The sequence below is a fragment of the Bordetella genomosp. 7 genome (genome assembly GCF_002261415.1).
Lineage (GTDB): Bacteria > Pseudomonadota > Gammaproteobacteria > Burkholderiales > Burkholderiaceae_B > Bordetella_A.
The window spans coordinates 282,051-323,340 of the sequence record NZ_NEVI01000006.1; the positions used below are offsets into that span (position 1 = coordinate 282,051).

Genomic DNA, 41,290 nt, shown 5'->3' on the forward strand with positions numbered 1-41,290 from the left:
ACGAGGTCGGCCACCATAGCTATTCGCATCGCTGGTCCGACGGCGACGACGATGCCGAGATCGAAGAAATGGAAAAGGGGCTGGAGGCGCTCAAGCGCACGGTGGGCGTGGTGCCCAAAGGCTATCGCTCGCCGGCGGGCGAGGTCAGCCCCTTGCTGTTCGAGCTGCTCAAGAAGCACGGCTTTCTGTATGACACGTCGCTGATGGACGATATCAATCCGTATCGCCACACAATGCCGGACGGCAGCAAGGGCGTCGTCGAGCTTCCGTGGCACTGGAGCCTGGACGACGCGCCGTATGCGCTGTTCTCGATCAAGAACCCCCGCACCATCTGCTCGAACGCCCATATGGCCGATATCTTCAAGGCCGAGTTCCGCGAAATATACCGGTGGGGCGGGCTGTACGACCTGGTGATGCATCCGCAGGTCACGGGGCGGCCGGGCCGCATTGCGCTGCTGCGCGAAATGATCCAGTACATCAAGACCTTCCCGGGCGTGTGGTTCGCCACCGGGGCGGAAGTCGCCCAGGCCTGGATCGATCTCAACGAGAATAGCCAGTAAGAGTTGATAATGACTGACGCCATCGCCGACACCCCCAGGCAGGCTCCCGAACTGACCCTCGACCCCTACGCCGAAGACGTGCTGCACTCGCCCTATGCGATGCACGCGGCCATGCGGCAGGCCGGGCCGGTGGCCTTCCTGCCCAAGTACGACATGTACGTCATGGGTCGCCATCGCGACGTGCACCCCGCCCTCAAAGACTGGAAGACCTATTCGTCCACCGGCGGCTCGGGCGTGGCCGACATCCGCAAGCCCGGCAATTGGCGGCCCGCCAGTGCCATCGTCGAGGTCGATCCGCCACGGCACACCTACGTGCGCTCGGCCATGCAGAAAGCGATGTCGCCCCAGCTGATCCGTTCTTGGCGCGAGACCTTCGCCAAAGAAGCGGAGCGCCTGGTCGACGAGCTGCTGCAGCGCGAATACGTAGATGGGGTCTACGATCTGGCCGAGCAGTATATTTCCACGACCTTTCCGCCGGCCCTGGGCCTGGAAGTCACGCCGGAAACCCGCGACAACCTGTTCCTGCTCGGGGCGCTCAATTTCGACGCGCAAGGCCCCAAGAACGACCGCTACGAAGCGACGCAGAAGCGCGCCGACGCAATCATGCCGTGGCACGACGCCATGATGCGACGCGAGAACCTGCTGCCGGGCGGTTTCGGCGACCGCCTGTACCAGGCCGTCGACGCGGGCGAACTCGAACCCGAACTCGCGCCGTTGCTGGTGCGGTCATTCTTGCGCGGCGGGCTGGACACCACCAGCAGCGCCATTTCGGCCGCGCTGTGGTACCTGGCCATGAATCCGGCACAGTATGCGCTGTTGCGCGACGACCCCGGCCAGGCACGGCCCGCCCTGGAAGAGGCCATGCGGCTCGAAACCCCCATCCAGACGGTCGGGCGCCTGACGATGTGCGATGTCATCGTGGACGGCACACGCATTCCCGCCGACAGGAAGGTCATGATGTTCCTGGCGTCGGCAAACCGAGATCCCGATTTCTGGGACCGCCCGGATGACTACGACATGACGCGTTCCCGCCTGGGGCACGTCGCCCTTGGCAACGGTATTCACATGTGCATCGGCCAGATGATCGCGCGCCTGGAAGGCGAATGCATCCTGACGGCCATTGCCCAGCGCGTGCGCGAAATCAGTCTCGAAGGGGAGCCCGTGCGCCGCATCAACAACGTGTTGCGCAGCCTCAAGCATCTGCCCTTGCGTTTGAAGGCTGCCTGACCTCTCTACAGGAAAATTCTTCATGCCGAAAATAATTTTCATCGATGCCCAGGCCTCCAGCACCCAGGTCGAGGCGGCCAGCGGCGAGAGTGTGATGCTCGCTGCGCTGGGCGCTCATGTAAAAGGAATCCTGGGCGAATGCGGCGGCTCGTTGGCCTGTGCCACCTGCCACGTTTATGTAGACGAGGCCTGGCTGGATAAACTGCCTTCCGTATCCGACCTGGAAAACGAAATGCTCGACGCGACCGTCTGCGAGCGCCGCCCGAACAGTCGCTTGTGCTGCCAGATCGAAATGTCGAACGCGCTGGATGGCCTGACGGTCCGCTTGCCCGACGCGCAAATATGACGCTTCGACGCATCTGGCCGGCGCAGGCCCATTCAGCAGGAATGAACCATGAGCATCAAACACCGCTTCCCTCCTATCGATGACCGCCTGCTGCTGCAATCCGTATCCCGGACGCTGGACGTCCTGGAGGCCTTCGCCGAAAAGCCGGACGCTAAATCCCTGAGCGAGATCGCGGCGGCGGCGGGTATCAATAAGAGTGCCGCGCAGCGCATCAGCCAGACCTTGCTCAATCGGGGCTATCTCGAGCAGACCGAGCGCGGCGGCCTGATGCTGGGTCGTTTGTTGCTGGACAGGGCGTTCGATTACCTGCGATCCAACCCGCTGATCGAAAAGGCGGCGCCGATTCTCAGCGACTTGCGCACCACCACCGGCGAGCGCGTGGATCTGAGCCTGTTCGATGCCGAGCACGACAACCTGACCATCGTGTATGCCGCGCGCATGCAGAGCAAGCGAGAACGTTTCTACGCGACCTTGCCCGGAAGGCGCATGCCGACGTGCGTGGCAACGGGAGGGCGGGCCTGCATGGCCGCATTGCCCGACGAGGTCGTCGAACAGATCATCGCCGACTCCGAACTGACGCTGATTACGCCCAAGACCCGGATAGATCGTGAATACATCTGGGAAAAAGTGCACGCCGCGCGCCGCGATGGCTATTCCTCTCAAGAAGAAGAAACGCTGTTGGGCGAAGTCGTGCTGGCCGCCGCTATCCGCGACCACGACGGCGTGCCGGTGGGCGCCATTCATATCGCCGGGTCGCTCAGCGACTGGAACGCCGACGTGTTCTGCAAACGCTTCAGTCCACTGGCCATCGAGGCCGCTCGCGCCCTGAGCCAGTGGAATCCGCATCAATGAGCCAGCTACATTAAGGACAATCATGACGGAAAACGAGTACCAGGACCTGGATGGACTGGCCCTGGCGGACCTGCTCCAGAAAAAGGCGGTGTCGTCGCCGGAACTGATGGAGCATGCGGTCGCCTTGTCGCGTACGCGCGGCGCGGCGCTCAATGCCATTCGCTACGAGAAGTACGACGATGCGCTGCAATGGGCCCGGCAGTGGCGGCATCAAGGGCAGTTCCAGGGTATTCCTTTCTTGCTCAAGGACTCCAGCCTGGCGTCCGTGCGCTTGCCCATGAGCCTGGGGTCGAATCTGTTCACCGACACGTCGTTCACTTTCGACGCCACCCTGACGCAACGCTTCGAGGCCGCGGGGCTGATTCCCTTTGCGCGGACGTCGGTGCCCGAGTTCTGCATGGCGCCCACCACCGAGGCCGTGGCCAATGGCGCGGTAACGCTCAACCCCTGGGACGAAACACGTTCGGCCGGCGGCTCCAGCGGCGGGGCCGCCGCGGCGGTTGCCGCGCGCGTGGTGCCGCTCGCCCATGGCAGCGATGGCGGCGGGTCCATTCGCATCCCGGCATCGTGCTGCGGGTTGTACGGGTTCAAGGCAACACGAGGCCGCGTGCCGACCGGGCCGACCAAGGGCGAGATCTGGGGCGGAATGGGCACGGACGGTGTGCTGAGCCGCAGCGTGCGAGACACGGCCGCCGCCATGGACGCAATATGCGGCCGGGAAGCGGGCGCGCCCTATGACTCGGCGCCGCCGAACGCATCATTCATGTCGGCCGTCACCGAAGCCCGGCGCGCTCCGCTGCGCATCGCGGTCTGGACGTCGGCCTGGGACGGCATCCCGCTGGCGCCCGAGTGCCTGGATGCAGTCCGCTACGCGGCGAGCCTGTGCAAAGACATGGGCCACGAGATCATCGAGGCCGCGCCGCCGCCCCTGGACTACCAGCAGTTCTTCCAGTCGCACTTGCAGGTCCTGGAGGCGAACATCGTCGCCTCGGTGCATGCCCGGCTGGCGGGCCTGAAGCGCTCGCTGCGCGATGACGACCTCGAGCCGGCGATGCGCGACGGCTATGAACAGGGCTTGCGCCTGACCGCCGAAGACTATGTCAACGCGATCAACACGTTTCACCACGTGGGTCGCGTGTTGCAGAAGGACATCGCCCGCTTCGACCTGATCCTTACCCCCATGCTGGCGCAACCGCCCGCGCCCCTGGGGTACCTGGCCATGCAAGGGCCGTTCCGCGAGTTCCGCTACAAGGTGGCTCAGTACGCGGTTTTCTCGGCCATCATGAACGCGTCGGGCCAGCCGGCCGCGAGCGTGCCGGTGTACTGGACCGAAGCCGGGTTGCCTATCGGCGTGCAGATCATGGGGCAGTTCGGGCGGGACGACCTGGTGCTGCGGCTGTCGGCCGAGCTCGAGCGCGCCGCGCCGTGGGCCGGCCGCATCCCGGCACGCTTCAAACAGGCGGCATGACGGCTGCGACCGGCCCGTTCTTGCGCCAGGTGTCAGGCACCCTGCGGGAGCCTGACACCGCCGTGCCCAAGTCCCAGATACCAGAGACACCAGGCGCCCAGCTCCCGCAGGGCGCCTGACACCGCCATGCGCAAGTTCGAGACACCAGGTGTCTGGCTCCCGCAGGGCGCCTGACACCGCTATGCGCAAGTTCGAGACACCAGGTGTCTGGCTCCCGCAGGGTGCCTGACACCGCAATGGTTTCCGACGCACGTCGCGTTCAACGATGGAATCCGTGCGAGCGCATGACCTGGGCGACTTTCGGCCCTTTCAGATAGAACAGAAACGACCTTGCGGCCATATTGTCTGCGCCGGAACGCAGCAGTACCGCGTCCAGCCGCAGGGGGTCGTACAGCGAGGTCGGCACGATCCACGCCGACCCGTGCTCGATACGGCTGTTTTTATACACATACGAAAGCGATACGAACCCCAGTTCCGTGTTTTCGCCGGATACGAAACGACGCGTGTCCGACACGCCGTGCCTTTCCACCAGCTTGCCCGCGATCGACTCGCGCAGCCCCAGCCTTTCGAGCACTTGCAAGGCCGAGCGACCATAAGGCTGCACATCGGGGCTCAGGATAGACAGGCGCTTGAACTGGTTGGACTTCAAGACTTCGCCCTGCGGGTCGACATAACCTTTGTGCGGCGACCATAGCGCCAGCACGCGCGTCGCATAGGTATAGCGGGTGCCGGGCACGGCCTTGCGTGTCGCCTCCAGGCGCGCGGGCAGCACGTCGTTGCCGGCCACTAGCACATCGTAGCGGGCGCCTTGTTCGATCTCGACGTACAGCTTGCTGGTGGGCGCCACGGTAAGGCGGACTTCATTGCCCGTCTTGCGCTGGAATTCTTCGGCGACCATGCGGATGGGCGCCGCGACACCGGAGGCCACGGCCACCCGGACTTCGCCAGCGTGCGCAGTCATGCCAAAGATGCTGGCAAGCATGGTGGCAATCAAATATTTGAGGCATGCGCTCATAGGGCGCGATTTGACCATATTCCGGCATCCATGCACATCCCGCCCGGCCAGGCCAATCCTGCGGGAAACGGCCATAACGGTGCGCTATTGGGTCGAATCGGGCGGGCGACAAAAGCGTCAAATCTTTTTTCGCGCTACTGACCCCTCACTCTTGGAGCATCTCATGAACGAACAGACGTCCGCGCCCGTGCCCATGCGCTGGCCCAGCGATTTTCCGGCCAAGCACTGAGCCGTTGCACGCGCGGCGCGTGCGCGTAGGATTTACACGCGCCGGGCAACAAAGGGGCATGCTGCCGCGAAATTCGGCGAATTCCGGGGCAGGCATGCGGTTTGCGCGGGGGCGCGGGTCTTCAGGCCCACCCGCGAGATGCCGTCATGCCCGATCGTACCGATCCGCCCCGCCGCCTGTTTCTGAAACGCACCATTGCCCTGGTGCCCGCCAGCGCGCTGGCCACTAGCGCCGCGCCGGCCGCCGCCGAAAGCCGCCACCCTGAACCGGCGCCCAAGGCGTCCCCCGCCAGTTCGCCAGCCTCGCACTATCAACCCCGATACTTCAGCGCCAGCGAATGGAAGTTCATCCACGCCGCATGCGACAGGTTGATCCCCGAGGACGATATCGGCCCAGGCGCGCTCAGCCTGCGCGTTCCCGAGTTCATCGACCGCGAACTCGAGGGCGGATTCGGGCATGCGGCGCGATGGTATATGCAGGGACCGTTCCGGGAAGACGCCCCGCCGGAGCTGGGCTACCAGTCGCGCCAGACGCCTCGCGAAGTCTATCGGCGCGCCATCGCCGCCATTGATGCCGAGTGCGAGCGTCGCCATGGCCGGCCCTTCGCGCAACTGGATGGGGGCGCGCAAGACCAGGTGCTCGACGCCTGTTCCACCAACCGGTTCGGGCCCGGGCAAGAGCGGCTGGACCGCTTCTTCAGTTTTCTTTGGCAGAACGTAAAAGAAGGCTATTTCGCCGATCCCATCCATGGCGGCAACCACGGGATGGGCAGCTGGCAGATGATGGGCTTTACCGGCGCGCGCGCCAGTTACCTCGAATGGGCCGAGCGGCACAACCAGCCGTATCCGCTGGGGCCGGTCAGCATCACCGGGCAGCGGCTCTGATATGGCGCAGCAACGAAAACCTGTCGATGTGGTGCTGGTGGGATTCGGCTGGACTGGCGCCATCATGGCCAAAGAGCTCACTGATGCCGGGCTGCAAGTGCTGGCGCTGGAACGCGGCGAGCCGCGCGACACCAACCCGGACTTTTCCTTTCCGCGCATTGCCGATGAACTGACGTATGCCGTGCGGCATCGGCTTTTCCAGGACTTGTCTCGTGAAACGCTGACAATACGGCACCGCATGGACCAGCAGGCGCTGCCGTACCGGCAATTGGGTTCCTTCCTGCCGGGCGACGGCGTGGGCGGCGCGGGCGTGCACTGGAACGGCGTGCATTGGCGAGCCTATGCCGAAGAGCTGCGCCTGCGCTCGCATATCACGGAACGCTACGGCGCCGGATTCATTCCCCCGGACATGACCATCCAGGACTGGGGCGTGACGTACGAAGAACTCGAGCCCTTTTACGATCATTTTGAACGGGTGTGCGGCACGTCGGGGCAGGCGGGCAACGTGCAGGGCCGCCTGATCGAGGGCGGCAACCCGTTCGAAGCGCCGCGCAGCAGCGACTATCCGCTGCCCGCGCTGGATGCCTTGTATGACAGCGCGTTATTCGCGCAGGCGGCCGCAGACCTGGGGTATCACCCGTTTCCGCGCCCGGCCTCGAATGCGTCCGCCCCCTATACCAATCCGTATGGCGTGCAACTGGGCGAATGCAGCTTCTGCGGCTATTGCGAGCGTTTCGGCTGCTACAACTATTCGAAGGCATCGCCGCAGTCCACCATACTGCCGGTGCTGGTGCGGCGCGACAACTTCGAGCTGCGCACGCAGTGCTATGTCACGCGGGTCAACCTGGACAGCGATCGCCGGCAGGCCACCGGCGTTACCTATATCGACGGCACGGGTAATGAAGTCGATCAGCCCGCGCAACTGGTGATCCTGTGCGCTTACCAGCTTCACAACGTGCGGCTGATGCTGCTGTCGGGCATCGGCCAACCCTATGATCCCGTGACCGGTGCGGGCGTGGTGGGCAAGAACTATTCGTACCAGATCATGGGCAGTGTCGATCTGTTCTATGGCGACGGCAAGATATTCAATCCGTTCATCGGTGCGGGCGGCGCCGGGCACGTCATCGACGACTTCAACGCCGACAACTTCGATCACGGGCCGCTGGGATTCATAGGCGGCGCCTACATCGGCCCGGGCCGCACCGGCGGGCGTCCGATCCAGCAGCTGACGCTGCCGTCGGATGCGCCGGCCTGGGGGTCGGGCTGGAAGCGTGCCGTAAAGAATCACTACCTGCACACCATGTCCATCAGTACGCATGGCACTGTCATGTCGTACCGCGACTGTTACCTGGATCTGGATCCCACGTACCGCGACGCAATGGGCTTGCCGCTGTTGCGCATGACCTTCGACTGGAAAGACAACGACCTGCGCATGACGCGCTACGTGACAGAACAGGCTGCCCGCATCGCGCGCCACATGCGCCCGCAGAAAATGGAGGTGTCGTACATTCAGCCTGGCAGCCATTACGATACGCGGCCGTACCAGACCACGCATAACGTGGGCGGCGCCATCATGGGCAGCGACCCGCGCAGCAGCGCGTTGAACAAGTTCCTGCAGAGCTGGGACGTGCCCAACGTGTTCGTCATGGGGGCGGGCGCCTTTCCGCAGAACCTGGGGTACAACCCTACCGGCACGGTGGGGGCGCTGGCGTATTTCTCGGCGCACGCCATCCGTACGCAGTACCTGAGCAATCCCGGGCCCTTGGTGGCGGCATGAAGCGCAAAGGCATCCTTATCGCAGGGGCGCTCATTGCGGTGACGGGCGCCGGCGCCTTTGCCGCATGGCTGTTTCACCCCGAGCCCGGCCCGGCTGCCCCGCATATTGCGCCCGCGTTGCCGCCGTCTATGGGCGCAAGCGCGCCGGTCCAGTCACAGGCCATGCTGCTGCGCGGCCAGTATCTGGCGCGTGCGGCCGACTGCGCGGCCTGCCACACCGCCAGGGGAGGCACCCCCTATGCAGGCGGCCTGCGCATGAACACTCCATTTGGCGCAATCCATTCCACCAACATCACGCCCCATGTGGTGCATGGCATTGGCGCCTATACCTATGAAGAGTTCGACCGTGCCGTGCGGCACGGCATACGCCGTGACGGCAAGTATCTTTATCCCGCGATGCCGTATCCGGAATACGCCGGCATTTCCGATGAAGACATGCAGGCGCTGTATGCGTATTTCATGAACGGCGTGCAGCCCAGCGCCGAAGCCAATCTCGACAATGCGTTGCCGTGGCCTTTCAGTGTCCGGGCCGGCCTGCGCGCGTGGAACGCGTGGTTCAAGCCCCCGGCGCCGCCCGCGCCGGATCCCGGCCGCGATCCGGACTGGCGGCGCGGCGCGTACCTGGTGCGCACCCTGGGGCATTGCGGGTCGTGCCATACGCCGCGCGGCATGTTGGGCCAGCCCAAGGCCATGTCGGAGGAGGACGGCGCCGATTACCTGGGCGGCGCCGTCCTCGACGACTGGTACGCACCCGGCCTGGCACGGTCGCTGAAAACCGGCGCGCGCACCTGGACGGAGGATGACATCGTCACCTACCTGGAGACGGGCCGCACCGAACACAAGGCGGCGTTCGGTCCCATGAGCGAGGTCGTGCAGCACAGCACACAATACCTGACCGACGCCGATCGGCGCGCCATCGCGGTTTACCTGCTGTCGCTGCCCGTGCCCGAAGACGACGATAAAGACACGGAACGCCTTGCCCAGCCCACGCAGGCATCCAGTGAGCTGGCGAACGCGACGCCGCGCAGCCTGGGTGCGCGCCTGTACCTGGACAACTGCATCGGCTGCCATCGCGCCGATGGACAAGGCGATCCGCGCACCTTTCCCGCGCTTGCCGGCAATAGCGCAATCATCAGTGACGACGCCACGTCGCTGATCCACATCATTCTGGCCGGATCGGCCATGCCGGCCACCGAACGCGCGCCCACGCCGCTGTCCATGCCCGGCTTCGCCTGGCGGCTGAGCGATGCGGAAGTCGCCGAACTGGCCAGCTATGTGCGCAGCAACTGGGGCAATGGGGCCAAGCCGGTATCGGCAGACGAAGTGGCCCAGGTGCGACGCAGCACCGGGTTGCCCGGGGCCCGCTGAAACGTTCGGGCCGTTCCTAATCGCCGCCGTATCTCCAGATCCATCTACGCGTTTATCCCTATATTGTAAGTAGCGCGTGACACACTACTATGCAGTGCAGTTATGTAGCGCGTCACGCATTACAATGGATACAACTCTCTCGATACCCGGGTACTGCACCTTATGCCGGTCGCGCTGCGGCGCGGTGAACCATGTCGAGCGCGGCCGCTTGGTGGCGGTGACTCCCCTGACAACTCATCCCACGGGGGGCGCGCTATGCGCAAAGGGGCGCGCTGCGCCCGAGATGGTCGGCGGAACCGGCCGCTTGCTGCGACCGATGCGGCGCACCAACCCCCGCGGCGCCGCCGATCCCGGCTGGCGCGAAATCAGCTGGACGGATGCGCTGGACGAGATTGCCGCGCGGCTGGCCGCCGCCCGCGACCAGCACGGAGCCGAGAGCGTCGCCTTCGCCGTTACCACGCCCAGCGGAACCCCCATGGTCGACAGTTTCGAGTGGGTGGAGCGGTTCATCCGCTTGTTCGGCAGCCCGAACCTCATTTATGCGGTGGAAGTCTGTGGCTGGCACAAGGACTACGCCCACGCGCTGACGTTTGGCCGAGGCATCGGCGTGCCGGACCTCGAACATACCGAGACCGTGCTGCTGTGGGGCCACAACCCCGCTCGTACCTGGCTGGCCCAGGCGTCGCGCATCGGCGCGGCGCGGCAGCGCGGAGCCAAGGTCGTGGTGGTTGATCCCCAGCGCGAAGGTTCCGGCCAGCAGGCAGACCTGTGGTTGCGGGTGCGTCCGGGCTCGGACGCTGCCCTTGCCTTGGGCGCCATACGCCATTTGTTGCGCTCACAGTGCTTTGACCGCGATTTCGTCGCGCGCTGGACGAACGGGCCGTGCCTGGTCGACCAGCAGACCGGGGCCCTGCTTCGCGCGCGCGAACTGTGGCCTGATGCGTCGGCGTCGGCACGCGTGGTCATGAGCGATGGCCGTCCCGTCGCCCAGGAGCCGGGCGCCGACCCGAGTCAGGTTGAACTGTTCGGCGCTTGGCCTGTGCAGGGGCATGACGGCCGCCGCTACGAGTGCGTCACCGTGCTGCAGATGCTGGCCGCCGCGGTGGACCACTACACCCCGGACACGGTGGCGGCGCTGGCGTGGCTCGACGAGGCCGACATAGCGCGGTTCAACGCGGTGTTCGAGAACTCGCCCCGCCTGTCATACCACGCGTGGACGGGGGTGGGGCAGCACACCAACGCGACGCAGACCGAACGGGCAATTGCTACGTTGTACGCCCTGACGGGGGCGTGCGACCGCCAGGGAGGCAACCTGTGGACAGTGGCGCCTCCTTATCGGGCCGTCAATACCTACGGCGATCTGCTGCCGCCAGGCCAGCGGGCAAAGGCGCTGGGGCTGGACGAGTTGCCACTTGGGCCGCCGGGCATGGGCTGGATCACCTCGCGCGATTTCGCCCGCGCCGTCCTGCAGCACGATCCTTATCCGGTGCGCACGCTGATGAGCTTCGGCACGAACCTGCTTGTCTCGCAGGCCGACACCGAGCGAAATCAGCAGGCCTTGCAGGCGCTGGATTTTCACGTGCATGTCGACATGTACATGAATCCCACAGCCTCGAACGCCGATATCGTGCTTCCGGCAAGCATGCCGTGGGAGCGCGAAGCGCTGAAGCTGGGCTTCGAGATTACTCAACACGCGGTTGAACATGTGCAGTTGCGTCCGCGCGCGCTCAACGCAATGGGCGAGTCGCGCGCGGACTACGAAATCGTGCTCGAGTTGGCAAAGCGCCTGGGCCTGCAAGACGAATTCTTCGGAGGCGACATCGAGGCGTGCTGGAATCACCAGCTCGAACCCCTGGGCATCACGGTACAGACATTGCGGCAGCATCCTGAAGGGATGCGATTTCCACAGGCGTTTGCGTACCGGAAATACGAAGCGCCCGTCGCCGGGCAACCGGCCGGTTTCCCTACGCCGGATCGGCGGGTGCAGCTTTATTCCGAAGCCCTGCACCAGATCGGCCAGCCGGCCCTGCCCGAGTACGTCGAACCGGCCGATACGCCGGCGGGCCGTGCCGGCGAGTATCCGCTGGTCCTCACAACCGCAAAGAGCGGTTGGTTCGTGCACACCTCGCATCGTTACGTGGCATCGTTGCGGCGTAAATCCCCGGAGCCGCAGGCCACGATCAGCGCGGAACTCGCCCGGCTGCGGGGGATTGCGGCCGGCGATTGGCTGCGGATAAGCACGCCGTACGGCTCGGCCCGTCTGCGCGCCCGGATCAGCGACGACCTTCATGCAGGCGTTGTCATCGCCGAGTTTGGCTGGTGGCAGGCCTGCGAGGCCCTGGGACGGACAGGCATGCCCATTCTGGGCCCGCAGTCCAGCAGCATCAACGGTGCGCTGTCTGATTGCCACCGCGACCCGGTCAGCGGCTCGGTGCCGTTGCGCGCCATCGCCTGCCGGATCGAGCGCGAGCACCGACACCCTGTGGATGGCTGGGCGGGTGAGCGCGCCTTTCACATAACCCGGAAGCGGATCTTGTCGCAAGACGTGGCCGAATTCCGGCTGTCGCCTTGCGACGGGCAGCCGCTTGCCGATTTTCTGCCGGGGCAGCACGTCATTGTGTCGCTGCCCGGCACGGGCTTGCGGCGCGCCTATTCGCTCACGGGGCCTGATCGTGCGCCCCCGTATTTTTCTATCGCGGTGCGCAGGGTGTGCGGCGGGCCGGGGCCGGATGGCCAGGTGTCCACCGCGTTGCACCAGTTGGAAGAGGGCGCGCGTCTCCTGCTGAGCACACCCGCGGGGGTATTCACGCCGCCCCTGGATACCCGACGCCCCGTCATCCTGATGGCCAGCGGCATCGGCATCACGCCGTTTCGCGGATACCTGAAGGCGCTTGCGCATCGCGACGTTGCGCCGCCGTCCGTATGGCTGGTGCATGCGTGCCGCGACGGCGCCGCGCACCCTTACGGCGCGGATCTCGTCCGGCTCGCCGCTCGTGTCGGCACGGTGCGCCTGCACACCGTCTACTCACATCCCGCCGAGGGCGATGTGCTCGGGCGCGACTTCCACCACAGCGGACAACTGGCCTTCGACTGGCTGGCTCCAGCGCTGGTCGCGCAGCGGCCGCTGGTCTACCTGTGCGGATCCGACGGGTTCCTGGATCACTGCAGACAAGCGCTGGCGGCGCGCGGCATTCCGGGGTTCGACATCTTCACCGAAACCTTTCATAGCGAAACGCGCGTGCCGCCCACGCTGCAGCCGCAGCCTGTCCAGATCGCCGGCGACGGCCTGCACTACAGCTGGAAGCCGGCCGACGGTTCCTTGCTGGATGCCGCAGAGCGCGCCGGCGTGCCGCTGCCCAGCGGCTGCCGGGTGGGGCAGTGCGAAAGCTGCGCCATGCGCATTGTGTCCGGCCAGGTCGTTCACCTGAGCGGTTTCGATGGTCCCTCTGACATCTGCCTGACCTGCCAGGCAGTGCCGATTACTCCCCTGGTTTTGCGCAGGTAACCCTGTTTCTCCTTCTTATTGGAGCGCACCATGTCAAATGAGCAACTCATGGCCGGCACGGCCGTCGGAAGACAGCAGCCATCCGGCAGTTTCGTAGAACGTTTCTCGCAGGCAGTTGTCGCCTGGTCCGAAAAGTGGTTTCCCGACGCCTATGTCTTCGTCGTGGTGGCCTGCGCGGTTGTCGGCGTGGGCGCCATACTGCACGGCGGCGATCCCCTGGCCGTCAGCCAGGCATTTGGAGAAGGGTTCTGGAGCATTATTCCGTTCACGATGCAGATGGCGCTGGTGGCTATCACCGGCTATGTCCTGGCAATGTCGCCGCCGGTCGCATGGATGCTGCGCGCGCTTGCGCGCGTGCCGTCCACATCGCGCGGCGCGGTCGTCTTCATCGGCACGCTCAGCATACTGTTGTCGCTGGTCAACTGGGGGCTGAGCCTGATCTTCTCGGGATTGCTGGTGCGCGAGATGGCGCGCCGGACAGATCTCCGGCTGGATTACCGGGCTGCGGGCGCGGCGGGCTATCTGGGCCTGGGGTGTGGCTTCACGCTGGGGATGAGCTCCTCGGCGGCACAGCTGCAGGCCACGCCTGCAAGCATTCCGGCGTCGCTCATGCCGATTACCGGCGTAATCGAATTTTCGCAAACCATCCTGACGTGGCAGAACCTGGTGGTGGTAGTTCTGGTGACGGCCGTTTCCGCGCTGGTGTGCTACTTCACGACCCCCAGCGCCGAAAACACCAAGACAGCGCAGGACCTGGGCGTGGACCTGACCCAGGACAAGCTGGCCGCCGCGCAGCGCCAGCGCCCCGGCGACTACCTGGAATTCAGCCCCTTGTTGACCATTGCCGTGCTTCTGCTGGCCGCCGGCTGGCTGTACGGCAAGTTCAGCAGCGGCAATCCGCTTATCACCTTGTCGCAGCTGAATACCTACAACTTCGTATTCCTGCTGCTGGGCCTGCTGTTGCATTGGCGGCCCCGCAGCTTTCTGGAAAGCTTCGGCCGGGCGATGCCCAGCATCGGCGGTGTACTGCTGCAGTTCCCTTTTTATGGCGGCATCGGCTATGTGCTTACTAAAGTGGTGAACACACACGGCCACACGCTGTCGGATGCGATCGCGACGTGGTTTGTAAGCCTTGCCCACGACAGCACGATATTCACCATCCTGGTGAGCATCTACTCGGCGTTCCTGGGCTTCTTCATTCCCTCGGCCGGCGGCAAATGGGTGATCGAGGCGCCGTACATCATGGACGCGGCAAACCAGATCCAGGCGCACCTGGGTTGGACGGTGATGGTCTACAACATCGCCGAAACGCTGCCGAACTTCATCAATCCGTTCTGGATGCTGCCGCTGTTGGGCATTCTGCGGCTGAAATCCAAAGATCTGGTGGGGTACACCGCCATGCAGTTCCTGGTGCATTTCCCGATCGTGATCGCCGTCGCTGCCATCCTCATGCACACCTTCACCTACATCCCGCCCGTCATCCCGGGTCAGTGACTTTTCGCTTTGCAGAGCCATGAATACACAGCATATCGTCAACGAACCCATTCTCGATTACCGGCCGGAAAGCCCGGAACGCAGGCATCTGGAGCAGGCACTCGAAACGCTGCGCGGAGGCGACGCGGAAGTCCCGCTCGTGATCGGGGGGCAACGCATGTTGGGCGCCCGATCACGCGTGCTGACATGTCCGCACGAACACGCGCGCGCGTTGTGCACGGTGGGCCAGGCGGATGCGCAACTGGCTGCCACCGCCGTGCAGGCCGCGGTACGGGCGCAGCCCGCATGGTCGGCCATGCCATTTAACGAGCGTGCCGCAATCTTCCTGAGGGCCGCCGAACTGCTTGCGGGGCCCTGGCGGCAGAAGCTCAATGCGGCCACCATGGCCGGCCAGAGCAAGACCGTGCACCAGGCAGAGATCGATTCGGCCTGCGAACTGATCGATTTTCTGCGCTTCAACGTGGTCTTCGCCGAGCGCCTTCAGCAGATTCAGCCTCTATCGGTAAACAGCGCCAGCAACTCGCTGGAATATCGGCCGCTCGAAGGGTTTGTCTATGCGGTGTCGCCGTTCAACTTCACCGCCATCGGCGGCAACCTGCCATGTGCGCCAGCGCTCATGGGCAATACCGTGGTCTGGAAACCCGCGTTTTCGGCGTCGTTGAGCAACTACCTGATAATGGAATTGCTCGAGGCGGCGGGCCTGCCGCCCGGCGTCATCAACTTCGTGCCGGGCGATTCGTCCGCGGTCTCTGCCGCAGTGTTGCGGTCCGCCGATTTCGCCGGATTGCACTTCACCGGATCGACAGCTGTGTTCGATGCCTTGTGGCAACAGGTTGCCCGGAATCTGCCGGAGTATCGAACGTATCCCCGGCTGGTGGGCGAAACGGGCGGCAAGGACTTCGTACTGGCGCATGCCTCGGCCGATGCGCGGGAATTGGCCGTGGCGCTGTTGCGCGGCGCGTTCGAATACCAGGGCCAGAAGTGCAGCGCGGCCTCGCGCGCCTATATCCCGGCTACCCTGTGGCCGCGCGTCAAAGAGGCCCTGCTGGACGACCTGGCCACCGTGCGCATGGGTGATGTGGCCGATTTCGTGGTGTTCATGGGCGCCGTCATCGACCGCAAGGCGTACGAGCGCATCATGGGCCATATCGATCGCGCGCCCGCGCAGGGAAGCACCGTACTGGCCGGCGGCAAAGGCGACGACCGGGTGGGCTATTTCATCGAGCCGACGGTCATCCAGGTATCCGACCCCAAAGCCATCACCATGCAGGAAGAAATCTTCGGGCCGGTGTTGTCGGTGTACGTGTATCCCGACGAGCGCTGGCACGACGTCATCGAACTGGTGGATCAGACCAGCCCGTACGCGCTGACCGGCGCCGTCTTCGCCAACGATCGCCATGCCATTGCACAGGCGCGCGCCGGCTTGCGGCATGCGGCCGGCAACTTCTACATCAACGACAAACCCACCGGCGCGGTGGTCGGCCAACAGCCGTTCGGCGGCGCCCGGCGCAGTGGCACCAATGATAAAGCCGGCTCGATGCTCAACCTGCAGCGATGGGTGTCGCCGCGCACGATCAAGGAAACCTGGGTGCCGCCGATGCAATACGGCTACCCGTCCATGGGCGATGCGGGATAGCCCGGGGCAGGGTGCTGCCGGTCGGGGCCGGCCGGCAGCGCGTGACACACTACCTTGTGGGGTTTGCTAAAGTACGGGTCCAGGAAGTTCGCACCACACGGAGGTAGCTGCATGGCCCGGATGGCGCCGCCCGCTAATCTTAGGGAATCGGTAATCGCACAGTTGCGCTCGCAGATCGTCACGGGCGCCGTGGCGCCGGGCAAGATCTATTCGGTTCCCAGCCTGGCCAGCGAGCTGGGCATCTCGACCACGCCGGTGCGCGAGGCACTGCTCGAGCTCAGCCGCGCCGGCCTGGTAGAACCTATGCGCAATCGCGGCTTCCGTGTCCAGGAAATCACCGAACAGGACCTGGAAAACCATTTTGACGTGCGCGTCATGCTCGAGTCAGGCGCCCTGGTTGCCCTGGCGCGCAAAGGCCTGACAGATACCGGGCCGCTGGTGGCATTGGCCGACGATGTCGCCCGGGCGGTGCGGGACGAAAACGTGGGCGAATACATCGAAACCGACCGACGTTTCCACGAGGCGCTGGTGGCGCGTGCCGGCAATCCGCTGTTGACGCGCATGATCATGGACTTGCGCGCCGACATGCGGCTGTATGGCATCAATTCGGCAGAAGGGCGCGAGCGCCAGCGCGCATCCGTCGACGAGCACTACCAGATGATCGAGCTGGCAGCGCAGCGCCGATGCGATGACATCGCCGAACTGATCACGCGTCACATACAGTCGTGGAAACCGCTGTTCGCCACCGCCTTGCAAAGGGGGCCGGCCGACCGCTGAGCAGGCCCGGATGGCCCCGGCGCCGCACCCGGCCCGCCGTGCCCCTGAAGCAGTTGCTAGAATGCGTGCCGGCTTTTTTTCCATACACCGGCTCGCAACCATGAATCAATCGTCTTCTCCCCGCCTGGGCATCCTGCCCGGGCTGATCTTCAGTTCCCGCTGGCTCCAGTTGCCTCTGTACCTGGGCCTCATCGTCGCGCAGGGCGTCTACGTATTCCTGTTCCTGAAAGAGCTCTGGCATCTCGTCACGCATACCCAGAGCTTTGGTGAACTGGACGTCATGCTCATCGTCCTGGGCCTGATCGATGTCGTCATGATCTCGAATCTGCTCGTCATGGTGATCGTGGGAGGCTACGAAACCTTTGTGTCGCGCCTGCGCCTGCAAGGGCATCCAGACCAGCCCGAATGGCTAAGCCACGTCAATGCCAGCGTGCTCAAGGTGAAGCTCGCCATGGCCATCATCGGCATTTCTTCCATCCACCTGCTGCGCACGTTCATCGAAGCCGGCAACATCGGCGCGCCCGGCGCCCGACTGACCGAATCCGGCGTCATGTGGCAGACCATCATCCACGTGGTGTTCATCCTGTCGGCAGTCGGCATTGCCTACGTAGACAAACTGATGGCCCGGCTGGGCGGCAACGGCCATGCTGCCCATTAACTAACGCGGGCGGGAGTAGGGCGTCTACCCGGCCACGAGTGCCGACAGGCGCCCGCCCAGGTGTCCGCCCGGGTCGGCGAGGTCCAGCACGATGTCCATATGGTTGCGTCGCGCGACAGGTACGAGTTCCGCGGGCTGGCCGGTTTCGCGCAGCTTCCGGTACAGGGCTTGGGCCTGTCTCGTGAACGGGGGCGTCTCGTCCGTGCCGTAAGCGATGACGCGCAAGGGGCCTTCATGCTGGACCGCATCCATCGGCGTCCAGGTGCGTGCTTCGGCGTGCGTCATCTGCGCTTCGTCTTTGAGGAAACTGTCAGGAATGCCGGACAGGTCATAAATGCCACTGACCAGCAGCATGCCACGCAACGAAGGAAGCCGCGTGCCCGCGCGTTCGCAGGCGCCCGTGGCGGCGAGATAAGAAACCAGATGTGCACCGGCCGAGTGTCCGCTGGCCGTCATCCTGTCTGGCGCGGCGCCGAATGCCTCGGCATGGTCCTGCAGCCAGCAGGCGGCGCGGCGCACCTGGTCCACGATCGCCGGCAGGCGGGCGCCGGGCATGAGGTCATATTCGACGAGGGCTGCAATTCCGCCTGCCGCTATAACTGGCGCGGCCACCAGTCGGTAGTTCACTTTTTCTCCGGAGCGCCAATAGCCCCCGTGGACCAATATGTGCAAGGGGGCGCCCGCTTGCGGGCTGCCGGGAAACACCAGATCCAGCGTTTCGCGCTTTCCCGTTCCGTAAGGAACATCGGGGCGCACGGTGCAACGCGAGCCTATCTCCCGACTGCGCTCGGCGAGCTCCGAGGCGATGTTGTCGAAGTCGGGCACGAAGTCCCGGATGCGATAGGCGTCGGTGCCTGTCATTCCTGTTCTCCGCAGTGTTCCGTAACCGATTGGGGCGCCGAAGGCTAGAAGTCTACGGCGTAATACTTGGGTTCGGTGAATTCCAGGATACCCGTGACACCGCCTTCGCGCCCAAGTCCACTCTGTTTTACTCCACCAAAAGGGGCGGCGGGGTCGGACACCAGGCCGCGGTTGATGCCCAGCATGCCGGTTTCCAGGCGTTTCCCCAGCTGCATCGCGCGCGGAATATCGCGCGTGTACAGGTAGGCCGCCAGTCCGTATTCGGTGTTATTGGCCATGGCCACCATCTCGTCTTCCGTGTCGAACCGGTAAACGGGCGCCACAGGGCCAAAGATCTCTTCCTGTGAAATGGCGGCGGCGGCGGGCACGTTGACCAGCACGGTTGGTGGATAAAAGAAGCCGGGGCCCTGCAGCGGGGCCCCTCCGGTGGTGGCCTGCGCGCCATGGCGCACCGCCGACGACACCAGGCGGTCTATCTTCTGGACGGCCGCGGGCGTGATCATGGGGCCGCATTGGGTTCGCGGATCATAGCCGGCGCCGACCCGCAAGCGCGCCATGCGGGCGGTCAACCCTTCGACGAACGCATCGTGGATGCCGGCCTGCACATAGAAGCGGTTGGCCGCTGTGCAGGCTTCGCCGGCATTGCGCATTTTGGCCACCATTGCGCCGTCCAACGCCGCGTCAAGATCCGCATCGTCCATGATGATGAACGGCGCGTTGCCGCCCAGCTCCATCGAGCAGCTGATCACGTGCCTGCCTGCTTCTGCCAGCAACAGTCGCCCCACCGAGGTCGAGCCCGTAAACGACAGCTTGCGCACCCGGGCGTCCGCCAGCATGGCGTTGGTGAGCTCGCCCGGCGATTGAGTGGTCAGGACATTGACGACCCCCGGCGGCACCCCGGCCTCTTCGCCCAGCCGCGCCATTGCGCAGGCAGTCAGGGGGGTCTCCAGCGCGGGTTTTAGTACCACGGTACAGCCCGCCGCCAGGGCCGGAGCAATCTTGCGGGCGGCCATGGCTGCCGGAAAATTCCAGGGTGTGATGAGCACGGCTATGCCGATGGGCTCGTGGTCGACCAATATGGTGTGTGATCCGGAAGGTGTGCGGCGATACTCGCCCTGGATGCGCGACGCTTCTTCCGAATACCAGCGGAAGAATTCGGCCGCGTAGGCCACTTCGCCACGCGCATCGGCCAGGGTCTTGCCATTTTCCAGCGAAATCAGCGTAGCAAGGGCGTCGGCATGTTCGGTCATCAGCTGGAACCAGCGGCGAAGGATCTCCGCGCGGTGGCGCGCTGGCGTGGCGCGCCAGCCCGGGGCTGCCCCCGCTGCCGCATCGACAGCCGCCGTGGCATCTGCGATGCCGGCGTCCGCGATCTCTGTCAGCGTATCCCCAGTGGACGGATTTACCACCGGAACGCCGCGGCGTGGCAACCACTGCCCGTCGATGTACAGGCCTTGGGAATGCAGCAGGGGGTCGGCGTAGCCGGTCAGTTCGGGCAAAGGCATGATGCGCGGATCTCCAGACGGTAAGTGCATGATCAAAAGGTCATCGCGTGCCGGCATAGGCGACGTTGATCAGGCTGCGCATGTCTTCCGGCGGCAGGGCACGGGGGTTGTTCTGGACCAGTCGCGCAATGCTGCAACTCTGTTGCGCTACCCAGTCGATGTCGTGTTCCGCCAGCCCAAGGTCGCGCAGCGTGGGCGGAATGCCGATGCGTTCAAAGAGCCCGGCAATGGCCGGAATGACAGCGTGCTCATCCGGCAAACCCAGGGTCTGGGCGATCTGGCGCAACTCAGTTTGGATGGCGGGCGTATTCCATGCCATGACGTATGGCATCAGGCAGGCCACCCCTGCGCCGTGGGCTGTGTGAGTCAGCGCGCCGACGGGGTACTGTATGGCATGCGCGGCTGCAGTGCCGGCGGCGCCGAACGCCAGCCCTGCCAGGGTTGCGCCCATCATGACCTTGGCGCGCGCCTGGCGGTCCGATCCGTCGCGGTACGCCGCTTCCAACCCTTCCCAAAGCAGCGCCATCGCGCGCAATGCAAAGTGGTCGGACAAGGCGTTCTTGCCCACGAATACCCGCTCTTGCGCCATGCCGGGCGTGGCCTCGCGCGTGATCGCCGTAAATGCCTCGATGGCGTGCGTCATGGCGTCCGCGCCGGAGATCGCTGTCAACCCGGGCGGGCAGCTTAGCGTGAGCTCAGGATCGCAAAGCGCGACGGTGGGCACCAGATAGGGGCTGGAAATACCCACCTTGAGGCTGCGTTCGGTATCGGACAGCACCGCGACCGGCGTCACTTCGGAGCCGGTGCCCGCGGTGGTGGGAAGGGCGATGACGGGCCGTATAGGGCCCGGCACCAGATGTTCGCCGTAGTAATCCTGCGGCGCACCGCCATGGGTGAGCAGAGTGGCCACGCATTTCGCCATGTCCAGGCACGATCCGCCTCCCACGCCGATCACCACCTCGGGCGCAAAATCGCGTGCCGCAGCGGCGCTGGCCTGGGCCGACTCCACGGGGACATCGGGCAGGGTGCTGCTATCGACTCGTACCGCCAGACCTTCCTGTTCGAGCTGCGCGACCATACCGTGCAGATCGTTATCGGCGGCGAGCCGCGCGTCGGTGATAAGTAATGCCTTACGCCCCAATTTGCGGGCGATGCGCCCAAGCGCGTGCCGCTGGCCGTAGCCGAATATCAGCTCGCGGGGCGCCCGGACGGTGCCGTGCAGATTCATGGATAGCTCCTCGGGTGGCAATACGTCGCGCCGCGATACTTCTGGCGCTGAATAATCGTATATAGGATCGTATAGGATATTTTATTTGACATCAAATATCCTATCTGCAAAAATGCGTTCGCATAGCGCGGTATCAGGAGACAAACGTGGGATATGCAGCAGAACGACTGAACAAGCCGGCCGGCTTGCGGCCTGCCAGCATGGTTGACAATGTGTACGAGCACATCTACCACAAGCTTATGGCGCTGGAGATCGCTCCCGGCGCACGCATTCCCATCGATGTCCTGGCGCGCGAAATGGGGGTGTCACAGACCCCGGTGCGCGAAGCGCTGAACCGGCTCGAACGCGAAGGCCTGGTGCGCAAGGAACACCTCATTGGCTATAGCGCCGCCCCGCAATGGACGCGCAAGCAGTTCGAGGATCTCTACGCCTTCCGCCTGTTGCTCGAACCCCACGCTGCCAGGCTCGCCGCCCAGAACATGACGCCCCAGGCATTGGAGTCGCTGGAACGGTCGGCCGCCGATATGGGCCATGGCGAGCCGCCGGTCGACCGCAACACGCGGTATTCGAGGTTTGCCCGGGCCGACGCGAACTTTCACGACGAAATCATGCAGATCGCCGGCAACGAGGTGATCCGTGCGACCTTGTTCAACCTGCATGTGCACCTGCACATTTTCCGTCTGATGTTCCATACACGCGTGACGCAGGAAGCCCTGCAGGAGCACGAGACGCTGCTTTCCGCCTTCCGGGCCAACGACCCCGACGCGGCGCATTCGGCGATGTACGAGCACATACTCCGTTCGCGCGACAGGCTTCTTTCGGCTTTCGAATGAACGCGCACGCGCCCCCGCCTTTCGTCGCGGCCGGCACCGTACCGGGCGACCCCGCCTTGCGGGCCGACAGCCTGGGCAAGGTTTACGGTGCCATCACGGTGCTTGCGGACATCTCGCTCGAACTAAAGGCCGGCGAAGTGCACGCCGTAATCGGCGAGAACGGCGCCGGCAAGTCCACGCTGATGAAGCTGCTGTCGGGCCACGCCGCGCCAACCACGGGCCAGCTATTCATGGATGGCAAGGCCGTGGCGTTTCCCGACGCCGTCGCGGCCGAGCAGGCGGGGATCGTGCTGATCCACCAGGAGATCCTCCTGGCGCCAGACCTGACGGTGGCGCAGAACCTGTTCCTCGGGCGCGAGGTCGTGCGTGGACTGTCTGTCGACGACCGCCATATGAACCAGCGCGCCGCGCAACTGCTTGCCAGGGTGGGATCCGCTGCGCGGCCGCGCGACAGGGTGGGACAGCTGCCGCTGGCACAGCGGCAGCTGGTACAGATCGCCCGCGCCCTGCTGGACGAACGCAAGCTTGTCATTTTCGATGAGCCTACGGCGGTCCTGGCGCACGACGAAGTTTCCGCTCTCTTGGACATCGTCCGCGGCCTGCGCCACCAGGGCGTCGCGGTGCTGTATATCTCGCATCGCCTGGACGAGGTGCAGGCGGTGGCGGACACCGTTACTGTCCTGCGTGACGGCCGCCTGGTGGGCACCTGGCCCGCAGCAGGAATGGGCCAGCGCCAGATGGCGGAACTTATGGTGGGGCGTTCGCTGGATATGCTTTATCCGCCTCGCCGACAGGTGCCCGGCGCGCCGCCCATTCTCTCGGTCACCGGCTTGGAGGTCGATGGAGGACTGCGCGCCGCGTCCTTTTGCGTTCGGCCTGGCGAGGTGCTCGGCCTGGCCGGCATGGTAGGGGCCGGACGCACCGAGCTGATGGAAGGCTTGATGGGCTTGCGGCCTTCGCGCGCACAAAGGGTGGAACTCAATGGTCGCGAAGTCCCGCTGCGGTCGGTTTCCACGATGATGGACGCCGGGCTCGTCTACCTGACCGAAGACCGCAAGGGCAAAGGCCTGCTGCTGAACGAAAGGCTGGGCCCCAACCTGACCTTGCACGCGCTGGATCGCGTCAATCCGTCTTTCATCATCGACCGGCAGGCCGAGACCTCCACCCTGCGCAAGGCGGTCTCCGATTTCGATATCCGGGTCCGCGCCCTGACGCTCGAGGCGGGAAAGCTCTCGGGCGGCAACCAGCAGAAGCTGCTGCTGGCAAAGGTGATGCTGGCAAATCCGTCTGTGGTCATCATCGATGAGCCCACTCGTGGCGTGGACATCGGCAACAAGAGCCAGATATACGAAATCATCGATGCGTTGGTCAGCGCGGGCAAGGCCTGCATTGTCATCTCGTCGGAAATGCAAGAACTGGTTGGCCTGTCGGACCGGGTCCTGGTGATGCGCGCGGGGCGCATCGTCGCCGAGTTCGCGGGCGATGACATCAACGAAGAGAACATTGTGTATGCCGCCACGACCGGTGGCATGGGAACACAAGGGGAGACATCACATGGCCACTGCGACCGCCACGATCGCCGCCAACGAAGGCGGCAGCCGCATCCGCTGGGCTGACCTGGCGCCATTCATCGCGCTGGCCGTCATCCTGATACTGGGTGCACTGATCAACCCAAATTTCATTTCGCCCGCGAACCTGGCCAACGTCGTCACCCGCAGCGCTTTCATCGCGATCATTGCCGTGGGCGCAACCTTCGTGATTTCTTCGGGCGGGCTCGACCTGTCGGTCGGTTCGATGATGGCGTTCGTGACCGGCATCATGATCATGACCATGAACGCCCTGGAACCGGCATTCGGCAATTGGGCCATTCCGCTGGGGGCGTGCATGGCCATCGTCGTGGGATTGCTCTGCGGCCTGTTCAACGGGCTGATCGTGACGGTGGGGCGCATCGAGCCATTTATCGTGACGCTTGGAACGATGGGAATTTTCCGCGCGCTGATCACCTTCATGACCAATGGCGGCTCGCTGCCTATCGACCGCAGCCTGCGCGAGGCCTACCGGCCCGTTTACTTCGGCAATTTTCTGGGAGTGCCATACCCGGTGCTGATCACACTGGTTGTGGTAATTGCGGGCGCGTTCCTGCTCTACCGGACCAAGTACGGGCGCCACTTGACATCGGTAGGCTCCAACGCCGAAGTGGCGCGTTTCTCCGGGGTCAACGTCAACCGCGTGCGCACAATGGCGTTTGCGCTGCAGGGCCTGTGCGTTGCGGTGGCCGCGATCTGTTATGTGCCCAGGTTGGGAGCCGCGACGCCCACTACAGGCCAGCTCTGGGAACTGCAGGTCATCACGGCCGTCGTCATCGGCGGAACACTGCTCAGGGGTGGAAAAGGCCGCATCTGGGGTACGGTAGCCGGCGCCGTCATCCTTGAAGTCATTGCCAATGTCATGGTCCTGTCCGACCTGGTGTCCGAATATCTTATTGCCGCGGTGCAGGGGGCGATCATCATCATTGCCATGCTGGCCCATCGATTTACCAACAGCCGCTCATAAGGCGTAGTCCATAACGGAGGAAGACATGAAAGCAATCAAGGCACTGTCGGCCGCGACACTTGCGGCGGGCCTGGCGATGGGTAGCGCGCCGGCGCACGCCAAAGACGTCACGATCGCCGTTTCCATACCCGCAGCCACCCACGGCTGGACCGGTGGCGTGGTGTACCACGCCGAACAGGCCGCCAAGGAAATCGAGAAAGCGTTCCCCCACATCGACGTGGTCGTGTCCACGGCACAATCTGCGACGGCACAAGTGTCCGCACTCGAAGACCTGTCGGCCACCCGTAAGCTCGACGCGCTCGTGATTCTTCCGTTCACGTCCGAAGAGTTGACGGGGCCGGTGTCGCAGTTGAAGGCCAAGGGCACCTTCATTTCGGTAGTGGACCGCGGGCTTACCGATCCGTCGGTACAGGATCTCTATGTGGCTGGCGACAACATCGCCGTCGGGGCGAATACCGCTCGCTGGCTTGCCGAGCAGTTGGGCGGCAAGGGACAGATCGTCGTGCTGCGTGGCATCCCCACCGTGATCGACGACGAGCGCATCAAGGGTTTTTCGGACGTCATCGCCAAGACCGATATCAAGATCCTCGACATCCAGTATGCCAACTGGAACCAGGACGAGGCGTTTCGGCTGATGCAGGACTATCTGTCTAAGTATCCCAAGATCGATGCCGTCTGGGCCAACGACGACGACATGCTGCTGGGCGTCATCGAGGCGGTCGATCAGGCGCGCCGCACCGACATCAAGTACGCGCTGGGCGGTAACGGCATGAAGCAGGTCATCGAAATGGTCAAGGCCGGGGACAAGCGCACCCCCATTTCCACGCCGTATCCGCCCTCAATGATCAAGTCGGCGATGTACATGACGGCAAGCCAATTTGCGGGGCAGGCGCCCATGCGTGGTTCGTTCCTGCTGGATGCGCCGCTGATCACGAGCCAGAACGCCGACCAGTTTTATTTCCCGAAATCGCCGTTCTGATCTGCAACCTGCGTTCTGCTGCGGCGGGACGCAGCTTTCGAACCATCACCCATCAGGAGACAAGCTATGGGCAAGAAGATTCTTATGCTCACCGGTGAATTCACCGAAGAATATGAGATCTACGTGTTCCAGCAGGGCATGCAGGCGGTCGGGCACGTCGTGCATGTCGTCTGCCCGGACAAAAAAGCCGGCGATCGCATCAAGACCTCGTTGCACGACTTCGAGGGTGACCAGACCTATACGGAAAAACTGGGTCACTACGCCGACATCAACAAAACATTTTCGGAGGTCAATGTCGAGGAGTACGACGCGATCTACGCGGCGGGCGGCCGCGGCCCGGAATACATCCGCACCGATCCACGCGTGCAGGCAATGGTGCGCCACTTCCATGAAAGCGGCAAACCGATTTTCACGATCTGCCATGGGGTGCAGATCCTGATGGCGGTGCCGGGTGTCCTGAAAGGCCGCAAGGTGGCCGGCCTGGGCGCGTGCGAACCCGAGGTCACCGCCGTGGGCGGCACCTTCATCGACGTCAAACCTGATGAAGCATACGTAGATGGCAACATGGTGTCGGCCAAGGGCTGGACAGGTCTGGCCGCGTTCATGCGCGAATGCCTGAAGGTCCTGGGCACGCGGATCTCGCACGACTGAGGGCAGCTTCCGCTGCGCGCGCCGACGGCATCACCGCTCGGCATCACTCGCCTGAGCACGCGGATCGCAGGCCGTGATAAAAAAAATAGCCAGCACCCCAGGGAGCTGGCTATCTATGACATCAAACTGCGGGAATTCTGGTGGTGGAACACGGAACCGAACCCACGTTCCATACCCGAGCCAGATCGTAACGCCTTGGCCTTGAGGGCGTGGATTCGACGATTTGGCCGATTGGTACCTCAACGGGGCGGATCAGTTCGTGCTATCTCGCTCCAGCCGTGGTCGAACGTGAACGTCCGGGCGTGGCCGACGGGGTTCTGAATTCTGAGCACGCGGGCTTGTACCGGATCGGTTGCTCGCTCGACCACGTACAGCCAGTACGCTTCGCCCTTCTCGCGGGCGCAGTCGAACTGCGTGTGTGACAGTCCTACGGGACGATCTTGCAAGGTGCCCGTCATCGACTTTACTTCGACCCATCGAATCTGCCTGCCACTACTGTCGGCCTCGACGAGGTCAAAGCCTGGGTTGCCTTCCGGAGTGCGGCTTAGTCCTGGCTCAAGGCGAATGATCAAGTCGATGGCTCGCTCCTCGATCTGCATTCGTGCCGCCTGATCGAGGCCATCGGGGTCGGGGCCGTCATCATCGGGGTGAGTACCGACGTAGGAAATGAACGGTCGCCCCCCGGTGTGACCGGGAGTCCTCTTTCCTTGCCCGCCGCCTTTGCCACTGCCCTTGTCTCCGGGCGTGCCGTGGCCACCCCCATTGCCCTGGCTACCACCGCGCGAGGGCCCCGTACCAGTGCGCCCTTGGCCACCACCTCCTGCGCCCGTGTCCACACCATCGCCGCCGTCTGGATCAGGAGTGCCGGGCGGGATATCCGGCATGTCATCGCCGTACAGATCTTTCGCGCCGTCGTACACGTCGCCATCGGACGGCTTGCCGGTCTCCTGTTCGGGCGCTGCCGATGGCCCAGTCTGCGGCGCTGGGCTTGTGCTCAGTCGGGACGTCAGCTCGGCGACGATGGTTGGGTCTCTTCGTAGCAGATCGAGAATAGCCGGGTCGATGCCTGCCTCCTTGGCAAGCTGGTCGATGATCGGTGGTTTGAAGGTGATCTTGGTCTGCAGGAACGGGTTTGGCTTCCAGCCGAGGGTGTCGAACACGACTAGCCCAGGCGGTACAAGCTCGCCGTCGGCATTCGGCACCCAGGCGACCTGATTGAGCGTCCGGACGAAGGCGGCATCGAATCGAGCGGTTTTTGTCTCGTGGAAGTAGCCCCACTTGTAGGAGCCGTAGAAAGCAGCAGTGTTGCGCGTCTCCAGATCGGCCAAGGCCTCCCACAACACCTTGGCCCGGGCGGCGGCATCTTTGGGCGGTAGTTTTGGCAAGAACTCCAGCAGCGCTGTCAGTCCGCGAAGGGTGAAGTCCTCTGGCGGATTCTCCCAACTCGCACGTTCAAGTCCTGCTTCTCTGCGAATCTGAGCTTTCTCGGAATGCCCAAGTCCCGAGGGCGCTGCTTCGGGAATAAGGAATCGGCTGGCACCACACGACACCAGCAGATCACGAATCTCTTCACCGCGCAGGCAGTCGTACTCATTGTCGACGATCAAGATGCCGGGCACGCCTGCGAAGAGCTGCTGTAGGCGGTCGGTGGCGATGTAGGTCTCGCCAGGCTTGGCGACATACGTATTGCCGTCGCCGGTGTCAACCACCATCACAAAGGTGGCATCGCGCAAGGCTGACCGGAGCTTTTCCCTCTGCGCGGTGGAATCGGTACTGAAGGCGGTGCGGATGCGTTCGATGTCAGCCGCATAGACATCGTCGTCCACGTCGACCTCTGGCTGCTGGTACTTCGGCAGCAGGTTCCAGATGACGTCATCCACCGGATCGGGTTCGGTGATACCCAGTGAGATCAGGAACCGGTGCGCCTCGTCCGTCGAACATACTGCACGGCGCACGGTGGGGAAGCTGGTGACGATGGCGCTGGGCAGAAAGGCCCTGATCGTCCCGTTTTCGCGAGCGACAACGTGCGAGCCGTTCTCCAAGCGGACGAGCGGGATGGTGTCGAGCTGAACACGCACGGCCCTTCCTTGGCTACCCAGGAACTCGTACAGACGTGATATCCACTCGTCAGGTTGCGCTTCCAGGAACGCCCTATTAAGGAGGGGGATGATCCTCTCTGGCCTGATCTCGTCGATATCGAGCTCGCGCATCAGATACTTTCGGATCTCAGGCGTCTTAACCTCGGTGATGTCGTCAGACAGCCATGCGGCAACTTCCGATCCGAACAGCGCTGCAAGCTGCTCCGGGCTGAACAGCTCGCGCAGCTCTTGCGTGCGCGCCAGCTTGGCCTGGTAGGCGGCGACGTACTTGCCGTCGAACGCTGGAAGTAGCTCCTCCTCCTGAAAGGCCTGCCTCACGACCTCGAACATAGGCGCGAACCGCGAATTCTTCGGGAATTTTTCCCGGTCAAGCGGCAGGCAGCGCAGCGCAGCGACATCCAGCATTGCGCTGTCCCGCATCCAGCGCATCGCTTCCACCAGCAGGCTGGATGTCTCATTGACCAGATGCTGGTTCCAAGGGTCGCCTGGCGGAACGTTGTCGCGGCTTGGCGTGGTGCGATACGGCCCTTGAACGAGAAAGCCGAGGTGGCTCTCAACCACCGTGGGGAAGAAGACCACCAGCGGCGACTTGGCCAGCGGCTGCACAGCCCAGCGACCTGGGGCGTCCTTGACTGCGACCAGGGAGAAGGCAATTTCCACCCGTCCGACCTTTCTTCCCTCGGCGGAGAACACGTCGCGGTGGAACACCAGCCAGTTCTGATCGACCTCGGGTTGCCCACTCTCTTGGCCGATCACCGTGATGCGATGGACATTGGGCCCGAGCGTTTCTGGGGTGTTGCGCAGATAGAACCCGGACGCGCCACCCTCGACGCTCCAGTTGATTTCGTCTATGTGGCGCAGGAAGAGCAGCGCGCCCGGCCCCAAGTGGCGAAACCCCGCCGTGATGTCCGACCCCGCGCTCGCGTCTTCCGGTTTCAGGGGAAGAATGATCTGGGTCTCGTCAGGCGCTCGCGCCGAAGGCGGCAACCGCTTCGGGAAGACGTAGTTCTCGATGGCGAAGTCCTCGTCGCCCGAGTGAATCTCCGGAAGATCGGTGACGGTGTAGACAGACTTGAAGCCGAGGCCGAATCGCCCAATGGACGACTCGTTCTTGGTGCTCTCGGCGATGTCGCAGACGCTTCGGACGTCCGCTTCGTCGAACGGCTTGCCGAAATGCGAGAGCGTCAGGCGATCCGGGTTCAGGGTGAACGCAACCTTGCGTGATCCGCGCCACTCGCCACGTCGACCGAGCGCGTCCTCGGCGTTTTGCAGCAGTTCGAAGATGAAGTGCGTGCGGTCGTCATACAGCCCAGCGGCCAACTTCCCGGACTTCTGGGCACCCTTGGTGCCGTAGCTTTCTCGGTTTTCTTCGCAAATCGCTTCGTAGTTAGATGCCACAGCTCCCCCTGAATGCGGCCTCACGACATCTTCTTGGATGCCATGTTTGCCCAAGTTTGTCCATTCATGCCATCTTATGACAAGATACAGCATTAGACCAACCCAGTAGCAGAGGCCCAAAGGTGACCAGATGAGCGACCAGCCGGACGAGATCCTCACGATTGATGAGGTTGCCGCTTACCTGAAGGCAGGCAAGCGCACGGTCTATCGCCTCGCGGCGAGCGGCAAGCTCCCGGCGTTCAAGCTGGGCGGAACGTGGCGCTTCCGGCGCGGCGACTTGGACAAGTGGATCGCGAGCAGTATCGGCAAGGCGATGGTGGACGATGACGAGGGGGCGGAATGACAAGCAGCGCCGTCGCCCTTCAATCCAAGGCCAACCCCCAGCAGCTCGAAGCCATCCTCGCCACCGACGGCCCGGTGCTTATCATCGCGGGCCCAGGCTCCGGCAAGACCTTCACGCTGGTCGAGCGCATTGTCTATCTCATCACGCAGAAAGGCGTCACCCCCGAGTCGCTGCTGGTTGTCACCTTCACCGACAAGGCCGCGCGCGAGTTGACGACTCGCATTTCTAATCGTCTGGCCGAGCTGGGCATTCAGTTCAACCTGAACGAGATGTACCTCGGCACGTTCCACTCCATCTGCCTGCGGCTGCTGGAGGAGTTCCGCGAATTTACTCGGCTCAAGCGCAGCTTTACGCTGTTCGACCAGTTCGACCAGCAGTACTTCCTCTACCAGCACATCAAGGATTTTCGCGAGCTGCCCGACGCCCAGCTCGTAATGGGCGACGACCAGACGGGCCGCTGGGCGCAGTCGGAAAACCTGCTCAAGTGGGTCAGCAAGGTCGGCGAAGAGGCGCTCGACGCCACCACGCTGGCGGCGGCCCCAGAGCCGGGAATCCGCGCCCTGGCCACCTGCTTTGCCAAGTACCAGGAGCTTCTGCACGAGCACAACTCACTGGACTTCTCCGGCATCCAGTACGAGGCGCTGCAACTGCTGGAAAAGCGCCCCGAAGTTCTGGGGCAACTGCGTGAAAAGCTCACCTACCTGATGGTGGACGAGTACCAGGACACCAACACCATTCAGGAGCGCATCCTGCTGCTGCTGGCGGGCGAGAACAAGAATCTGTGCGTGGTTGGCGACGACGACCAGGGCCTGTACCGCTTTCGCGGCGCAACCATCCGCAACATCCTGGAGTTCCCGTCGCTGTTCGATGAGGGGCAGTGCAAACAGGTCAAGTTGACGGTCAACTACCGTTCGCACCCAGACATCATCCGCTTCTACAACGAGTGGATGAAGGAACAAGTCTGGGACGACGGCACTCGCGTGTTCCGTTTCGCCAAGCAGATCGTGCCGCGTGAGGACGACTTTCCCGACGTGCCCACGGCGGTGCGACTGGCTGCCAGCGACGACAAAGGCGAGACCACCAACTGGCACGCCGAGGTGCTGGCCTTCCTCAATGGGTTGAAGGCATCCGGTCAGCTCGCGGACTGGAACCAGGTATCCTTCCTCTTCCGCTCCGTCAAGAATGACAAGGTGGTGGCGCTCGCGCGCTTCCTCGAATCGCAGGGTGTGCCCGTGTTCTCCCCCCGCTCGAACATGTTTTTCGAGCGCGAGGAAATCCGCCTGATGATCGGCGCGCTGATTTTCCTGTTCCCGCAGTTCCCCAAGGTGCGGGCGTGGGCCGACGGCGTGCATCTGGACATCTGGGACTACTACGACCACCTTTGCTTCAAGCCCTTCACGGACGAGCTGCGCAAGCCGGAAAACAGGCCGCTGCTGGATTGGGCGCGCCCGCTGGCCAAGCGCCACGCCGTGCTCACGCAGAACACCGACTACGCCTTCTCCGGCCTGTTCTACCAACTGCTGCAGTTCCCGCTGTTCTCGCGCTTTCTTACCGAAGAGGCGACGCAGGGCGTGGACAAGGGCCGCGCGGCGCGCAACTTGGCCACCTTCTCCAAGCTGCTCACCAAGTTCGAGTACCTGCATTTCGTCAGCGTGCTGAACCCGGACTTCCTGGAAAAGAACCTCCGTGACCTGTTCAACCAGTTCCTGCGCTTCCTGCAGGAGGGCGGCATCGGTGAGTACGAGGATGAGGCCGAGTACGCGCCCAAGGGCTGCGTCTCGTTCCTGACCATCCACCAGTCCAAAGGGCTGGAGTTCCCGGTGGTGGTGTGCGGCTCGCTGGAGGCGGTGCCGCGCAAGCAGCACACCGCGCTCGACGAGCTGCTGGAAGATGGCGGGTACTTGTCGAAACCCCGCTTCGAGCCGCTGGAGCACATCAAGCACTTCGATTTCCGGCGGCTGTTCTATACCGCCTTCTCCCGTGCCCAGAACCTGCTGGTGCTGGCCGCGCAGGAGCGCAATGGCCGTGGCCTGGGAAAGTCGCCATCGAAGTATTTCGAGCGCTTGTTCTACGAGCTGCCCAGCTGGCGTGACATCGATCTGTCGGCGCTGACCTTCGAGGCCGTCAAGCAGATCAACCTCAAGCGCGAGTACTCGTTCACCTCGCACATCACCGTGTTCGAGAACTGCGCCGAGCAGTACCGCTTCTTCAAAGAGCTGGAGTTCGCGCCCATCCGTGAGAGCCCGATGCTCTTCGGTACTTTGGTGCACCAGACCATCGAGGACATTCACAAGACCGTGCTGCGCGGCGAGGAAGGCACTATCACCCTGGACGGCATCAAGGGCTGGTTCGCGGCCAACTACGCGATGCTGTCGAAGAAGGAGCGCGTCTACCTTGCGCCCTCCTCGCAACAGGCGGCGCTGCTGCACGTACTTCGCTACTACGAGCGCGAGAACGGCCATTGGGATCGCATCAAGGCGGCCGAGGTCGAGATCGCCCTCATCAAGCAGCAGTACATCTTGAAGGGCAGCGTCGACCTGATCCGGGGCGAGCACGACACGGTCGAGATCATCGACTTCAAGTCGGAGAAGAAGCCCGACATGGAGAAGGATCGGGATCGCCTGCGCCAGTACCAGCACCAGCTAGAGGTGTACGCCCATCTGGTCGAGGAACGCACCGGCCAGAAGGTCAGTCGGATGCATCTGTACTACACCGGCGAAGACGGCGGCAACCCTTACGTGTCGTTCACCAAGGACGACCGCGCCATCGGCAAAACCATCGCGCGCTTCGACGACATCGTCGCGCGCATCGAGCGGCAGGACTACGCCATCACCGCACGCCCGGCCAAGCTGTGCCAGAGCTGCGACATGCGCGCCTACTGCGACAACAAGAATTGGAAATTCAGGAACAAAGACAAATGAGCAAGAAAACACCTGCGCAGGAAAGCCTGCAACTGGCCACGCCCGATGGCGGCACCACGAACGTCGAGAAGTACGAGTTCGAGCCGATCAAGGGTTACCCGATGCTCAACTGGCGTGGCAAGCGCCCGTTCACCTCGACTCAGTATTACCCGGCGCAGTTGAAGGAAGTCCACGGTGAGGAGGTGGATGGCTGGCGCAACAAGATTTTCTGGGGCGACAACCTGCAGGTGATGAGCCACCTGCTGAAGGAGTTTCGAGGCAGGTTTGACCTTATCTACATCGACCCGCCGTTTGATTCCAAGGCGGACTATAAAAAATCGGTAACTCTGAAGGGAAACACTGCTGCTACTGACCGTGCCTCATTCGAGGAAAAGCAGTACACCGATATTTGGAACAACGATGAGTATCTTCAGTTTATGTTTGAGCGAATCCTGCTGTTGCGGGAATTGCTATCTCCAACTGGAAGTATCTACCTGCACTGCGATTACCGTAAATCACATCATCTCAAGCTGATAATGGACGAGGTTTTTGGGCCAGAAAACTTCATTAACGAAGTTATTTGGTTGCGCACAAATGCCCACAATATGAAAAGCAAGGGTTATGGACGATCTAACGATCACATCCTGTTTTTCACAAAAAACAAGGAATTTACTTTCAACGAACAATACCTTCCTTACGGGGACGCTCAGTTAAGGCGTTATAAGGAAGATGAAAATGGCCGTCTCTTTACCGGCCGAGACCTTACATTCTCCGGCGCAAACCCAGCTAAACAATTTACCTGGCGCGGGACTACGCCGCCTCCCAACAGGTCGTGGGGGTTGCCCAAGGAGGAATTAGAGAGGCTCTGGGACGAGGGGCGCATCCTAACCAAGCAGGATGGGACGCCAAGGCTGGATGGCTATAAAGTGTTCCTAGATGAAACAAACGGGACTCCTTTGTCCTGCAACTGGGCTGATATTGCACGCATTGGCAATACGTCAGGTGAGCGACTGGACTACCCGACTCAGAAACCAGAAGAGCTGCTTGAGCGTGTAATTAAGGTATCAAGCAACCCAGGCGATTTGGTATTCGATTGCTTCATGGGCTCAGGTACTACCCAAGCCGTTGCCATGAAACTCGGCCGTCGCTTCATCGGCGCGGATATCAACCTCGGAGCCATTCAGACATCCACCAAACGGCTGATCAAGGTGGCCGAGGAGCTGCGCCAGAAGTCGCTTGACCCGGACACCAAGTACTACACCGGCTTCGAGGTCTACAACGTCAACCACTACGACATCTTCCGCAACCCGGTGCAAGCCAAGGAGCTGCTGCTGGAGGCGCTGGAGGTGCAGAAGCTGGAGTTCAGCACCGTATTCGATGGCGAGAAGGACGGGCGCATGGTCAAAATCATGCCTGTCAACCGCATTGCTACGCGGGCGGATCTGAACGAGTTGATTGCGGGCTTTGACTACAAGGCCTGGGAGCGCAAGCAGAACGAGAGCCCGAACCGGCCCGTCGAGAAGATCACCCTCGTCTGCATGGGCCACGAGCCAGACCTGGCGGCGCAACTGGAACTGGCCGCCAAGCCTTTCAAGATCGACGTGGAGGTGGTGGACATCCTGCGCGACAAGGCCAATCTGGAGTTCAAGCGCGACTCCGAGGCCAAGGTCGTGGTGAAGAACGGCGAGCTGCTCATCGAGCGCTTCTACCCCATGAACCTGCTGCAAAAGCTCTCCCTGCAGAAGGAGTCGGTCGAGGACTGGAAAGAGCTGGTCGAGTCGGTACTGATCGACTGGAACTACGACGGCGCGGTGCTGCAACCGGCGGTAGTGGATATCCCCGGCAAAAACGAGCTGGTCAAGGGCGTCTACAAGGTGCCGGAGGATGCAGGCACCATCCGCGTGAAGATCACCGACCTGCTGTCGGAGTCTTGGGAAGGGAGCGTGGCCCATGGCGACTAAGCCCACCACCAAGCGCGCAACCGCCGCTGCCAAGGCCAGCTCGTCCGGCGCTTCGCTGGACTTCGCCTTCTTCCGCTTCCTGTGGCAGTTCCACCAGGACAACCGGGGAGCGATCCGCTCGCACTACAAGGAGCTGACGCGCAAATTCCTCGACTTCAACAACCCGGAGAAGAATCCCAAGGCCTTCCTGCGCCAGCCGCAGTTCGAGGCGCTGGAAACCTACGTCTTTCTCAAGGAGTTCCTCGACAACGCCAAGGTCGAGGAGATCTTCAAGGCGTGGTACGAGCGCAGCGGCAAGTTCGAGGGCCGCAAGTTCGGCTCCTTCCTCGGCACCGCCGGTCAGGAGATGTTCCAGTTCGGCGAAACGGACGAGCTGGAACTGGATTCGTACAAGCGGCTGTTCGAGAAGATGCGCAAGAACTCGCGCGCCTACCCGAACTACATCTTCGCGCTGACGATGGGGACGGGCAAAACCATCCTCATGGCCACCTGCATCTTCTACGAGTTCCTGCTGGGCAACAAGTTCGAGAAGGATTCACGCTACTGCCACAACGCGCTGGTGTTCGCCCCGGACAAGACCGTGCTGCAGTCGCTGAAGGAGATCGAGTCGTTCGACCTGACCCGCGTGGTGCCGCCGGAGTACGTCAACTTCCTCACCACCCACCTGCGCTTCCACTACCTCGAGGAGGCGGGCACCTCACTCGACACGCTGGATCGCTCGCGCTTCAACATCATCGTCTCGAACACGCAGAAGATCATCCTCAAGCGCCAGCACAAGGAAAAGACCTCCGTCGACAAGCTGTTCGGCGCGACCGGCGAAACCCTAGCCGCCACCGGTGTCTATGCCGAAGCCGCCGACCTCTACAACTTCGACCAGCCGGAAGAGGAAGGCGAGCTGACCACCAACCAGCGCTTCGAGAAACTGCGTCGCTTGGAGCAGCTGGGTATCTACGTGGACGAGGCGCACCACGCCTTCGGCAAGGCGCTGGCCAAGGACATGGGCCTGGGCACCAAGGAAACCGACACCAGCCTGCGCACCACCATCGACATCCTCGCCGCCAGCCTGAACGCGGCGGGCACCCGGGTGGTGGCCTGCTACAACTACACCGGCACGCCCTACGTGGGGCGCGAGGTGTTGCCGGAGGTGGTCTACGCCTACGGCCTCAAGGAGGCCATCGACAAGGGTTTCCTCAAGAAGGTGACCCTGCACGGCTACGCCAACACCCGCACCGACGAGTTTGTCGACATCGCCATCGAGACCTTCCTCAAGGAAACCGAAGGACTGCGGCCGGAAGGGCTGACACCGAAGCTGGCGCTCTTCGCCGCCACCATCGACGAGCTGACCGGCGAACTGCGCCCAGCGGTGGAGCGTGCGCTCCTCAAGCACGGCATCCCCACCTCGCGCATCCTGGTCAACGTGGGCGACGACAAGCTCACCACCAACGACGACATCCGCGAGTTCAACCGCCTGGACACCGAAGGATCGGAAAAGCAGTTCATCCTGTTGGTCAACAAGGGCCGAGAAGGCTGGAACTGCCGCTCCCTGTTCGGTGTAGGACTGTTCCGCGAGCCCAAGTCCAAGGTGTTTGTCTTGCAGGCCACGATGCGCTGCCTACGCGCCATCGGCCAGGCCCAGCACACCGGCCACGTCTTCCTCTCAGACGCCAACCTCAACACCCTGAACGACGAGCTGCAGCAGAACTTCCGCATCAGCGCCGACGAGCTGCAAAAGACTGGCAAGGACAAGGTGCGCGTAGAAGTGCGTGTGGTGGAGCCGCCGGTCAAGATCAAGCTGGTTCGTGTGCGTAAGCAGTACCAGATGCGCGAGAAGCAACTGGTGACTGGGCACGCTTTGATGCCGGAGCGAGCCGACAAGCAGAAGTGGGGCGAGCTGGTCGAGAAGTACCGCCTGATCGAAACGCAGCAGGACGGCCTGACCGCCACCGACGCGGCGCACGCTTCTGCAAGTCGCACCTTCGATCTGACGGCGCGCCGGGAAAAGCGGGTGTTCTCGCGGCTATCGCTGGTGGCCGAGGTGTCACGCTATCTCAATCGCAGCCCTTTGGAGATCGAGGATCTACTCGACGCGACCAAGGAAGGTGCCGACGAGCTCGTGGCCATCACCAACGAGTTCAACGAGCTGCTCTACGACGAGATCATCCCGCGCCTGTTCCGCCAGCTCTACGACCTTGACGAGTTGCAGCAGACCGAGGAGCACGAGGTCGAGCTGATCAAGATGCCCCCGAACGGCTACTACGAGGTGTCGGCGGCGAAGGACAAGATCGTTCGGATGCACGACCCGCAGATCAAGGACGAAGAGCGCGCCAAGAGCTTCCACCTCGACACCTACTGCTTCGACTCGGGCTCGGAGAACTGGTTGTTCTGGGATCTGCTGCGCGAGCAGCGGGTGAAGAAGATCTACTTCACCGGGATGCTGACCCACGGCCAGTCCGACTTCTTCATCCAGTACATCGACCCCGATTCGCGCACCGTGCGCAGCTACTACCCCGACTTCATCTTCCAGCGTGAAGAGCCGGATGGCAGCCTGAAGTACGTGATCGTCGAGGTGAAGGCCGACAACCAGATCGAGGATGCCGTGGTGCAGGCCAAGAAGGACTTCGCCCAGCAAATTGCGGTGGCCAGCGGGATGGAATACCGCATTCTCAAGTCGTCGGATGCGGACAACCGCCGTTTCAGGATGCTGCTATAGGAGCCCCCATGAGCGCTGCCAAGCTTCGATTCCAAGTCGATTCCCGTCTCGCCACGCTGCTGAGCCAGGAGTACACATCAACCGAGCGTGCGCTGAAGGAACTCGTGGACAACGCTTGGGATGCCGATGCGGATCAGGTGAGCATCCAACTACCGAAACCCTTGAGCGGCGAACCCATTGTCATCCGCGACGATGGAACCGGGATGACAGAAGAAGAACTGCGGCGGCACTACCTCACCATAGCCAAAGATCGGCGTTCGGCGCGAGGCGACCGCACCGCTGGGAAGAATCGCCAGGTAAAAGGACGCAAGGGCATCGGCAAGTTCGCCGGATTCATGGCTGCTTCGGTGATGACCTTGGAGACGCGCACGCGGGGGAAACTATGCCGTATCGCCCTGCGGCTGGACGCCATAAGCAACGTGGAGGATATAGAACATCTCGACATAGCTCTTCACAGCGAAGACTGTGATCCAAACGACCACGGCACGGTCATCACGTTGAGCGAATTACATCAGGGATTGATTTACCCCGACGCTAACCGCCTGCGTCAACTGCTCTTGCAGGACTATGGGAGGCATGATGACTTCGCAGTCATCGTGGATGAGAAACGGCTCGATGTTGATGACGTGCAAGGGAGCTACTCGGAACACCAGACGACGCTACCGGACGTCGGCGACGTCAAACTGCGTCTGTCGATCTTCGACGGCAAGGCAGGCTTGCGCCAGCCAGGGGTCACGCTTCGCGTTGGTGGAAAGGCGGTCGGCTCGCCCAGCTTCTTCGGTCTGGAGGGGCACGAGTATTTTCCGCCGAAGCTGTTGAAGAAGATGTACGGCGAAGTGGATGCGGACGGGCTGCTCGACCACGTCACCGCCGGATGGGATTCACTGGTAGAGAACAGCGAAAAGCTGAAGGCCGTGGAAGCTTTCGTTCAGCCGATCCTCATTTCGGCGGCGAAAGAAAAGTACGGGATGGAACTCCAGCTCGCGCAAGCGCGGATGCAGAAGACCATTCAGCAACGCTTGGCAAGACTGCCAGAACACAAGCGGACTTTCGCCGACAAGTCGATCAAAAAAATTCTGGAACGTTATTACGACGAACCGCCGAGCAAGATTGAACCCATCGTCGGCGTGTTGCTGGATGCATTGGAGCGATCCGACTACCGCATCCTGCTGGAACACATAGCCGATGCATCGCAGGGTGAAGTGGCGACCATTGCGGATCGCTTAAGCGACTTCGGGTTGGCTGAGATGGCGTTTCTTGTCGCGCAAGCAGCTGCGCGACAGACATTTCTCGACCAACTGGAGGAATTGGCGCGCGATTCCGCTACGACCGAAGCGGCGATGCACAAATCACTGGAATTGAGTCTGTGGGTGTTCGGGCCAGAGTATTCACTCTTCAGCTCCAACATCACGTTGAAGAGGCAGATTGAAGATGTACTCAACACGACGTACAAGGGGAAAAATGCCGACAAACGTCCGGATTTGCTGCTGAACCAGGATCTCAATGGTGAGTATCTGCTGATCGAGTTCAAGCGCCCCGACCACAGTTTGAATTACGATGACTACAAACAAGCCATCGAGTACCGGCACGACTTCGCCAAGCACATCACCTCGCCGATACGCGTGCTTTTGATCGGGGGGCGTCTGTCGTCTGACTTTCCACGAAAAGAAAATCGCGAGCCGAATGTCGACGCTCGAATCTTCAGTCAAGTGATTGCCTCTGCTCGACGTCAGGTTGAATGGTTGCTGCGCGTCGACCACAGTCAGGTTACTCCGTAGTCGTTTGCACACCCCTGACCCACGCCTGCAGCGCCCTCAATTGCTCGGCGTTCTCGTGGCAGGTCTGGTAGTTGTCGGCAATGGTTCCGGCGACGGCAGAGAGTGAAATGCGCTACGGACTTGCCAGATTTGTTTCGGCTGTGGTTTGTTTGACCCACCCCTGCAACGCCGTTAGTTTCCATGCACACTGATCGGCCTCACCTCCGACCCCGACAATGCGTCCAGCAACCTCTGGGTGAAGTTCTGCTCGGAAGGCTCCATCATCCAGGCTGGCGGTGTCGGCTTGGCCGGGCACGTCACCGGCACCAATTTTGTCGCTGGCGGAACAGACGGCACTGACTGGCACCCGGATACGGCCAGCGGCAACATCAGCACGAAGGCGAGCGTTTTCGTTCTGAGCACGGCGTAGCTCCTGATAATGGGTGGCTTCGAGGCTGGCGAGGACTGCCGCCTGTTCCTGCTGTAGCTTTTGTTGGGCGACAAGCTGTCGGGCCGCCTCCTCGTTGATTCGATTCAGGGTCTCTTGCAGTGTGGCGACTTCCAGAGCATGGCGATGGCTCTGATCAGCCATCACGGCCTTGTAGCGCCAGGACTGGATTTGCCAGGCGGCGGCCGAGGCAAGGGCAGTGCAGGTGGCGGCAGCGATGATGAGGGATTTCCAGTTCATCACTGTGCTCTCATCTCGTCACTGGCTGCAGACCAGGCAGGTAACGCGTGCCGTCGTAGGTGAGCAGCTGCGTGCGGGGCACACTGTGCGAGAGCCCCAGATGTACCCACGAACCCTTCTCGTGGATCAACTGGTCGAACTGGATTCCGCTGCTGGCAATCGCCTTGCAGACCATTAAGGGAGATCCGAAATCGGGGCAGGTGAAGTCTGCAGCAAGGCCCAGCCGATGGGCCGACGATGTCGATCCACCCACTGCCTTGTTGACAGCCTCGGACCGAAACCCGCTGCTGATCAGAATCGGTCGGCTGCCCAGAACGTGGCGCACATCCTCCAGCACTGCGGCCAAGCGCATCAGGTTGGCGAGCTCATGCACCGTGGGCGAATTGTCCAGGCCCAGTCGCTGTGCGGTGGCGCTTCGCGTCAGTTCCGTGAGCGTGAAATGCTTACTGAGTCTCATCGTTGCGCTCCTTGTTTTCTGACTGTGGTGGCATGCGCACCTGGCCGGGGTCACCGCGCACGGCGTTGCGTGATCGGGCGATAACGTTAATCACGGTGCTGAAAAGGCCGTCCAGTGTCAGACCCTGGTTGGATTCCATCCATCGAGCACCCAGGCCGAGTAGCCACCAGATCGGCAGACCGGACGCGATCTGAATGGGTGCGGTGAAGTACAGTGCGGTGAAGCCGATGCCATCGCCTTGTGCGAGTGTGTGAGCGGACGCCAGCAGGCTCGGCCAGAAGCTGTGGATAGCGGCAACGACCAGCGGCCCGAAGATGACTGACGAGATCGCTGCACCCAGAAATCGCCAGACGGCTTCACGGACCGTGCGCGGACGAATCAGAATAAAACCGAGGACTGGCCTTGCCCTATCTCGCCGGACACATCAGATGGCATGATGATGCCTGGAGAGAAGGACGATGACACGCAGCAGAAGAACATTCACTGATGAATTCAAGCGCGAAGCGGTTCGCCTGGTTGGGCTGCCGGGGAACACCGTTTCGCAGGTGGCCCGAGATCTGGGTTTGGAACCC

Annotated in this window: 31 protein-coding genes (1 of these 31 running past the window's edge); 24 read left to right on the forward strand and 7 right to left on the reverse strand. The window is 62.7% G+C overall.

Features of this window, described 5'->3' with window-relative positions; translation table 11 throughout:
• The 5 genes in view from CAL18_RS05090 to CAL18_RS05110 are tightly spaced (at most 48 nt apart) and all read left to right on the forward strand, a layout consistent with a single transcriptional unit that may run on beyond the window.
• A protein-coding gene (locus CAL18_RS05090; protein ID WP_231494592.1) for a polysaccharide deacetylase family protein crosses the window boundary here: on the forward strand, nucleotides 1-560 show its 3' portion. The gene continues 262 nt to the left of window position 1, outside the view; 560 of the gene's 822 nt are visible here — the last part of the coding sequence; the start codon falls outside the window, past its left edge; it ends in the stop codon at nucleotides 558-560.
• A 9-nt stretch (nucleotides 561-569) separates the two neighbouring features.
• The gene (locus CAL18_RS05095) at nucleotides 570-1,787 is read left to right on the forward strand and encodes a cytochrome P450 (RefSeq protein WP_094817436.1); all 1,218 of its coding nucleotides are present in this window, start codon (nucleotides 570-572) and stop codon (nucleotides 1,785-1,787) included.
• Nucleotides 1,788-1,809: 22 nt separating this feature from the next.
• Nucleotides 1,810-2,133, forward strand: coding sequence for a 2Fe-2S iron-sulfur cluster-binding protein (locus CAL18_RS05100; protein ID WP_026640491.1), 324 nt, complete (start codon nucleotides 1,810-1,812; stop codon nucleotides 2,131-2,133).
• Between the two features lie 48 nt (nucleotides 2,134-2,181).
• A complete protein-coding gene (locus tag CAL18_RS05105) occupies nucleotides 2,182-2,985 on the forward strand; it encodes an IclR family transcriptional regulator (RefSeq protein WP_026640492.1) in 804 nt (267 codons plus the stop codon).
• Between the two features lie 22 nt (nucleotides 2,986-3,007).
• Nucleotides 3,008-4,453, forward strand: a complete 1,446-nt coding sequence (locus CAL18_RS05110) for an amidase (RefSeq protein ID WP_094817437.1) — start codon at nucleotides 3,008-3,010, stop codon at nucleotides 4,451-4,453.
• 259 nt (nucleotides 4,454-4,712) lie between these two features.
• On the opposite strand, the gene modA is transcribed toward CAL18_RS05110, so the two are convergent.
• Complete coding sequence (modA, locus tag CAL18_RS05115; RefSeq protein WP_231494593.1) at nucleotides 4,713-5,414, reverse strand: molybdate ABC transporter substrate-binding protein; 702 nt, start codon at nucleotides 5,412-5,414, stop codon at nucleotides 4,713-4,715.
• Nucleotides 5,415-5,843: 429 nt separating this feature from the next.
• Here modA and CAL18_RS05120 point away from each other — a divergent pair, with 429 nt between their 5' ends.
• The 8 genes from CAL18_RS05120 (at nucleotide 5,844) to CAL18_RS05155 (ending at nucleotide 17,795) form a co-directional block, all read left to right on the forward strand.
• Entirely contained in the window at nucleotides 5,844-6,581 is a 738-nt protein-coding gene (locus CAL18_RS05120) for a gluconate 2-dehydrogenase subunit 3 family protein (protein ID WP_094817439.1), read from the forward strand.
• 1 nt (nucleotide 6,582) lies between these two features.
• Nucleotides 6,583-8,358, forward strand: coding sequence for a GMC family oxidoreductase (locus CAL18_RS05125; protein ID WP_094817440.1), 1,776 nt, complete (start codon nucleotides 6,583-6,585; stop codon nucleotides 8,356-8,358).
• Nucleotides 8,355-9,725, forward strand: a complete 1,371-nt coding sequence (locus CAL18_RS05130; protein WP_212589888.1) for a c-type cytochrome — start codon at nucleotides 8,355-8,357, stop codon at nucleotides 9,723-9,725. Before CAL18_RS05125 ends, CAL18_RS05130 begins: the two co-directional genes overlap by 4 nt.
• A gap of 124 nt (nucleotides 9,726-9,849) precedes the next feature.
• Nucleotides 9,850-13,230, forward strand: a complete 3,381-nt coding sequence (locus CAL18_RS05135; protein ID WP_094817441.1) for a molybdopterin-dependent oxidoreductase — start codon at nucleotides 9,850-9,852, stop codon at nucleotides 13,228-13,230.
• Nucleotides 13,231-13,260: 30 nt separating this feature from the next.
• On the forward strand, nucleotides 13,261-14,724 hold the full coding sequence (locus CAL18_RS05140) for a short-chain fatty acid transporter (protein ID WP_094817442.1): 1,464 nt from the start codon (nucleotides 13,261-13,263) through the stop codon (nucleotides 14,722-14,724).
• A 19-nt stretch (nucleotides 14,725-14,743) separates the two neighbouring features.
• The gene (gene pruA / locus CAL18_RS05145) at nucleotides 14,744-16,360 is read left to right on the forward strand and encodes an L-glutamate gamma-semialdehyde dehydrogenase (protein ID WP_094817443.1); all 1,617 of its coding nucleotides are present in this window, start codon (nucleotides 14,744-14,746) and stop codon (nucleotides 16,358-16,360) included.
• 120 nt (nucleotides 16,361-16,480) lie between these two features.
• Nucleotides 16,481-17,137: a GntR family transcriptional regulator gene (locus tag CAL18_RS05150; protein ID WP_026640501.1), complete on the forward strand. Its 657-nt coding sequence runs from the start codon at nucleotides 16,481-16,483 to the stop codon at nucleotides 17,135-17,137.
• Between the two features lie 100 nt (nucleotides 17,138-17,237).
• Entirely contained in the window at nucleotides 17,238-17,795 is a 558-nt protein-coding gene (locus CAL18_RS05155; protein WP_026640502.1) for a TIGR00645 family protein, read from the forward strand.
• A gap of 24 nt (nucleotides 17,796-17,819) precedes the next feature.
• On the opposite strand, the gene CAL18_RS05160 is transcribed toward CAL18_RS05155, so the two are convergent.
• The 3 genes from CAL18_RS05160 to CAL18_RS05170 are packed head-to-tail and all read right to left on the reverse strand — an operon-like array spanning nucleotide 17,820 to nucleotide 21,389.
• Nucleotides 17,820-18,656 carry an alpha/beta hydrolase gene (locus CAL18_RS05160; protein WP_026640503.1) on the reverse strand — a complete coding sequence of 279 codons (837 nt, stop codon included), beginning with the start codon at nucleotides 18,654-18,656 and terminating at the stop codon, nucleotides 17,820-17,822.
• Between the two features lie 44 nt (nucleotides 18,657-18,700).
• A complete protein-coding gene (locus tag CAL18_RS05165) occupies nucleotides 18,701-20,161 on the reverse strand; it encodes an NAD-dependent succinate-semialdehyde dehydrogenase (RefSeq protein WP_094817465.1) in 1,461 nt (486 codons plus the stop codon).
• Between the two features lie 40 nt (nucleotides 20,162-20,201).
• A complete protein-coding gene (locus CAL18_RS05170) occupies nucleotides 20,202-21,389 on the reverse strand; it encodes an iron-containing alcohol dehydrogenase (RefSeq protein ID WP_094817444.1) in 1,188 nt (395 codons plus the stop codon).
• A 146-nt stretch (nucleotides 21,390-21,535) separates the two neighbouring features.
• On the opposite strand from CAL18_RS05170, the gene CAL18_RS05175 reads away from it, so the two are divergent.
• The 5 genes from CAL18_RS05175 (at nucleotide 21,536) to CAL18_RS05195 (ending at nucleotide 26,405) form a co-directional block, all read left to right on the forward strand.
• Nucleotides 21,536-22,222, forward strand: coding sequence for a GntR family transcriptional regulator (locus CAL18_RS05175; protein ID WP_249278375.1), 687 nt, complete (start codon nucleotides 21,536-21,538; stop codon nucleotides 22,220-22,222).
• Nucleotides 22,219-23,838: a sugar ABC transporter ATP-binding protein gene (locus CAL18_RS05180; protein ID WP_094817445.1), complete on the forward strand. Its 1,620-nt coding sequence runs from the start codon at nucleotides 22,219-22,221 to the stop codon at nucleotides 23,836-23,838. Before CAL18_RS05175 ends, CAL18_RS05180 begins: the two co-directional genes overlap by 4 nt.
• A complete protein-coding gene (locus CAL18_RS05185) occupies nucleotides 23,777-24,775 on the forward strand; it encodes an ABC transporter permease (RefSeq protein ID WP_094817446.1) in 999 nt (332 codons plus the stop codon). The genes CAL18_RS05180 and CAL18_RS05185 overlap by 62 nt, the downstream gene beginning before the upstream one ends.
• Nucleotides 24,776-24,800: 25 nt before the next feature.
• Nucleotides 24,801-25,754, forward strand: coding sequence for a substrate-binding domain-containing protein (locus tag CAL18_RS05190; RefSeq protein ID WP_026640508.1), 954 nt, complete (start codon nucleotides 24,801-24,803; stop codon nucleotides 25,752-25,754).
• A gap of 66 nt (nucleotides 25,755-25,820) precedes the next feature.
• Nucleotides 25,821-26,405 carry a DJ-1/PfpI family protein gene (locus CAL18_RS05195; protein WP_094817447.1) on the forward strand — a complete coding sequence of 195 codons (585 nt, stop codon included), beginning with the start codon at nucleotides 25,821-25,823 and terminating at the stop codon, nucleotides 26,403-26,405.
• A 239-nt stretch (nucleotides 26,406-26,644) separates the two neighbouring features.
• On the opposite strand, the gene CAL18_RS19930 is transcribed toward CAL18_RS05195, so the two are convergent.
• Nucleotides 26,645-29,902, reverse strand: coding sequence for a sacsin N-terminal ATP-binding-like domain-containing protein (locus CAL18_RS19930; protein WP_283163496.1), 3,258 nt, complete (start codon nucleotides 29,900-29,902; stop codon nucleotides 26,645-26,647).
• A gap of 130 nt (nucleotides 29,903-30,032) precedes the next feature.
• Here CAL18_RS19930 and mads1 point away from each other — a divergent pair, with 130 nt between their 5' ends.
• The 5 genes from mads1 to CAL18_RS05225 are packed head-to-tail and all read left to right on the forward strand — an operon-like array spanning nucleotide 30,033 to nucleotide 39,594.
• Entirely contained in the window at nucleotides 30,033-30,245 is a 213-nt protein-coding gene (mads1, locus tag CAL18_RS05205; protein ID WP_094817448.1) for a methylation-associated defense system helix-turn-helix domain-containing protein MAD1, read from the forward strand.
• Entirely contained in the window at nucleotides 30,242-33,166 is a 2,925-nt protein-coding gene (locus CAL18_RS05210; RefSeq protein WP_094817449.1) for an ATP-dependent helicase, read from the forward strand. Before mads1 ends, CAL18_RS05210 begins: the two co-directional genes overlap by 4 nt.
• On the forward strand, nucleotides 33,163-35,106 hold the full coding sequence (locus tag CAL18_RS05215; protein ID WP_094817450.1) for a site-specific DNA-methyltransferase: 1,944 nt from the start codon (nucleotides 33,163-33,165) through the stop codon (nucleotides 35,104-35,106). Before CAL18_RS05210 ends, CAL18_RS05215 begins: the two co-directional genes overlap by 4 nt.
• On the forward strand, nucleotides 35,096-37,816 hold the full coding sequence (locus tag CAL18_RS05220; RefSeq protein ID WP_094817451.1) for a TnsA endonuclease N-terminal domain-containing protein: 2,721 nt from the start codon (nucleotides 35,096-35,098) through the stop codon (nucleotides 37,814-37,816). Before CAL18_RS05215 ends, CAL18_RS05220 begins: the two co-directional genes overlap by 11 nt.
• Nucleotides 37,817-37,824: 8 nt before the next feature.
• Nucleotides 37,825-39,594, forward strand: a complete 1,770-nt coding sequence (locus tag CAL18_RS05225) for an ATP-binding protein (RefSeq protein ID WP_094817452.1) — start codon at nucleotides 37,825-37,827, stop codon at nucleotides 39,592-39,594.
• Nucleotides 39,595-39,706: 112 nt separating this feature from the next.
• On the opposite strand, the gene CAL18_RS05230 is transcribed toward CAL18_RS05225, so the two are convergent.
• Both CAL18_RS05230 and CAL18_RS05235 read right to left on the reverse strand, forming a co-directional pair.
• The gene (locus tag CAL18_RS05230; RefSeq protein WP_094817453.1) at nucleotides 39,707-40,261 is read right to left on the reverse strand and encodes a lysis system i-spanin subunit Rz; all 555 of its coding nucleotides are present in this window, start codon (nucleotides 40,259-40,261) and stop codon (nucleotides 39,707-39,709) included.
• A gap of 10 nt (nucleotides 40,262-40,271) precedes the next feature.
• The gene (locus CAL18_RS05235; protein ID WP_094817454.1) at nucleotides 40,272-40,718 is read right to left on the reverse strand and encodes a D-Ala-D-Ala carboxypeptidase family metallohydrolase; all 447 of its coding nucleotides are present in this window, start codon (nucleotides 40,716-40,718) and stop codon (nucleotides 40,272-40,274) included.
• Nucleotides 40,719-41,176: 458 nt separating this feature from the next.
• On the opposite strand from CAL18_RS05235, the gene CAL18_RS20015 reads away from it, so the two are divergent.
• On the forward strand, nucleotides 41,177-41,290 hold a 114-nt coding region (locus CAL18_RS20015; protein WP_141217744.1), incomplete at its 3' end, for a transposase.

What these genes read in the sequence shown, in the direction of transcription:
- CAL18_RS05095 (WP_094817436.1), top strand. Translation starts at nt 570, where the DNA reads ATGACTGACGCCATCGCCGACACCCCCAGGCAGGCTCCCGAACTGACC.
- CAL18_RS05100 (WP_026640491.1), top strand. Translation starts at nt 1,810, where the DNA reads ATGCCGAAAATAATTTTCATCGATGCCCAGGCCTCCAGCACCCAGGTC.
- CAL18_RS05105 (WP_026640492.1), top strand. Translation starts at nt 2,182, where the DNA reads ATGAGCATCAAACACCGCTTCCCTCCTATCGATGACCGCCTGCTGCTG.
- CAL18_RS05110 (WP_094817437.1), top strand. Translation starts at nt 3,008, where the DNA reads ATGACGGAAAACGAGTACCAGGACCTGGATGGACTGGCCCTGGCGGAC.
- modA (WP_231494593.1), bottom strand. Translation starts at nt 5,414, where the DNA reads ATGACTGCGCACGCTGGCGAAGTCCGGGTGGCCGTGGCCTCCGGTGTC.
- CAL18_RS05120 (WP_094817439.1), top strand. Translation starts at nt 5,844, where the DNA reads ATGCCCGATCGTACCGATCCGCCCCGCCGCCTGTTTCTGAAACGCACC.
- CAL18_RS05125 (WP_094817440.1), top strand. Translation starts at nt 6,583, where the DNA reads ATGGCGCAGCAACGAAAACCTGTCGATGTGGTGCTGGTGGGATTCGGC.
- CAL18_RS05130 (WP_212589888.1), top strand. Translation starts at nt 8,355, where the DNA reads ATGAAGCGCAAAGGCATCCTTATCGCAGGGGCGCTCATTGCGGTGACG.
- CAL18_RS05135 (WP_094817441.1), top strand. Translation starts at nt 9,850, where the DNA reads ATGGATACAACTCTCTCGATACCCGGGTACTGCACCTTATGCCGGTCG.
- CAL18_RS05140 (WP_094817442.1), top strand. Translation starts at nt 13,261, where the DNA reads ATGTCAAATGAGCAACTCATGGCCGGCACGGCCGTCGGAAGACAGCAG.
- pruA (WP_094817443.1), top strand. Translation starts at nt 14,744, where the DNA reads ATGAATACACAGCATATCGTCAACGAACCCATTCTCGATTACCGGCCG.
- CAL18_RS05150 (WP_026640501.1), top strand. Translation starts at nt 16,481, where the DNA reads ATGGCGCCGCCCGCTAATCTTAGGGAATCGGTAATCGCACAGTTGCGC.
- CAL18_RS05155 (WP_026640502.1), top strand. Translation starts at nt 17,238, where the DNA reads ATGAATCAATCGTCTTCTCCCCGCCTGGGCATCCTGCCCGGGCTGATC.
- CAL18_RS05160 (WP_026640503.1), bottom strand. Translation starts at nt 18,656, where the DNA reads ATGACAGGCACCGACGCCTATCGCATCCGGGACTTCGTGCCCGACTTC.
- CAL18_RS05165 (WP_094817465.1), bottom strand. Translation starts at nt 20,161, where the DNA reads ATGCCTTTGCCCGAACTGACCGGCTACGCCGACCCCCTGCTGCATTCC.
- CAL18_RS05170 (WP_094817444.1), bottom strand. Translation starts at nt 21,389, where the DNA reads ATGAATCTGCACGGCACCGTCCGGGCGCCCCGCGAGCTGATATTCGGC.
- CAL18_RS05180 (WP_094817445.1), top strand. Translation starts at nt 22,219, where the DNA reads ATGAACGCGCACGCGCCCCCGCCTTTCGTCGCGGCCGGCACCGTACCG.
- CAL18_RS05185 (WP_094817446.1), top strand. Translation starts at nt 23,777, where the DNA reads ATGGCCACTGCGACCGCCACGATCGCCGCCAACGAAGGCGGCAGCCGC.
- CAL18_RS05190 (WP_026640508.1), top strand. Translation starts at nt 24,801, where the DNA reads ATGAAAGCAATCAAGGCACTGTCGGCCGCGACACTTGCGGCGGGCCTG.
- CAL18_RS05195 (WP_094817447.1), top strand. Translation starts at nt 25,821, where the DNA reads ATGGGCAAGAAGATTCTTATGCTCACCGGTGAATTCACCGAAGAATAT.
- mads1 (WP_094817448.1), top strand. Translation starts at nt 30,033, where the DNA reads ATGAGCGACCAGCCGGACGAGATCCTCACGATTGATGAGGTTGCCGCT.
- CAL18_RS05210 (WP_094817449.1), top strand. Translation starts at nt 30,242, where the DNA reads ATGACAAGCAGCGCCGTCGCCCTTCAATCCAAGGCCAACCCCCAGCAG.
- CAL18_RS05215 (WP_094817450.1), top strand. Translation starts at nt 33,163, where the DNA reads ATGAGCAAGAAAACACCTGCGCAGGAAAGCCTGCAACTGGCCACGCCC.
- CAL18_RS05220 (WP_094817451.1), top strand. Translation starts at nt 35,096, where the DNA reads ATGGCGACTAAGCCCACCACCAAGCGCGCAACCGCCGCTGCCAAGGCC.
- CAL18_RS05225 (WP_094817452.1), top strand. Translation starts at nt 37,825, where the DNA reads ATGAGCGCTGCCAAGCTTCGATTCCAAGTCGATTCCCGTCTCGCCACG.
- CAL18_RS05230 (WP_094817453.1), bottom strand. Translation starts at nt 40,261, where the DNA reads ATGAACTGGAAATCCCTCATCATCGCTGCCGCCACCTGCACTGCCCTT.
- CAL18_RS05235 (WP_094817454.1), bottom strand. Translation starts at nt 40,718, where the DNA reads ATGAGACTCAGTAAGCATTTCACGCTCACGGAACTGACGCGAAGCGCC.